This is a genomic window from Herbaspirillum sp. CAH-3 (genome assembly GCF_009668275.1).
Taxonomy (GTDB): domain Bacteria; phylum Pseudomonadota; class Gammaproteobacteria; order Burkholderiales; family Burkholderiaceae_D; genus Herbaspirillum; species Herbaspirillum aquaticum.
The window spans coordinates 1-56807 of the sequence record NZ_VSWE01000016.1; the positions used below are offsets into that span (position 1 = coordinate 1).

Sequence of the window (56807 nt, forward strand, 5' to 3'; positions counted from 1 at the left end):
GGGGGCGTGCATCGTCTTGTCCTTGTAGTCTTCATGCCGACAGGCGGCAGGGCGCGTGGCCGTGCCGCCTGTCCGAATGCAATGGGGTTCGGGCCGCTGGTGCGTTACAGGGTATGAGGCGAGCCGGCGCGCCAGGTTCCGGCGGATGAGCTGGTCATCCGCATCGGCGCGCATGGTACCAGCATCAGCCCAACTGTTGAAGCAGGGCCGTGCGGACCTCTGCGATCACGTCATTCCAGTCGCCGGTATTGGCCTGGCGGAAGATGCGGAAGTTGCGATACCAGGGCGTGTCGCTGCGCTCCAGTTGCCAGCGCCAGCAGGTGTTGGCCCGGTTGAGCAGCCAGACAGGCGTGCCCAAGGCACCGGCCAGGTGGCATACCGAGGTATCGACGCTGATGAGCAGGTCGAGCTGTGCGACCAGGCCGGAGGTCTCGGCAAAGTCGCCCAGTTGCAAGGAGTGATCGCGAACGCGCGCGCCCAGGGGATGCGCCTGCAGTTGCGCCACGGCCGCCTGGCCGACCTGGACGGAATGGAATTCCAGTTGCGGATGCTCTTCAGCCAGGGCCACCAGCGGTGCCAGCGCCTCGAAGGGCAGCGAACGTTCACCGTCGATGCGCACCGCATCCCGATGGGTCTGCGCCGAGCTGCCGGCCCACACCAGGCCGACGCGCAAGGCGCGGTTCTGCGGCAGGCGCTGCAGCCAGCCGGCCCAAGCGTCGGCGTCGGGCAGCAGGTAGGGCGCGCGCGGGATGTCGGTTTCGCTGAAAGACTTGCAGGCCAGGGGCAAGCTCATCAGCGGGCAATGGTAGTCGAAGCTGGGGCGGATGAACTGCTCGCTGCTGATGACTTCAGCCGCACCCGGCGCCTTGGACAGCAGGCGCAAGAGCGCTGGTGGCACTTCCAGGAGCACGCGGGCGCCCAAGGCGGCCACACGGGGCAGGTACCGCACGAATTGCAGGGTGTCGCCAAAGCCCTGTTCGGCGTGGATCAGGATGGTCTTGCCGTGCAGCGAGGATTCGCCCAGCCACAGGGGCTGCAGGAACTGGCGCCGCTGGGAGCGCATCTGTTCAGTTTCCCAGCGGGCTTCGAAGGCCGGCCAGCCTTGGGCGAAATCGCCCTGGCGCAGCTTGAGCAGGGCAGCGTTCCAGGCGGCCGAGCTGGCGTCGGGCTTGAGCTCGCGGGCGCGGCGATAGCACTCGCTGGCCTCGTCGAAGCGAAACAGCTGCTCCAGCGTCGAGCCGCGGTTGAACCACAGGTCGGGCGAGCTGTCGTCCAATTCCATGGCGCGGTCATAGGCTTGCAGCGCTTCCATCGGGCGATGCATCTTGAAGAGCACGAAGCCGCGGTTGGACTGGGCTTCGAAGAAGTCCGGCTGCACCTCCAGTGCACGGTCGTAGGCGAGCAGGGCCTGGTCGAACTGGAAGTTGTCCTTGCAGGTATTGCCCAGGTTGAACCAGGCTTCGATGAAATCGGGGCGCAGCGCTACCGCGCGCTCATAGCACTCGCGCGCATCGCGGTAGGCGTAGCGCTCGTGCTGCAGGTTGCCCAACTGGAACCAGGCTTCGGCATTGTCCGGCACCAGCCTCACCGCCTGCTGCAGATCTTCCAGCGCTTCGCGGCTCATTTTGAGCCTGCGCAAGGCGCTACCGCGCGCCAGCAGGGCATCGGCAAAGGCCGGGTTCTGGGCCAGGATCTGGTTGTAGCGTTGCACCGCTTCGCTATCACGGCCCAGGTGGACCAGGGCGCCGGCATGATCGAAATAGGTATCCGGATGGTCCGGATTGAGTTCGATGGCCTTGGCCAGTTGTGCTTCGGCCGCTTCCCAATCTTCCTGGTGGAGCTTGAGCATGCCGTAGAGATAGTTGGCCTCGAAATGACGCGGCAGCTTGACCAGCACTTTCTTGTAAAGCTCTTCGGCCGGCCCGAGCTTGCCTTTCTGGTGAAGTGCCAAAGCTTTTTGCAACAGGATCTGGGAAGCGTTTGCTTGCGGATGCATGGATAGTGTCGAGAGGTAGGAAGAGCGCCGAGAGCGCCGGAGTCTGGCAAGTGTCTCAAATTCGTTCGCTTTCTGCGAGCGGATTACCGGGGCAATCGCCCTCCAATTGCGGGCTATGGCCGGATGCCAGGGGCGCGAGCGGGGCCGGCTCTTTTCTTTTACACTACCCGGACATCAGACAACTGATGCGTTAGCCGGCATCGACCGGTTCTTCATCCACCGCATGCCGCGTCATGCATGTCGCCACCACGGAGTCTTCCCGATGAGTTTCGCCATTCCCGCCCCCGCCCAGGCCACCGTCCCGGTGGTCGGCGGCGCGCCTTTCCCAGTTCGCCGCATCTATTGCGTGGGCCGCAACTATGCCGCCCACGCCCGCGAAATGGGCCATGATCCCGACCGCGAGCCGCCGTTTTTCTTCATGAAGCCGGCCGATGCGGTCGTGCCGACCGATTCCGTGGTGCCGTATCCGGCCGCGACCGCTGACTACCATCACGAGATCGAACTGGTGGTCGCGCTCTGCGGCGGTGGCCGCGATATCCCGGTGGAGAAGGCCCTGGAGCTGGTGTATGGCTACGCCGTCGGCCTGGACATGACCCGCCGCGACCTGCAGGCGCAAGCCAAGAAGCTGGGCCGTCCCTGGGACATGGCCAAGGGCTTCGACCAGTCTGCGCCGTGCGCTCCCATCGTGCCGGTGGCCCAGTCCGGGCATCCGGAGAAGGGTGCCGTTTGGCTCAAGGTCAATGGCGAAGTACGCCAGCAGGGCGACCTGTCGGACCTGATCTGGAACGTGGCCGAAACCATTTCCTATCTCTCCGGCCTGGTCGAGCTGTTCCCCGGCGACCTGATCTACACCGGTACTCCCGAAGGCGTGGGCGCGGTGGTCAAGGGCGACCAGTTGCAAGGGCATGTGGACGGCTTGCCTGACATCAACATCACCATCGGCTAAGACGCTGGCAGCCGGGCCCCGTCGCGGATGCGGCGCTGCCCGGGACTGCTTGCCCGATCGCCTCCTGCAGGGCTTGCAAGCCTGCTGCAGGTGGCAGAAACCAAACTGTCATGAAGCCGGCGGCGATGCGGCGTATAATACGGGGTTCCGTAGGGAATGCCGGGCATGTCAAGTCGTTTGCCCGGCCAGCATCGTCTTTAGCGTTTGCATCATCCGAAGCGCCCGGCCGAGCAGGTTTGGCCGGTTCGCCCGTAACACATCAACACAGAAAGCAATCAGAACCCGTGCGCATGCACCCCATGCACCGGAGCCGCCTGGCGGCTGCCGCGGCGCTGTCGCACCGTTCGCAATAAACCATGTCCGACACCACGTCCGCGTCCGCAGCACCGGCTGCCCCTGCCGTCCGTTTTGAAGATTTCGGCCTCTCGCCGGATATCTTGCGAGCCTTGTCCGAACAAGGCTACGTCCATCCGACCCCGATCCAGGCCCAGGCCATTCCTGTGGTGCTGCAAGGCCGTGACGTGATGGGCGCGGCCCAGACCGGCACCGGCAAGACCGCCGGCTTCTCGCTGCCGATCATCCAGCGCCTGCTGGCCCATGCCAGCCACAGCGCCTCGCCCGCCCGTCACCCGGTGCGCGCCCTGATCCTGACCCCGACCCGCGAACTGGCCGACCAGGTGGCCGACAATGTGAAGGCTTATTCACGCTTCACCCCGCTGCGCTCTACCGTCGTCTTCGGCGGCGTGGACATGGCACCGCAAACGGCCACCCTGCGTGCCGGCGTCGAAATCGTCATCGCTACCCCGGGCCGCCTGCTGGACCACGTGCAGCAAAAGACGGTGAACCTGTCGCAGACCCAGATCCTGGTCATGGACGAAGCCGACCGCATGCTCGACATGGGCTTCCTGCCGGACCTGCAGCGCATCATCAACCTGCTGCCCAAGCAGCGCCAGAACCTGCTGTTCTCGGCCACCTTCTCGCCCGAGATCAAGAAGCTGGCCGCCAGCTTCCAGAACAACCCGGTCACCATCGAAGTCGCGCGCAGCAATGCCACGGCAGAAAACGTCACCCAGACCATCTACAAGGTGGAGGAAGCGGCCAAGGCGGATGCAGTCAGCTTCATCATTCGCCAGCGCGAACTGAAGCAGGTGATCGTCTTCTCCAACACCAAGATCGGCGCTTCGCGCCTGGCGCGTACCTTGCTGGCCGAAGGTGTGAAGGCTTCTGCCATCCACGGCGACAAGACCCAGTCCGAACGCATGGCCGCGCTGGAGTCCTTCAAGCAGGGCCAGATCGAAGTCCTGGTGGCTACCGACGTGGCTGCACGTGGCCTGGATATCGCCGAGCTGCCCTGCGTCATCAACTACGACCTGCCTTACAACGCCGAAGACTACGTGCACCGTATCGGCCGTACCGGCCGTGCCGGCGCCTCGGGCGATGCCATCTCGCTGTTCTGCGACAAGGATGAACGCCTGCTGGTCGACATCGAAAAGCTGATCAAGAAGAAATTCGAACGTGCCGAGCTGGCCGGTTTTGCACCGCGCATGCGCGCTGAGCGCAGTGAGCGTGGTGAACGTTCGGAGCGCGGTGAACGCAGCGACCGGGGCGAACGCGCCGAGCGTGGCGAACGCAGTGACCGTGGCGAGCGCAGCCGCAGCAGCCGCGACGGTGCAGCCCCGTCGGGACGCCGCGAGAAGGTCGATCCCTGGTTCCTCAAGCCCTATGAGCCCAGCGCCACCGAGACCGTCTCCACCAAGCCGGAACTGCCCAAGAACAACCGTCCCAAGCCCAAGGTCGCAGCTTTGCTGGGCGGCATGCCCAAGCGCTGATCCGCCAGGCGCTGATCCGCCAGGCGCTGAGCCAATTTCTCAGCGCGGACCGAAACGCGCTCGCCATCCGGTGAGGGCCTGGGTCCAGAATCCTTCCCTGTCACGGGCTGCGCCCGTGTCCAGTCCAAGAAAGGCCGCCGCGTGCTGCAAGGCTTGCAGCGGCTGGCCCAGGTCCAGCGCCTGGGCGCCGTTCTGCTTGGAAAACTTTTCCCCCGACGCATTCATCAACAGCGGCACGTGCAGGTAGCGCGGCGTCGCATAGCCCAGCAGTCCCTGCAGGTAGATCTGCCGCGCCGTCGAGTCCAGCAGGTCGGCGCCGCGCACGATGTCGGTGACGCCCTGTTCGGCATCATCGACCACTACCGCCAGTTGGTAGGCCCAGAAGCCATCGGCCCGCTGCAGCACGAAATCCCCGACTTCCGAAGCCAGGTGCTGGACCTGTGGTCCCAGCCAGCGGTCCGTGAATTGCACCCGTTCGCCCGACTGGCCTGCATCGGGCACGCGCAGTCTCAGCGTGCGTGGCGTCTTGCCCGGACCAAGTCCGTGGCGGCAGGTGCCGGGATAGAGCGCGGCACCGTCACTGGCCATGCCCACCCTGGAATCGGCGATTTCCTTGCGGCTGCAGCCGCAGGGGTAGGCCAGCGATCCCAGGCGCTCGCGTGCAAGCTGGTAGCGTGCCTTGCGCAGGCTCTGCACCAGGATCGGGCCGTCCGAGCGCATATCCAAGGCCGCCAGGGTGGCGACGATGTCGTCGGCCGCGCCGGGCACGGTGCGGGTCTCATCGATGTCCTCGATGCGCAGCAGCCAGCGGCCACCGTGCACCCGTGCATCCAGGTAGCTGGCCAGCGCCGCCACCAGCGAGCCCGCATGCAGCGGACCGGAAGGCGAGGGCGCGAAACGGCCGACATAGGCGTGGCCGCTCACGCCTGCTCCCGCAGCGGGATGGGGCCGATCAATGATTGTCGTACATGCGGCTGCGCCAGGTGCTGGATGAACCATTTGAGTGACTTGCCCTGCTCGGCCTTGGGCCAGGCCACCATGAAGTTGTCGTTGGGTTTGGCGGCCAGGGTCTGCTTTTCCACCAAGGCACCGGTGGCCAGGTAGGGCTCGGCCCAGATGCGCGGCAGATGGCCGCAACCGAGGCCTGCCAGTTGAGCTTGCAGCTTGTCGGCCACGGTGGCTACGGTCAACGTTTCCTGGCCCGACAGCAGGCCCATGGTCAGCGTGGGCAGGGACTGGCTGTTGTCGCCCACGGCAATGGCCCGGTGGCTACGCACCAGCTCTGCCGACAGCGGTTCCGTGGCCGAAGCCAGCGGGTGCGTCGGTGCCACTGCAAACACCCAGTCCACCGCGCCCAGCTCCTGCATCTGGAAACGTCCGCTGGTGCGCACCACTTCCGGCCCGTCCAGGGTCACCCCGATGACCAGGTTGGCGCGCCCCTCGATGAGCTTTTCCCAGGCACCGGTCAGTACGCCGGGCGTGAAGCGCAGCCGGGTGCCGGATTCTTCACGGTCGAAGGCGTCGATGACCGGCAGCATCTTGTCGAAGGGAATGAGACTGTTGAGCACGATATGCAGCTCGGTTTCGCGCCCGGTGGCGGTGCGCTTGACGCGCTGTTCCAGGTCGCTGGCGGCCAGCAGCAGATGACGGCCCTCCTGCAACAATTGCAGGCCCGCCGGTGTCAACTGGGCCCGGTGGCCGCGACGGTCGAACAGCAGCACATCGAGGTCATCCTCCAGCTTGCGCACGCTGTAGGTCAGGGCCGAGGGCACCCGGTCCAGGGCCACGGCGGCCGCGGCAAAGCTGCCCTTGCGGTCGATCATGTCGAGGATCAGCAGGGATTCCAGGGTCAGGTTCACGTCTTGCTCCACTTGTTTAAATTTTTTGAACGAACACTACGGATTTTAGACCTTATCTGCATAAAAGATAGCCACTATAGTGACGCCATCGACAAACATTTTGACCAAATCAATTCCGGTTTGGTCCCACTCAAGAAAGAGGTGTTGACATGATGGAACTTCGCAAAGCGAACGATCGTGGCCACGCCAACCACGGTTGGCTGGATTCGTATCACAGCTTTTCCTTCGCGGACTACTATGATCCCAAGCACATGGGCTTCGGTCCGCTGCGGGTGATCAACGAGGACCGCGTGGCCGCAGGCCAGGGCTTTGGTACCCATGGCCACCGTGACATGGAGATCATTTCCTATGTGCTCGAAGGTGAACTTGCGCACAAGGACAGCATGGGCAATGGCAGCGTGATCCGTCCCGGTGACGTGCAGCGCATGAGTGCCGGCACGGGCGTGCGTCATTCGGAGTACAACCACTCCCAGGACGGCACCACGCACTTCCTGCAGATCTGGATCATGCCGGACCGTGCTGGCGCCGAGCCGGGTTACCAGGAAGCGCACTTCTCGGCCGCCGACAAGGATGGCAAGCTGCGCCTGGTAGCTTCGCGTGATGGCCGGGAAGGTTCGGTCAGCATGAACCAGGATGCCCAGCTTTACGCCGGTTTGTTCGACGGTGCACAAAGCGCCGAGTACACCCTGCCGCAAGGTCGCCTGGGCTATGTGCATGTAGCCCGTGGCAAGATCAGCGTCAATGGCCAGGCCCTGCAGGCGGGCGATGCCGTCAAGCTCAGTGCGGTGGATCGCATCGAGATCAGCGGCGGCGAGAAGGCCGAAGTCCTGTTGTTTGACCTGCCGCGCTGAGCTTTGCTGCGCCGGCATGCAGGAATGCAGCAAGCAGTTTGCAGTAGCAACCCGCCGGTACCGATCACACCGGCGGTTTTTTCCGCGTCACTTCACTCTCTAGAGAAGGAAATTTCGTCATGACCAAAGTTGCCATCGTTTACCACTCCGGCTACGGCCACACCAAGAAGCAGGCCGAAGCCGTGCAGGCTGGCGCGGCCGGCGTTGCCGGCGCCGCTGTCGAGCTGATCGCCATCAGTGCCGAAGGCACCATCACCGATGAACAATGGGCCAGCCTGGACGCGGCCGATGCCATCATCTTCGGTTCGCCGACCTACATGGGTACCGTGTCCTGGCAGTTCAAGAAGTTCGCCGACGCCTCCTCCAAGCCCTGGTTCAGCCAGAAGTGGAAGGACAAGGTCGGTGCCGCCTTCACCAACTCGGCCACCATGAACGGCGACAAGCTCTCGACCCTGCACTACCTGTTCACGCTGGGCATGCAGCACAGCATGATCTGGGTCGGCACCGGCCTGATGCCTGCCAACAGCAAGGCTGCCCAGCGCAATGACATCAACTTCGTCGGTTCCTTCTCGGGCCTGATGGCGCAAAGCCCGTCGGACTCTTCGCCCGAAGAAGGCCCGCTGCCGGGCGACCTGGAAACCGCCAAGCTGTTCGGTGCGCGCGTGGTGGAAACGGCGGCCAAGTTCAAGAAGTAATCTGCATCTCAGCGACGCAAGTCGTGAACATGTAAAAAAGCCGACCTCGCAAGGGGTCGGCTTTTTCGTTGCCGGGATGCGCAGCAATCAGGCTGCTGCAGAGCTGGATTCATGCGCAGCTCGCTGCTTGGGCGCGCAATGCGGACAGGACTTGCCCGGCACGTAGTCCGGCGAGAGCTGTTCACGCGGGGTGACCACGGCGCGGCAGGCAAAGCATTGAGCGGTCTGGGTTTCCTTCAGCTCCGGGCTCAGGGCGGTGCGATAGTCGAAGACGAAGCAGTCGCCGTTGTAATGGGCACCGCCCACGTCCTCGAAATACTTCAGGATGCCACCTTCGAGCTGGTAGACATGGTCATAGCCGATGTTCTGCATATGAATCGCGGCCTTTTCGCAGCGAATGCCGCCAGTGCAGAAGGTGACGACCGTCTTGCCTTCGAAATCGGCCTTGTGCTCCTCGATCACCTGCGGGAATTCGGTGAACTTGCTGATGCGGTAATCCACCGTGTTGTCAAACGTACCGACATCGACCTCAAAGCCGTTGCGCGTATCCACCATCACCACCGGACGGCCTTCGTCGTCATGGCCCTGGTCCAGCCAGCGCTTGAGTTCCTTGGGCTCCACGAAAGGCGCACGGCCCAGCTCCGGCTTGATCAGTGGATGCTTCATGGTGATGATCTCGGCCTTCAGTTTCACCAGCATGCGAGTGAAGGGTTGCTTCTCGGAATAGCTTTCCTTGACGATCAGGTCGGCAAAGCGCGCATCGGCGCGCAGCCAGGCCAGGAAGGCGTCGATTTCATGGCGCAGGCCGGCCAGGAAGAGGTTGATGCCTTCCGGGCTCAGGATCACGGTGCCACGAAGGTTATTCTTCTGACAAATTTCCAGGAATGCCGGACGCTTTTCAGCAGTGTCATCGAAGCTGATGAATTTGTAGGCGGCAATGTTGACGTAGGGGGTCTGCGGGGACTGCATGGTGGCGTACTCAACTGTAAGTCTTTGAATCGTCAGCATTATAACCGTGCACCCCGGATGGCCGCAGTTATTTGGCCGGTGCCTGCGGCTTCTCTGATGCAGATCAAGGCAAGCCCGGACGATCGGGCACAAGGGGCAGGTGTAAAGTCTTCATATTTCTCACAAATCGAGAGCAATCGGAACCGGTCAGGATCGCAAGCTCCGGTAAAATGTCGACCCTATGACTACACCGCAATTTGTACACCTCCGTATGCACTCGGAGTACTCCATCGTGGATGGCCTGGTGCGTATTGACGACATCGTCAAGGCCGCCGCCAAGGATGGACAGGCCGCCCTGGCGGTGACCGACCTCGCCAACCTGTTCTGCATGGTGCGTTTCTACAAGGAAGCGCGCGGCAAGGGCGTCAAGCCCATCGCCGGCTGCGACCTGTGGATCACCAACGACGCCGACCGCGAAAAACCTTTCCGCCTGCTGGTGCTGATCAAAAGCCGTCATGGCTACCTGCAGTTATGTGAAGTCTTGTCCCAGGCCTGGCTCACCAACCAATACAAGGGCCGTGCTGAAGTCCGTATCGAATGGCTCGATGCGCTGCGCCACCAGGATGGCGGCAATGGCCTCATCGCCCTGTCGGGTGCCGGCATGGGCGACATTGGCCAGGCCATCGACAACGGCAACCTGGCCCAGGCTGAAGCCTGCGCGCGCCGCTGGGCGGAGATTTTCCCCGGTGCGTTCTATCTGGAACTGCAGCGTGCCGGCCAGGCCAACATGGAACTGCAGGTACGCCAGAGCGTGGCCCTGGGCGCAAAGCTGGGCCTGCCGTGCGTGGCTACGCATCCGATCCAGTTCCAGAGCCCTGAAGAATTCATCGCTCACGAAGCCCGCACCTGCATCGCCGAGGGCGAGATCATGGCCAATGCGCGCCGGGTGCGCCGCTTCAACGAGCAGCAATACTTCAAGTCGCAGGCCGAGATGGCCGAGCTCTTCGCCGACCTGCCTGGCGCGATTGCCAATACCGTGGAGATCGCCAAGCGCTGCAACCTGGTGCTGCAGCTGGGCAAACCGCAACTGCCGGATTTCCCCACGCCCGACGGCATGACCATCGACGACTTCCTGGTGGCCCAGACCAAGGCCGGCCTGGAAGTGCGCTTGAAGGAACTGTTCCCCAACGAAGCAGAACGGGAGAAGCAGCGCCCGCGCTATGAAGCGCGCCTGGAGTTCGAGAACAACACCATCATCAAGATGAAGTTCCCGGGCTACTTCCTGATCGTGGCGGACTTCATCCAGTGGGCCAAGAACAATGGCGTGCCGGTCGGCCCTGGCCGGGGTTCCGGTGCCGGCTCGCTGGTGGCTTACTGCCTGTTGATTACCGACCTCGACCCGCTGCGCTACAACCTGCTGTTCGAACGTTTCCTGAACCCCGAACGCGTCTCGATGCCCGACTTCGACATCGACTTCTGCCAGGAAGGCCGCGATCGCGTCATCCAGTATGTGAAGGATCGTTACGGCAAGGAGGCGGTCTCGCAGATTGCCACCTTCGGTACCATGGCCGCCAAGGGTGCGGTGCGCGACGTGGGCCGCGTGCTGGACCTGGGCTACAACTTCTGTGACGGCATCTCCAAGCTGATTCCCTTCAAGCCGGGCAAGCTGGTCACGCTGGCCGACGCCATCGAGGAGGAGCCTCTCCTGAAGGAGAGGCTGGAGAACGAGGAAGAGGTCAAGCAGCTGATGGGTCTGGCCCAGCAGGTCGAAGGCATCGCCCGCAACATCGGCATGCACGCCGGTGGCGTGCTGATCGCGCCCGGCAAGCTGACCGATTTCTGCCCGCTCTACACCCAGGGCGGCGATTCCGGCGTGGTCTCGCAGTACGACAAGGACGACGTGGAAGCCGTCGGCCTGGTGAAGTTCGACTTTTTGGGCCTGACCACGCTGACCATCCTCGACCGTGCAGTGCGCTACATTCGCATGCTCGATCCGGCCATGGCCGATTTCGACCTGGCCAAGCTGCCGCTGGACGACCGGCCCTCCTACGAACTGCTGACCAAGGCCAAGACGGTCGCCGTGTTCCAGCTGGAAAGCCGCGGCATGCAAGGCATGTTGAAGGATGCGCGGCCCGACCGCTTCGAGGACATCATCGCCCTGGTGGCGCTGTATCGTCCCGGCCCGATGGACCTGATTCCCGACTTCTGCAAGCGCAAGCACGGCGAAGCCTTCGACTATCCTGACCCGCGTACCGAGGGCATCCTCTCCGAGACCTACGGCATCATGGTCTATCAGGAGCAGGTGATGCAGATGGCGCAGGTGATCGGTGGCTACTCGCTGGGTGGCGCCGACTTGCTGCGCCGGGCCATGGGCAAGAAGAAGGCCGAGGAAATGGCCAAGCACCGTGAACTGTTCCGCGAAGGCGCGGCCAAGAACGGGCTGGACCAGGCCAAGGCCGACGAAATCTTCGACTTGATGGAAAAGTTCGCCGGCTACGGCTTCAACAAGTCGCACGCGGCCGCCTATGCGCTGCTGTCCTATTACACCGCCTACCTGAAGGCCCATCACCCCGCCGCGTTCATGGCCGCCAACTTGTCGCTGGCCATGGAAGATACGGACAAGGTCAAGATCCTGATCGAGGACTCGATCGATATCTGCAAGCTGGCCATCCTGCCGCCGGACATCAACAAGTCCGACTACCGCTTCATGCCGGTGGGCGAGCCGGGCAAGAAGGCCACCCAGATCCGCTATGGCCTGGGCGCCGTCAAGGGGGCCGGGCAGAACGCCATCGAAGCCATCCTGGAAGCCCGCAAGAGCGGCCCCTTCAAGGACCTGTTCGACTTCGCCAAGCGGGTGGACAAGAAACAGATCAACCGTCGCACCATCGATTCGCTGATCCGCGCGGGTGCATTCGACTGCTTCAAGGTCGACCGCGCCATCCTGCAGGCATCGGTCAACCTGGCCTGGGAAAGCGCCGAGCAGGCCGAGAAATCGGCCAACCAGGTCAGCCTCTTCGGTGGCGACGACAGCGACCTGGAAGCGCCGCTGGAATACGTGCAGGTGCCCGCCTGGAGCGACAAGCAACGCCTGACCGAAGAGAAGGGCGCCTTGGGCTTCTATCTTTCCGGCCACCTGTTCTCGGCTTACGAAAAGGAAGTGCGCCGCTTCGTGCGCACCAAGATCGCCAGCCTCGAACCCTCGTGGGAACCGCGCAGCCTGGCCGGCATCATCACCGGCGTGCGGGTGCAGATGACCCAGCGCGGCAAGCTGGTGATCTGCACGCTGGACGATGGCACGGGTGTGATCGAGGCCACGATCTACAACGAATTGTTCGAGCCCTTCAAGCATCTCATCAAGGAAGATGAATTGCTGGTGGTCTCGGGCAAGGTGTCGGAAGACCGTTTCAACGGCGGCCTGCGGGTGGCCGCCGACAAGGTCATGGACCTGGGCGCGGCGCGCATCCAGTACGGTGTGCGCATGGTGGTGTCGATCAACAAGGCGATCGACCCGAATCACCTGCGCGACACGCTGGCTGCGCATCGCCAGGAGCAGGGCTTGCCATTCGTGATGAAGTATCGTCAGGCTGATGCAGCCTGCGAAGTCGTGCTGGGCGATGCATGGCGGATCAATCCGAGCGACAGCTTGCAGAGTTCGCTGGTGGCGTCGTTTGGCAAGGAAGCAGTCACAGTTGAGTATTAGGAAATGATAAATGGTTGTCAGTAACGTTTTGTCCCGGAGCTTACAGTGGTTTGTCACTGCACTGCTGTTACTTTATCCGGTAGCTGCACTGGCAATACACAATGCCGGCAATGCGATTTTCTACTTGATGTTGCTGGCTTCGCTGGCTTCGCTTGCGTTGCGTATCCGTCCGGCTGGTATGCCCGGCTTCGCTTCGCTGTTGCGCCGCTACTGGCCATTGTGCGTGGCGCTGGCTGCTACGGTGCTGGCGGTGTTCCTGCAACAGGCATCGGCTGGCCAGTTTGCCTTCAAGCACTATGATCGGGCGCTGCGGCTGGCGCTGTTCCCTTTGGTTTTATGGATTCTGCTGTTGGTTGATCTCAAGCATTTGAAGCTACTGACATGGAGTTTCATGGCGGCGGCGCTGGTGCTGGCGGTCAAGGCCTACCTCTTTACCGACGGTGGCGTGGTCCGTGACGGAAACATTGGTTTCATTTCCGTGATCGCTTATTCGAACATTGCCTTGTTGTTCGGCGTACTGAGCCTGTGCGCTTTCCGTGGCGATGGCCGCGTGCAGAAGCCGCTGTGCCTGTTGGCCTTTCTCGCCGGCGCCTATACCGGTGTGCTTACGCAGACGCGCGGTGGCTGGGTCGCGGTAGGGCTGTTCGTCGTGTTCTTTTTTTCCGTGTCCCGCATGAACATCGGCCGCAAGCTGCTTTGTGTGCTGGCTCTGGCGTTGGCGCTTGGGGCGATGTTCTCGTTCAATCAGGCGGCACGCGAGCGATTGTTCAATACAAGCTCGGAAATCAGCAGCTACGCCCAGGGGGAACAGAAGAGCACTGCGGTGGGCATACGATTACAACTATGGGGCGCCGCGCTCAAGCTATTCGCGCGCAATCCGGTATTTGGCATCGGCCGCGATAACTATGAGCCGAACATAAAGGCGATGGCGGACCGCGGCGAAGTGACCCGGGAGCTCACTACGCTGGCGCATTCGCATAATGAGCTGCTATTTAGCATGGCCATATCCGGTATTTTCGGCGCCGCAGCTTTACTGGCGGTTTATCTCGTTCCCGCTTGGTACTTTGCCAGCCATCTACGAGATACATCCCCGGACTGCCGGGCGGCGGCGCAGTCCGGCTGCCTGATCGTCATCGGATTCTTTGCGTTTGGCCTGACCGACCTGATGTTTTTCTGGCCAGTGCTGGACGGGCTATATGTCATCCTGTTGGCGGCATTCCTGGTGCAAGTCAAGAAAAGCGCTACCCCAGTCCCGATCGTGGCCTAGGGGCCCGGTTTGGATTCAATCTGGGGGCAACCCTCCGTGAGCGGTCGCCAAGTGTCGCCTGCCCTTGTTGCAGCTGCTTGCCGTGGCACCACCACGGCGCGTCGCCGCGCCTGTGCAGTCAACGCTTGGCGATTTTTCGCACGCGCAGATTGAACGTGAACAGGCCCTAGCGCTCCAGCTCTTTTTCTCCAATCCAGCTGGAGACGATTTTCAGCACCGTCTCCGGTGTGATCTTTCGCATGCAATCGCAGGTGGGTTCGGTAATGCGGCGGCAGTCGGCGCTGCATGGGATGTCGGTGGCCAGATTGTGTGCGCGCTTGCCCAATGCGGCCCAGCGACCCATGTGCATCGGTCTGGTCGGCGGGAACAATCCAAGTGTGCGCTGGCCGATCGCAGCTGACAGGTGCAGCGGGCCGGTGCCGCTGGCGATCAGGCCGTCAGCCTGATGAATGAATGCGGTCAGGCGCGACAGGCTGAAGCGGCCACAGGTATTGCTTACATTTGGCTGCGCCAGCAGCAAGGATGCATGCTCTTCCAGCCACTTTCCCTCTCCAGCGCTACCGGTCAGCCAGATATGTAGCCCCTCGTTGTGGGCCAGTTTCCGGGCCAGTTCAATGTAGTGTTCCACCGGCCACTCGCGGCCGTGACCATTGGACTTGGTGTGCAGGATCAGGTTGAACTGGTAGGGCGCAAAGCCCGCCGCAATCTCCTCGTCGCGCGGCACGGTGAAGTGATACAGATCAGGAATCTCTTCGCGCGTGGGAATGTGGTCATCGCCATACGGGCGCAGGAATTCGAAATTGATCTGCGACTCATGGTTCTCCGACAGCCCCTTGCTGAAACGCACGCGGTCATTGCAGTAGATCAGCTGGTACACCTTCTGCCGCGCATTGCCGATGCGGTGCTTCACGCGGGCGAAAAAGGCCGCCTTGGCCAGTTCACGGTTGGGCTGGGCCAGGATCACGGTATCGATGTCGCTGCCGCGCAGGAAGCCAACCAGGTCATCGGCCACATTCTCTTCTTCCACGACCTCATCGATGTCGTCGCAATAACGCACCACATCGGCCGCGTAGCGGCGACACAGGAGACTGATCTTCACGCCCGGATTGAGTTGCTTCAGCCGCGCTGCCATGGGCAGGGTCAGGACGATGTCGCCGATGTTGTCGGTGCGACTGATGAGGATATGCTTGCTGGTGATCGGCATGACAAAGAGGTGTGTTTCTGTTCTTGCGGTTGTACGGGCTCAGGCGGAAAGCGGCGCGCTGTTCATCGCGCGCGGCGTTTGCGCAGGTAGCGCACGTACCACTTCAGGCTCTCCAGCGGTCGTCCCTGGCGGTACATGAAGCGCGAGTGCATGCGCAGTTCCTTGGTATTGCGCGGCTCCTGGTCCAGCGCCATGTCGGCCCAGGGCGAGATGTCGAGATAGCGGCGGAACAGCGTGCAGGCCTCATGCCTGCTCCACGCCGCCCACGGCTTCACGGCACCGGCGAAGTGCACGAAGATGGCCTTGCCGACCGGCTTGAGCGCGAACTTGTTCACGTTCAAATCGTGGATCAGGTCATACAGGTAATTCCACTTCGGCGACAGGTAGCGCGCGCGGCCGTTGAGAACGATGTTGAGCGCATCCTGGTCGTTGAAGCGCATGTCGGTGGTGCTGTTGAGCAGGGCATCCAGGGTCTTGGGCGTAATATCCTCTGCCAGCCACTTTGGGATGTTGATGAAGATCACGCCGCCGTTGAAATATTCATTGTGCGCCAGTCCCAGCGCCGCCACCCGGCGCTGCAGGGTGACCGGGGCATCCGGTACCACGACCGCGATGTCCTGCGAGATATCCATGTCCACCAGTTCATCGACGCGGTTGAAACAGAGGATATCGGCATCCAGGTAGAGCACGCGGTCGGTCACCCCGGCCAGCACCGTGGGAATGACCAGGCGCGTGAAGATCGACAGCGAATAATGCGAATGGCCGAGGAAGTGCGAGAACTGCGTGAAGTCCGCCAGGTTCAGCAGGTGCAGCTCGGTCTTGACGCGATACATCGATTCCAGCTGCTTGAGGCGCCGCTGATGCTCTTCCGACACCTCGAAGGCCAGCACGTGGAAGGTGAAATGCTGTCCCGGGTTGTTGGCCACGATGGAGGCGATGGTGCCGCCCATGGCGCGGAAATAATTGTTGTCCACGCAGAAGGCGATGTGGAAGGAAGGCTTGCCGTTTTCCGGCACGGCCATGATCTCTTGCTGGCTGGGGACGTTCATCAGATCGCTTTCATGACTTGTTCTACGCTCACCGCCTTGACCCAGTCGCGGCGGCCGGGCGCGGTGATGACGGTGCTATGGTCGCGGTCGACCGGCACCCATTCCGGATTCTTCTGGCGCATCAGGGCAATGACCGGTACCTGTACCGCATTGGCCAGGTGCATCACCGCCGTTTCCACCGAGATGATGAGGTCGCAGCAGGCCAGCATGGCCGGCAGCTGGAAGAAGTTTTCCTCAGCGCTGAAGAGCTGCGTGCGCTGCAGGCCATAGCGGCCGATCACTTCGCGTGCATGGGCCAGCTCCTGGGGAACGGCGTTGACGATGAAGCAGGCCTCTTCCCAGCCCGGCCGCGCTTGCATGGCCTGGATCAGTGCAGCCACGTGCTCCAGCGGCCAGCAGCGTTTTTTGGTCTTGGCATAGGGATTGATGAAGACCAGCTTGCCATGGCGTGGCGCGAACTGCCAGGCCACCAGCTGGTCCCGCGCGTACTGGTGCCACTGCGGCGGGATGTCGACGAAGGGGAAGCGTGCCGCGCCGGTAACTTCGACGCCGCTCAACTGCCGGAACCAGTGCGCATAGACATCACTGATGTGATGCTCGGGTGTCGGGCTGCGGTAGGGCGGCATGGCTGCATCGAGCTTGCGATAGGCCAGCAGGTGATGCGGCTGGAACAGTTTCACCGTCTTCTTCATGCCCACCACCCAGCCCTCGGGGCTGATCTCGCGCGCCAGTGCGGCATACAGGTGCGGGCGCAAGGTGGCCAGCGAGACCACAATGGGATAGTGCTCGCGGCGCGCCTCGGCGATGGACTCGCGATACAGCTCGGGACTGTAGGTGCGGGTGTAGACCTTGGCGAAGAAGGGGCAGGCGGCGGTCCAGTCGTACAGGGCGTATTTCTTCAGGTGCGGCCACTGGCCGGCATCTGCGGTGCGCCGTACTTCGTCGACCCACAGGTGAATCTTCATATGGGGGTTCTGCTCGGCAAAGCCCCTGAAGAAATTCTGCAGGTAGGTGAAATCGCCCAGGGCCAGGTGGGCGATGAAGAGGATTTTGTCCGACTTCTGCAGCAGGTCGGCGGGGATCAGGGTGTCGTCTTGGCGCATGCTCAGGCGGAGGCTTCCTGTTGCTGGGAGAACTGCAGGCGGTACAGGTTGGCGTAGACGCCTTCCTTCTGCAGCAGCTCCTGGTGGTTGCCGATCTCGGCGATCTGTCCGTGCGAGAGCACCACGATGCGGTCGGCGCGTTCGATGGTGGACAGGCGGTGGGCGATGACGAAGGTGGTACGGCCCTGCATCAGGCGATCCAGCGCGGCCTGCACGGCGCGTTCGGATTCGGTATCCAGCGCCGAGGTGGCTTCGTCCAGGATCAGGATCGGGGCATCCTTGTAGATGGCGCGGGCAATGGCCACGCGCTGGCGCTGGCCGCCGGACAGGCGCGAGCCATTGTCGCCGATGCGGGTTTGCAGGCCCTCGGAGAGGCCGGCTACCACGTCGGTCAAGTGCGCCGCTTCCACTGCGGCATCCACCCGCGCCGGATCCGGCTTCGGGTCGCCATAGGCGATGTTGGCGGCCAGGGTGTCGTCGAAGAGCACCGTGTTCTGGTTCACCATGGCGATCTGCTGGCGCAGGCTCACCAGGGAAATGGTTTCGATGGGACGGCCGTCGAGCAGTATCTCGCCCGAGGTGGCCGAATAGAAGCCCGGCACCAGGCTCACCAGCGTCGATTTGCCGCCGCCGGACATGCCCACGAAGGCGATGGTTTCACCGGCCTCGACATGCAGGTTGATGTTCTTGAGCGCCAGCTGCTCATGGCCGGGATAGGCGAAGCTGACATCAACGAAATCGAGCGTGCCGGTCGCGCGTTGGGTCAGCGCTTCGCCGGTGGTGCGTTCGGTGGTCTTGTCGATCAGGTTGTAGACCTCTTCGGCAGCGGCCATGCCGCGTTGCAGGGGGCCGTTGATTTCGGCCAGCTGCTTCAGCGGGGCCAGCAGCATCAGCATGGCGGTGATGAAGGAGACGAAACCGCCCACGGTGATCTGGCCGTTGCCGGACTGGATCAGCGCCATCACGATCACGACCGCTACTGCGGTAGCCGTCATCAGCTGCGTGATCGGGACCGTGGAAGAGAACGCTGCCGTCATGCGCATGGTGTAGCTGCGCAGGTTTTCGGCGCGGCGGTGGAAGCGTTCCTTTTCGTAGTCATGGCCGCCGAAGATCTTGATGACCTGCTGGGCGCGCGTGGTTTCCTCGATGACCTGGGTCATCTCGGCATTGACGTTCAGGGAGTCGCGATTGAGTTTCTTGAGGCGCTTGCCGGTGGTGCGCACCACAATGGTCACCAGCGGCAGCAGCACCAGGGTCACGATGGTGAGCACCCAGTTCAGGTACAGCAGCCAGGCCAACAGGCCCAGCACCGTCAGGGCCGAGCGCAGGATGGAGGTGAACACCTTGGTGACCATGTCGATGATCTGCTGCACCTCGAACATCATCGAGTTGATGACCTTGCCCACCGTATTGGTGGCATAGAACTGCACCGGCAGGTCCAGCATGCGGGCAAACATCTGGCGCCGCAGTTCATTGAGGATGCGGGTGGAGACCCAGGTCATCATGTAAGAACTGGTAAAGGTGGCGATACCGCGGATGAAGAAGATGCCGATCACCGCCACCGGCACCAGCCACAGCGAAAACATCGGCTTGCCCACGAAGCCCTTGTCCAGCAGCACCTGGAAGATGTAAGGCACGACCGGTTCGGTCGCTGCAGTGACGATCATGGCAATGAAGGCGATGGCCAGCCGTTTCTTGTAGGGCCAGTGCAGGGCGGCCAAGCGTTTCATGTTGTGGGACAGCATCGGGATCCTTGCTTGCAGGTCATGCAGATAACGAAAAAGAGAGATTATGCCGTGTTCGCCGGGCTCACAGGCTGTTCCTGCGCCAGCGACCACAAGATCACCATCAGGAAGGCCAGCATCATGACGCCATTGTTGTGCGTCAGGAACGCCTGGGTCAGGCCGAAGGCCAGATAGCTGAGCATGAGCATCATGCCGCCCGCTGCTGCCAGCCGGGCTTCGCGGCTGCCTGCCTGGCACAGCCGGCGGGCGAACAGCTGCAGGGGCAGCAGATACAAGGCCAGCACGGCCAAGAGGCCAGGCAGGCCATGCTTGACCACGGCATCGAGGTATTCATTGTGCAGGTGGGTGTGTTCCTCGACCGAGGGCGAGGCCAGGCCCTCGCGCACCATCTGCTGCTTGGCCTGCATCATGCCTTCCTTGCCCCATCCCAGCAGCAGGTGCTGCGGGGCCAGGTGCAGGCCGACCCGCAGCATTTCCAGGCGGGCGCCCACGGACGAGTCGGCATTGGCGCTGCGGGTGTAGTGATCCGCTTCGGTCATGGCCTGGCGGGCACGGGCCGTCAGCGGGGAGTTGGGCAACAGGGCCAGTGCGGCAATGGCCACCAAGCCAGCCGCACCCAGCTTGAGCAGGAGCCGTCCCTGGCCGGCCCGCAGCAGCAACCAGGCGGCCAGCAGGGCACAGCAGGGCAGGGCCAGCCAGCTGCCGCGGCTGCCGCTCAACAGGCAGGCGGCCAGGCCCAGCAGCACGCCGGCGGCGGGAAGGAGTTTCCAGGGGAGAGACTGGCGCAACTGTATGGCGCGCGCCAGGCCGCAGGCGGACAGCACGGCCAGCAAGGCGCTGATGTTGCCGTACTGGATGGGGTTGGTACTGCCGCCCGGACGGTCCAGCGCCAGCGCCAGCCATTGCCACAGGCTCAGCAGTCCGGCTCCGATCGCTCCCACGGCCGCGCCATGCCACAAGGCGGCAGGATGCGGCGGCCAGGCACGCAAGAGCAGCAGGGCCGGGATGGCCAGCAGGAAACGGGCGGGCGCATCATATTGGCGGCCAGGCGCGTGATGGATCAGGTTCAGCAGGACATGCAGCCCGAAATAGCCGGCCAGTACCGCCACCAGCAGCCAGTCTTCCCGCTGCAGGCGCACACGGGGCGCTGATGGAAGCAGCAGCGCCAGCGCACCCAGCACCAGCATGGCCGCGCCCAGCGAAAAACCGCTAGGGATGACCAGTGAAATTGCACAGAGAAGGAAGACAGCGAAGGAGGGTTGGATGGGCATGGATAGCACGAAAGCGCAGGCGGCCGGCCGCGAAGTGCGCATTGTAATGCATGCGCTGCGGCCGTCCCCCGGGCTGGCCATTACATCAGGACGATGTCGTATTGTTCCTGCTGGTAATCACTCTGCACCTGCAGCGACACCGGCTTGCCGATGAAATCCCCGAGCATGGCCAGGTGCTGCGATTCCTCTTCCAGGAACATGTCCACCACCACCTGCGAGGCCAGGATGCGGAATTCGCGGGGATTGAACTGCTTGGCCTCGCGCATGACCTCGCGCAGGATCTCATAGCACACCGTGCGCGGGGTCTTGACCTGGCCACGGCCCTTGCATGCCGGGCAGGTCTCGCAGAGGATGTGGGCCAGCGATTCGCGGGTACGCTTGCGGGTCATTTCCACCAGCCCCAGCGTGGAGAAGCCCGAGACCGAGATCTTGGTGCGGTCGCGCTGCAGCGCCTTGCCCAGCTCGGCCAGCACGGCGTGGCGGTGCTCCGTGCTCTCCATGTCGATGAAGTCCAGGATGATGATGCCGCCCAGGTTGCGCAGCCGCAGTTGGCGTGCAATGGCGTGCGCCGCTTCCAGGTTGGTCTTGAAGATGGTGTCGTCGAAGTTGCGGCCGTTGACGAAGCTGCCGGTGTTGACGTCGATCGTGGTCATCGCTTCGGTCTGGTCGACGATCAGGTAGCCGCCCGATTTCAGGTCCACGCGGCGCCCCAGGGCGCGTTCGATTTCCTCTTCCACGCCGTACAGGTCGAACAGGGGACGCTCGCCCCGGTAGTGCATCAGCTTGGGCAGCACCGAGGGCGTATAGATGGCGCCGAACTCCTGCAGCATGTGGAAGTTCTCGCGCGAATCGACCTGGATGGTGGCCGTCTGGTCGGAGACGAAGTCGCGCAGCACGCGCTGCGCCAGCGACAGGTCCTGGTGCAGCAGGGTGGGGGCCGGCTTGGTCTTGGCCTGCTTGATGATGGTGGCCCAGGTGGTGCGCAGGTATTCCACGTCCATCTGCAGATCGGAGTCGGAAGCATCCTCGGCCATGGTGCGGATGATGAAGCCGCCTTTTTCTTCCGCCGGCAGCAGCGCCTGCACCTTGCTGCGCAGGAGTTCGCGTTCGGCTTCGTTCTCGATGCGCTGGGAGATGCCGATGTGCTTGTCCTGCGGCAAGTAGACCAGCATGCGCCCGGCAATGGAGATCTGCGTGGACAGCCGCGCACCCTTGGTGCCGATGGGGTCCTTGATGACCTGCACCGTGATGGTCTGGCCATCGTGCAGCAGTTTCTCGATGGGAATGGCCGGCGCGTTCTGGCCGTCGTGCGGACGGGCTTCCCAGATGTCGGCCACGTGCAGGAAGGCGGCACGCTCAAGGCCGATGTCGATGAAGGCCGATTGCATGCCCGGCAGCACCCGCACCACCTTGCCCAGGTAGATGTTGCCGGCCAGGCCGCGCGAGAGGGTGCGCTCGATGTGCAGTTCCTGCACGGCGCCTTGCAGGATCAGCGCCACGCGCGTCTCCTGCGGCGTGATGTTGATGAGGATGTCTTCGCTCATAGGATGCGAACGCCCGCTTGTTGTAATAGTTGAGCCGTCTCGAAGAGCGGCAGCCCCATGATACCGGAATGGCTGCCCACGATATGGCTGATGAAGACCGAGGCCAGGCCCTGGATGCCGTAGGCACCGGCCTTGTCGTAGGGCTCGACGGTATTGCAATAGGCGGCAATGGCCTCTGCGGTCAAAGGGGCAAAGCTGACGTCGGACTGCTGCACGATCTGCCAGACCTCGGTTTCCACACCGTGCGTCACGCCCACAGCCACGCTGGTCAAGACCTGGTGGGTCCGTCCGGAGAGCAGGGTGATCATGCGCACGGCTTCATCGTGATCGGCCGGTTTGCCCAGGATCAGGTCGTCCACCACCACGGTGGTATCGGCCGCAAGCAGCGGGCGATGCGGCAGCTGGCGCAGGATCATGGTCTGCTGGGCGCTGTCGAGCTTGGCGCGGGTGACGCGGGCGACGTAGTCCAGCGGGGCTTCGCCGGGCAGCACGCTCTCGTCGACTTCCTTGTCGGAGAGCATGAGTTCGAAATCAATGCCGATCTGGCGCAGCAGTTCGCGGCGGCGCGGGCTTTTCGAGGCGAGATAGATTTTGTGGTCCGCTTGTTTCATTGAGCCAGGGATGTCAAGAGCCGGTACCGGGAGGCCGGAAGCCGGCGGTGGACGCCGTCAGGCGCGGTGATACGGATGGTTCTGCGTGATTGACCAGGCGCGATAGAGCTGCTCGGCCAGCATCACCCGCACCATGCCGTGCGGCAAGGTCATGCTGGAGATGCGGATGAGCGTATCGGCACCGGCCTTGAAGCCGGGATCGAGCCCGTCAGCCCCGCCGATGACGAAGGCCACGTCGCGCCCGTCCTGCTGCCACTGCACCAGCTGCTGGGACAACTGCACCGAGGTCCAGTCGCGCCCGCGTTCGTCCAGCGCAATCACGCGCGCGCCCTTGGGCAGCGCCGCTTCGATCTTCTCGCGCTCCTGCGCCATCACGGTTTCTGCCGTGCGGCTGCCGGAACGTTCGACGGGTTTGATTTCCTTGAGGATGATCCGGCATTCCGGTGGCATGCGCTTGGCATACTCCTGGAAGCCGGTTTCTATCCATGCCGGCATCTTGTGGCCGACGGCCGCGATGACCAGCTGCATCAAGCCTTGCTGGTGCGTTTGGCGGCCGGCTTCTTGGCGGTCTCGCTCTTGGCGGGCGCCACGCGCACGGTCTTGCCGGTCGGGGTCTTGGGCGCAGCGGCCTTGCGGGTGGTGCCGGCCTTGGTGGTCGTGGTCTTGCTGCCGGCTGCGGTACCACGGGTGGTGGTGGTCTTGGCCGCCGTGGTCTTGGTGCCGGTAGTACGGGTGGTGCGGGTCGTGCCGGCAGCAGCGCGGGTACCGGTGGTGCTGGTGGTGGTGGCGCGCGGCTTGCGGGCCGGCTTTTTCGGTGCGTCCTCGTCGTCGTCCAGGGCCTGGCTGGCTTCGACGGCTTCAGCCTGGGCGCGGGTGCGGCGGGTCTTGGGGGCCGGGGCTTCGTCGGCCGCGGCACGCTTGGCGGCAGCCGAGGTGCCGGTGCGCTTGGCCGCGCCCAGCTTGACTTCCTTGTCGCCCCAGATTTCTTCCAGGCGGTAGTAGGTGCGGATGGCCGGCTGCATGATGTGCACGATCATGTCACCCAGGTCGACCAGCACCCATTCACCGGTGTCCTCGCCTTCAACGCTGACGACGTTGCCGCCCTTGGCCTTGACCTTGTCGCGCACGGACGCAGCCAGCGCCTTGGTCTGGCGGTTCGAGGTACCGGAGGCGATGGCCACGCGGTCGAACAGGCTGGTCAGGTGCGAGGTGTCATAGATGCGGATTTCTTGGGCCTTGACGTCTTCCAGGGCGTCCACGACCAGGGTTTGCAGTTTTTTGATGTCCATTATTGAGTTCGGTACAGATGTTGTTGTTCGATATAGTCTAGCACCCTGCCCGGGATCAGCGAATCGGGTCGGATGCCGCGTTGCAGCTGGGCACGGATTTCAGTCGACGAGATATCGACCGCCAGCCCGAGGGCCAGGTAGCCGTATCCGTGCGTGGTGCTGCGGATCTCTTGCGGCGCAGCGCTGCGCCGCTTGAATTCTTCCCTCACGGCCGGCGGCACGTGAGCGTCGGCCAGCTCGAAGCCGGGCCGCGAGGCGGCGCACAGGTGCGCCAGGTCAAACAGTTCCTGCCAGTGTTGCCAGGTGTCCAGGTGTTGCAGTTGGTCCGCGCCCATCAGGAACACGATGGACACCTCCGGTCCCAGCTCGGCGCGCAATGCGCGCAGGGTATCGATGGTATAGGTCGCGCTGGCGCGGCGAATTTCCTGTTCATCGATGACCACCGGCACCTGCTGGCGGTCGAAGGCGCGTCTTGCCATTTCCACGCGATCGGCCGGGGTGGCCTGCAAGCCGTGCTTCTGCCACGGATTGCCGGCAGGGATCACGCGCAGCTCATCGGGCTGCAGCAACTGCACGAAATGCTCGGCCAACAGGACATGGCCATTGTGCACCGGATCGAAGCTGCCGCCGAGCACGGCAATGCAGCGCTGCGCCGCGGGCGGCACCATTACAGCCATTCCTTGTGGACCAGGAAGTCCGAATACAGCGCCGCTTCCGGGCTGCCCGCCTCGGGATGCCAGTCATAGCGCCACTTCACCAGCGGCGGCATGGACATGAGGATGGACTCGGTCCGTCCGCCGGACTGCAGCCCGAACAGCGTGCCCCGGTCGAAGACCAGGTTGAATTCCACGTAGCGCCCCCGGCGATAGGCCTGGAAGTCGCGTTCACGCTCGCCGTAGGGCGTCTCCCGGCGCGCCGCCACGATGGGCAGGTAAGCGTCGAGGAAGGCATCGCCCACGCTGCGTTGCAGGGCGAACGCCTGCTCGAAGGGCAGGGCATTGAAGTCATCGAAGAAGATGCCGCCCACGCCGCGCGGCTCCTTGCGATGCTTCAGGTAAAAATAGTCATCGCACCACTTCTTGAAGCGCGGATACAAGTCATCACCATAAGGCTGCAGCGCATCGCGGCAGGTGCGGTGGAAGTGGACTGCATCTTCCTTCACGCCGTAGTAGGGCGTGAGGTCCATGCCGCCGCCAAACCACCAGACGGCTTCTTCGCCTTCGGCATGGGTGGTGAAGAAGCGCACGTTCATGTGCACCGTCGGCACGTAGGGATTGCGCGGATGCAGCACCAGCGACACGCCCATGGCTTCCCAGGCGCGGCCCGCCAGGTGCGGGCGGTTGGCCGCCGCCGAAGGCGGCAGGTTCTTGCCCATCACGTGGGAGAAGCCGACGCCGCCGCGTTCCAGCAGGTTTCCTTCTTCCAGCAGGCGCGACGTGCCGCCTCCGCCTTCGGGGCGTTCCCAGGAATCCGACAGGAAAGTCTTGCCATCAGCGGCTTCCAGCGCTGCGACGATGCGCTGTTGCAGGTCTTGCAGGTAAGCCTTGACGGCAGCGGTGTTGGTGGAGGCGTTGGAATGGGTGGTCACGGCGGGTCGCTCTGGTACACGGTTACTGGACGGAAATGCGTTCCAACCCGCCATTGTACCTTGACAGCCCCGGGCTGGGGCGTCAAAAGCCGGTCCGCAGGTAATGCCGGACCGGCGTTGTGGGGCAAAGGCCTCAGTTTTGCGGCGGCTGGGCCAGGGGCACGGCCACCTGGTAAGTCGCCGGCGCCGGCCAGCCTTCCTTCAGGCAGACCTCGGCGATGGCATTCTGCACGTCGTTGTAGACCTGGCCGAAATTGGGCGTGGGCGCGTGCACACGCAGGGCGATCAGGGTGCCGGTGGCATTGAATTCCTGGATCACGATGCCCGGCGCGGGCGTCTGCAAGACGTTGGGAATGGCCTTGATGCGCTCAGAGAGCTTGGCGATGGCCTGCTGCGGATCGACGCTGTAGGCAATCTGGCAACGCAGGTCGGTGCGGCGGGTGGCGTTGACGTTGTAGTTGATGATGTTTTCCGAGAACAGCTTGTTGTTGCCGATGATGACGCGCAGGTTGTTGTCGGTAGTGATGATGGTGGTCACGAGACCAATGTCGGAGACGGTGCCGGTCTGGCCGGCGGCGGTGATGTAGTCGCCCACCTTGAAGGGGCGCAGCACCACCAGGAAGATGCCGGCCGCAAAATTGGACAGCAGGCCCGACCAGGCCACGCCCAGCGCCACGCCGACCGCGCCGATCATGGCTGCAAAGGACGTGGTCGGAATGCCGCACACCTCCAGGATGCCCATCACCAGCAGGATGCGCAGGATGACGTGCATGGCCGAGCTGGCGTAGTTGATGAGCGTGGTCTCGAACTGGCGTGCGGTCAGCACGCGACGCACGATCCTGGAGAGGGTGTTGATGAACATGCCGCCGACGATCCAGATGACGATGGCGGCAATCACCTTGAGCCCGAAAGGCACCAGGTAGAGGTTGATCAAGGTTTCGAAATTGAGCAGGTGGTCTGGCATCGATATGTCCTTTTCTTCTGGGAATGCGGTTCGTGGCGCCGGCATGCTGGCCGGAAACGCCCGTCGTGCTTAGGCTACGGCAGTGTCATTTTGTTGCAGTGGCACGGGAAGAGCCGCGCATGCCTGCAAAATGAAATCCCCCGCAACACGCACGGCGTTGCGGGGGATCTGCACGGCATGCGGCCCGGCTTAGCGCTTCAGGGCGCGCCAGCCGATGTCGCGGCGCATCTGCGAGCCGGCGAAGTGGATCAGGTCGGCAGCGTCATAGGCGTGCTTCTGCGCGACCTTCACGCTGTCGCCCAGGCCCACCACGCACAGCACGCGGCCACCGTTGGTGGTCAGCTTCTCGCCGTTGAGGACGGTGCCGGCATGGAAAGTGACGCAATCGGCGGTCTCGGCCGGGATGTCGGTGATGAGGTCACCCTTGCGCGGTTCTTCCGGATAGCCGTGGGCGGCCATGACCACGCCCAGCGCGGTACGGCGGTCCCATTCCAGCTCGATCTTGTCCAGCGTGCCGGTGACGGCATGTTCGAACACGGTCAGCAGGTCCGTCTTCAGGCGGGCCATGATGGGCTGGGTTTCGGGGTCGCCCATGCGGCAGTTGAATTCCAGCGTCTTGGGATTGCCTTCGGCATCGATCATCAGGCCCGCGTACAGGAAGCCGGAGAAGGGGATGCCATCCTTGGCCATGCCCTGCACGGTCGGCACGATGATCTCGCGCATCACGCGCGCATGCAGCGCCGGGGTGACGATGGGGGCGGGCGAGTAGGCACCCATGCCGCCGGTGTTGGGCCCCTGGTCGTGATCCTGCAGGCGCTTGTGGTCCTGGCTGGTGGCCAGGGGCAGGATGTTCTTGCCGTCGACCATGACGATGAAGGAAGCTTCTTCACCCGCCAGGAATTCCTCGATCACCACGCGCGCACCAGCATCGCCCAGCTTGTTGTCGGAGAGCATCATGTCCACGGCCGTATGCGCTTCTTCCAGCGTCATGGCGACCACCACGCCCTTGCCGGCAGCCAGGCCGTCGGCCTTGATGACGATGGGCGCGCCCTTCTTGGCGATGTAGTCGTGCGCGGCTGCCACGTCCGAGAAGGTCTGGTACTCGGCGGTCGGGATGGCGTGACGCTGCATGAAGGCCTTGGCGAAGTCCTTGGAGCTTTCCAGCTGCGCCGCTTCCTTGGTGGGGCCGAAGATCTTCAGGCCACGGGCGCGGAAGACGTTGACGATGCCGGCTGCCAGCGGGCCTTCCGGGCCGACCACGGTCAGCGCCACATGCTCCTGCTCGACGAAGTCGGCCAGGGCCACGGGATCGGTGATGGCGATGTTCTGCAGGCGCTCGTCGAGCGCGGTGCCGCCATTGCCGGGAGCAACATAGACCGTCTGGATGCGCGGCGACTTGGCAATGGCCCAGGCCAGCGCATGTTCACGGCCACCGGAGCCAACAACTAGGATTTTCATGGGATAGGAAGATAAAAGTGGCGAATGGGGCGAAAAAGGGTCGTCTTGTCCGTATCTGTATAAACCGGCCGGGTGATCGGGTGAATTATTCTTCGATCACGGCGTTGGTATAGAGCTCCTGGGTATCGTCCAGGTTCTCCAGCGCATCCAGCAGCTTCTGCATCCTGACGCCGTCCTCGCCCGCAAACACGGTCTCGGTGGAGGGCTTCATGGTGATCTCGGCGACTTCGGCCTTGAAGCCGGCGGCTTCCATGGCGGACTTCACGGCCGAGAAATCATTGGGGGCGGTCAGCACTTCGATGCCGCCTTCGTCGTCGGTGAGGACGTCTTCGGCACCGGCTTCGAGCGCCGCTTCCATGACGGCATTCTCATCGGTACCGGGCGCGTACATCAGCTGGCCACAGTGCTTGAAGAGGAAGGCCACCGAACCTTCGGTCCCCATGTTGCCACCGAACTTGGAGAAGGCGTGGCGCACTTCGGCCACGGTGCGCACGCGGTTGTCGGTCATGCAATCGACGATGATGGCCGCGCCGTTGATGCCATAGCCTTCATAGCGCACTTCTTCATAGTTCACGCCATCCAGGGCGCCGGTGCCGCGCTGGATGGCGCGGGTGACGTTGTCCTTGGGCATGTTGGCGTCGGAGGCACGGTCCACGGCCAGGCGCAGGCGCGGGTTGGTGTCCGGATCGCCCCCGCCCATGCGGGCGGCGACGGTGATTTCCTTGATGAGGCGGGTCCAGACGCGACCACGCTTTTCATCCTGACGGCCTTTACGGTGCTGAATATTGGCCCATTTGCTGTGTCCAGCCATGTTCAATCTTTCCTGCGAGAGGGTGGGGCCAGAACCGTCCGGCCTGCGCAAGCCGCGCCTGGAGGCGCCTCGGCAAGACCGGCGGGCGCGGGCAAGGCATGGCTGCAGCAGGGGACCCGGCGCCCAGGGCTCGATAATGCATTTCCTGGCGCCATGTTCTGACTATAATCGGGCGGGCATTTTACCATACCGCCACCCCGTCATTTTTGCCTTGAAGGCTCAGTCGAGATGATTAATCCGCTTCCCATCGCCACCCATGCCGGCGGGCAACTGTGCCTGCTGCCCCAACTGGCCAACCGCCACGGCTGCATCACGGGCGCCACCGGCACCGGCAAGACGGTCACCCTGCAGGTGCTGGCCCAGGCCCTCTCCGAGATCGGCGTGCCGGTCTTCATGGCTGACGTCAAGGGCGACCTCTCCGGCCTGGGCAAGGCCGGCAGCGCCTCGCCCAAGACCACCGCGCGCCTGGCCCAGCTGGGCCTGCCCGAGCCGGCCTGGGCCGCTGCCCCGGTGGCGTTCTGGGACGTCTACGGCGAACTCGGCCATCCGGTGCGCGCCACCGTCTCCGACATGGGCCCGCTGATGCTGGCCCGCATGCTCAACCTGAACGATACCCAGCAGGGCGTGCTGCAACTGGTCTTCAAGATTGCCGACGATCACGGCCTCCTGCTGCTCGATACCAAGGACCTGCGCGCCATGCTGCAGCATGTGGGCGAGAATGCGGCCCAGTTCAAGACCGAATACGGCAACATCTCGGCGGCCAGCGTGGGCGCCATCCAGCGCGGGCTGATCGCCATCGACGAGCAGGGCGGCGACCGCTTCTTCGGCGAACCGATGTTGAACATCGAGGACTGGATGCAGACCGATGCCCAGGGGCGCGGCATCATCAACATCCTCGCCGCCGACAAGCTCATGAATGCGCCGCGACTGTATTCCACCTTCCTGCTGTGGATGCTCTCGGAGCTGTTCGAGCACCTGCCCGAGGTGGGCGACCTGGACAAGCCGAAGATGGCCTTCTTCTTCGATGAAGCCCACCTGCTCTTCGATGAGGCGCCCAAGCCGCTCTTGCAGAAGATCGAGCAGGTGGTGCGCCTGATCCGGTCCAAGGGCGTGGGCATCTACTTCGTCACGCAGAATCCGCTGGACATCCCCGACACCGTGCTGGGCCAGCTCGGCAACCGCGTGCAGCACGCCCTGCGCGCCTATACCCCGCGCGACCAGAAGGCGGTGCAGGCGGCCGCTGAAACCTTCCGTCCCAACCCCATGGTCAATACCGCCCAGGCCATCACCGAGCTGGGCGTGGGCGAGGCGCTGGTGTCCTTCCTCGATGAGAAGGGCCGGCCCACTATGGTCGAGCGCGGCTATGTGCTGACCCCGGCTTCGCAGATCGGCCCGATCAGTGCGGAGGAACGACGCGCCCTGATTGCCTCTTCGCTGGTGGCCGGCGTCTACGAACAGGCCGTCGACCGCGAGTCGGCCTATGAACGCCTGAAGGGCCGCGCCGTCCAGCAGCCACAGGCGGCCCCTGCACCGGCCCCGGTTCCGCAGCCAGCCCCCGCTCCGGCCGATGACAATGCCTGGGGCGCATCGGCAGGCCGCAGCGCACCGGCGCCTGCCGGCACGTCGCGTCCGAGCGGCGGTGCGCGCATGCCGCAGTCCCGGCCTCAACCCCAGCCTGCGCCGCAGAACCAGCAAGAGGAGAGCGGCGGCCTGGGCGACCTGCTCAAGGATGCCGCCGGTGGCATCTTCGGCAGCGGCGGCGGCAATCGCCGCAGCGATTCTCCCCTGCAGGCCATGGTCAAGTCGGCCGCGCGCAGCATCGGTTCGCAGGTCGGGCGCGAGCTCATTCGCGGCGTGCTCGGCTCGTTGATGAAGAAGCGCTGACGCTGCGCTGCGCCCGCCCGCGCGGCGCGGGCGCAGCCCAGGGTTTACAATCGCGGCCATGACTGCCGCCCCCACCCCCGTTCATTCCACCCCGCGCCAGGCCTTCCTGGGCGGGCTGCTGCTCGCCATCATCGGCGCCATCTTCTTTTCCGCCAAGGCCATCGTGGCCAAGCTGATGTATCGCTACCAGGTCGATGCCGTCATGGTGATCACGCTGCGCATGCTGTTTTCCTTCCCCATGTTCGCCGCCGTGGCGCTCTGGAAGGCGCGCACCCAGCCGCCGCTGGCGCGCGCCGACGTGCTGCGTATCGTGGTGCTGGGGTTGATGGGTTATTACCTGTCGAGCTTCCTCGATTTCCTCGGGCTGCAATACATCTCGGCCGGGCTGGAACGATTGATCCTGTTCCTCACGCCTTCCTTCGTGATGCTGATCGCCTTTTTCTTCTTCAAGCGCAAGGTCGGCTGGATCGAATGGGCGGCGCTGCTGGTGTCCTATTTCGGCACCGTGCTGGTGCTCCAGCATGACCTCCATACCGGCGGCAGCAACGTCATCCTCGGCAGCGCCCTGGTGCTGGGATCGGCCCTGAGCTATTCGATCTACCTGATCTCTTCCGGCGAGCTGGTGCGCCGGGTCGGCGCGGTGCGGCTGGTGGCCTATGCCATGTGCGTCTCCAGCGTGGCCTGCCTGATCCAGTTCTTCATATTGCGCGCGCCCGCCGACCTGGTCACGCAGGTGGCCCCGGTGTACCAGCTTTCACTGTTCAATGCGGTGTTCTGCACGGTGCTGCCGGTGTTCCTGACCATGGTGGCAGTAGCTCGCATCGGCGCTCCCACGGCCGCCCAGGCTGGGCTGGTGGGGCCGGTCTCGACGCTCTTCATGGGGGCCGTGCTGCTGGATGAACCGATTACCGGCATCCAGCTGGCCGGCACCGCCCTGGTGCTGGCGGGCATGTGGCTGCTGTCGCGCAAGAAGCGCTGAGGCGTTCTATACTGCCCCTCGACATATGAATATCCAGGCTTGAAATCCACCCGATACAAGGAGACCCAGATGGCAAAAGCAATCCGCATGAGCAAGACCGGCGGCCCCGAAGTCATGGAATACGTGGACGTGGAAGTGGGCGAGCCGGGTCCCGGTGAAGTCCGCATCCGCCATGCAGCCGTCGGCCTGAACTTCATCGATTGCTATTTCCGCTCCGGTCTCTATCCGCAGCCGCTGCCGGCCGGCCTGGGCCAGGAGGCCGCCGGCACCATCGAAGCCGTTGGTGCGGGCGTGGCCGGTTTCCAGGTCGGCGACCGCGTGGCCTATGCCGGCCGTCCCAATGGCGCTTATGCCGAAGCGCGCGTGATGCCGGCCGACATCCTGGTCAAGCTGCCGGACGCCATCAGTTTCGACACCGCCGCGGCCATGATGCTGCAGGGCATGACCGTGCAATACCTGCTGCGCCAGACCTATGCCGTGCAGCCCGGCGAGACCATCCTGTTCCATGCGGCGGCCGGCGGTATCGGTTTGATCGCCTGCCAGTGGGCGCGCGCCCTGGGCGTGAACCTGATCGGCACCGTCAGCAGCGACGAAAAGGCGGCCCTGGCCAAGGAGCATGGCGCGGCCTACGTCATCAACTACACCACCGAAAACTTCGTCGAACGTGTCAAGGAAATCACCGGCGGCAAAGGGGTGCCGGTGGTCTATGACGCCATCGGCAAGGACACCTTCACCGGCTCCCTGGACTGCCTGCGCCCGCGCGGCATGATGGTCAGTTTCGGCAATGCCTCCGGTCCGGTGGCGCCGTTCGGCGTGTCCGAACTGGCCTCGCGCGGCTCGCTCTTCCTGACCCGCCCCTCGCTGGGCAACTACATCGCCACCCGTCCCGAACTCGATGCCACCGCCGGCGACCTGTTCGACATGGTCCAGAGCGGCAAGATCAGCATCGAGATCAACCAGCGCTACGCCTTGAAGGATGTCGGCCAGGCCCACGCCGACCTGGAAGGCCGCAAGACCACCGGTTCGACCATCCTGATCCCGTGATGGCCGCGTGATCGCCTCATGACCCTGCCACAGGAGGAATTCTCATGGACCAGCCCCCGCGCGACCCCGGCCTCGACAATCCCATGGGCCATCCCCCCGAGCAGGCGGCCGGCGCCGACGGCTCGCCCAAGTTCGGGCGGCTGTTGGCGGTGCTGATCTGCGCGGTGCTCATGATCGTGGTCATTACCTTCGCCAGCGAAGCCTACTTCTCCTAGTTTTTGGCCGGATATCGAAATACTTCGGTATGAATCTCGCAAGTTATCGGGATTTACCCAAGACTATGCGTGGATCGCGCAATTTTCTTCGCCTTGATCGTCAAATGCTGCCTTCGGGCCTTGGTGTGATTTCCTTCACACCCGGGCTTCCAGGGAGAACTTTTTTGGCGGGAGAGGAAGATGGGAAGGAGCTGGCACGGGGTCGCCGTCTGGTGCGGCCGCCTGGCATGGGGGCTGGCGTGTTGCCTGCAGGTGGCGCTGGCAGCCGAGAATGGGGTCACCGCCAAGGAGATCGTACTGGGCCAGTCCGCGCCCTTGACCGGCCCGGCCGCCGAGGTCGGGCGTGATTTCCAGGAAGGTGCGCGCACCTATTTTGCCCAGGTCAATGCCCGTGGCGGCGTGCACGGCCGCCGCGTGCGGCTGCTGAGCCTGGACGACCGCTACGAACCCGAACGCACCCTCGCCAATGCCCAGCAACTGATCTGGCGCGACAAGGTCTTTGCGCTGTTCGGCTTTTCCGGCACGCCTACGGTGCTGGCGGCGCTGCCGGCCATCCGCGAAGCCGGTATTCCACTGATTGCCCCGCACACAGGGGCTTCCGCCCTGCGGGAACCCTTCAACCGCCTGATCTTCCACGTGCGCGCCAGCTATGAGCAGGAAACCGATTTCCTGCTGCGCCAGCTGCAAGGCACGGGACGGCTGCGGGTGGCGGTGTTCTACCAGGACGACGAACTGGGCCGGGCGCTGCTGGAGAACCTGCGCCAGCGCGCGGCCGTCTACGGCCTGACCGTGGTGGGGAGCCTGCCCATCGCGCGCAATACCGATGCCGTGGACGCCGCTGCCGAACAGTTCATGCAGCTGCGCCCGGATGTGGTGATCCAGGCAGTGTCCTATCAACCGGCGGCCGCGCTCATCCTGCGCATGCGGGCGGCGGGCTACCTGGGCGGTTTTTCGCACTATTCTTTCGTGGGCAGCCACTCCCTGGCGGCGCGCCTGAAGCAGGGCGGGGTCGGCACCGAGATTACCCAGGTGGTGCCCTTTCCCAACAAGGCCAGGCTGCCCATCGTCTACGAATACCAGAAGGCGGTCGAACGCCACGGCGGCAGCGGCTGGAACTTCGTCGGGCTGGAGGGCTACATCGCCGCGCGCGTGCTGGTCGAGGGCTTGCGCCGTGCCGGCCCGCAGCTTACCCGCGCCGGCCTGATCCGGGCGCTGGAGAGCATCACCCCGGCCAACTACGACGGCGGCGGCTTCAGCCTGCACTTCAGCCGCAACGATCATAGTGGTTCGGATTTCGTCGACCTGACCGCCATCGGCAGCGGCGGACGCTTCATCAATTGAGCCGACGGTGCCGCGCCAGCAGAGCGGCAGGGGGATGGGCTACACTGTGGCGCTGCGCCCGGCACCGGCCGGGACACCACACCCACCCCCACCCCATTGCAAGGAGATGCCGTGTCCGGCTCCAGAACGCCTTCGCTGGCTGCGCCCCATTATTCGGGCGTGGCCCTGATTGCCGCCTGCAGCGCCGGCTTCCTGTGGGGGACCGGCGCCCTGGTGGTCAATATCCTGATTGCGCAATACGGCTTCGCCCCGGGTGACATTTCCTTCTGGCGCTTTGCGGTCGGTGCCGTGTTCCTGTGCCTGGTGTTCGGCACGCGCATCCACTTGCCGACCCTGCGTGCGCTGCTGCTGCCCGTGGTGCTGGCGGGGACCACGATGGCGGGCTACGTGCTGTTCTGGTTCCTCGGGATCGAGCGCATCGGTGCGGCCATTCCCACGCTGATCGCCCTGTGCCTGCCGCCGGTGTTTTCCACCGTGATCGCGCTGCTGCGCGGACAGGAGAAGCTGGACTGGACCCTGGCGGCGGTGCTCACCGCCGCGCTGGGCGGCACCGTGCTGATCGTGGCGCGGCACGAGACGAACGGCGGTGCAGCATCGGGCCAGCTGGACCTGCTCATCGGACTGGCCTGCTCGGTCGCTTCGGCCTTGCTCTATACCGGATTCACCATGATCAGCGGGCGACTCTCGACGGCCCTGGGGGCCGGCCCATCAGCCACCTGCCTGACCGTGGTGGCCGCCCTGATGATGGGCCTGGCCAGCCTGGCGCGGCCGCTGCACTGGCCCAGCGGCTTGCCGCCGCAGGCCTGGTACCTGTACCTGGGCGTGGTCACGGCGGCACTGGCGCTGCTGGTGTTCAGCTGGGGTGCCGCGCGCCTGACGCCCACGGCCCTGACGGTCGCCACCCTGATCGAGCCGCTCACCGCCGTCCTGCTGGCAGCCCTGCTGCTGGGCCAGACCCTGGGCGCCACCCAATGGCTGGGCGGGGCACTGCTGCTGCTGAGCATCTGGGGCCTGGGCAAGCGCCTGGGACGGGCGCCGCACGGCTGAGGACGATCAGTTCTCCGGCTGGCCGTTCTTGTCGACCTTGATGCGGATGTGGCGCGTCACCCCGCTGGGGCCGGGGAACTCCTCGAAGGCCGCGCGTACCATGGCCGGCATGGCGGCCGTCAATCCGGCACGCTGGCCTTCGCTGTCCACCACCACGTCGAAGAGCTTCTTGCCGTCGCCGGCCTGGCTGATGCCGATCTGCAGGCGGCGCAGGAAGACCGGATAGCTCGTGGTCTGCATCGGCCCGCCATCCCAGAAGGGGTCATAGAACGGACCGTAGGGTCCATAGAAGCCGAACGGACGTGGCCCGAAGGGACCGAAGCGTCCCCAGCCCGGGCCGTAGAAGTAGGGATCGTAGGCCGGCCGGCTGACCACGACCTGCTCGGTATTCATCCCGTAGCTGAAACTGACCTGCAATTGCGCCGCCTTCAGGTCACGCGCCTCCGTGAAACCCAGGAATTGCAGCTCCTGCCGGATCAGCCCGGCATAGTTCTGGTATTGCAGGTCGTTTTCCTGTTCCTTGGCGGGGGCGAAGGCATAGGCGCGCTGGTTGTAATCGGGCGACCAGGCGTGGAAGGACGTGACGTTGCTCTCGATCACCGAGGCGCAGCCGGACAGCAGCAGGCTGGCCGCTGCAAGAAGAGGATAAAGCCAGCGTTTCATGAACGAACTCCATCAGAAAAAAGGCCGGGCACCGGGCAAAAGGCTGGGATGCCATGGGAAGGGCGCCTGCGCGGCGATATGAAGCAAAAGGCAGGAAGCCGGGCCTCGTGAGACCCTGCGCGCGGCCATTTTGATCCCGCGTGGAAAGCGATCGGCGGGAAACCTTGCTGCGCCTGCCTGCTTCGCCCCAATCCGGGGCAAGTGCCGGTTCCGCCATTGTACTGGCCAGGAGCCGATATGAAACATGCTTCCCGCCAACAGGGCAGGACGGAGAAGAGCGCGGCAAATCCGGCCGATTCCATTCGCGCAGTGCGGGATGATTGGTAAAATCGGGTTTTTGCTGCACCTGAATTGGCTTCCTGCTGTCTTAGCCTTCACCTTAGCCTTCACTTTCTGACCTCCATTTCCCTTCCCGGACAGGCCTCCATGCGCACCGATACGCCCCAGACGATCTACCGTAAAGACTACGCCGCTCCCAATTACCTGGCTGACACCGTCGAGATGGGTTTCGACCTCGATCCCGCTGATACCCGTGTGGCCACCCGCATCACCCTGACCCGCAACCCCGCCGCCCGCGGCCGCGACCTGGTGCTCTTCGGCGAAGAGCTGGAACTGGTGGCCCTGCGCCTGAACGGCAAGACGCTCTCGCAGGCCAAGGGCGATTTCCGCATCGGCGGCGGCGTGCTGACCATCCCCGCCGCCCCGGCCAAGGTAACCCTTGAGATCGAGACCCTGGTCCATCCGGACCGCAATACCTCGCTCATGGGCCTGTACGTGTCCAACGGCAATTTCTTCACCCAGTGCGAAGCCGAAGGCTTCCGCAAGATCACCTACTTCCCGGACCGCCCGGACGTGATGGCCAAATTCACCGTCATGCTGCGCGCTGACAAGGCCCGCTATCCGGTGCTGCTGTCCAACGGCAACCTGATCGAGGAGGGCGACCTGCCCGATGGCCGCCACTACGCCAAGTGGGAGGATCCGTTCAAGAAGCCCTCTTACCTGTTCGCCCTGGTGGCCGGCCAGCTGGTCTGCCAGGAAGAAACCGTGCGCCTGCACTCGGGCCGCGATGCGCTGCTGCAGGTGTGGGTGGAAGAGGGCAACCTCGACAAGACCCAGCACGCCATGGAGTCGCTCAAGAACAGCATCACCTGGGACGTGGAGCGCTTCGGCCTGGATCTCGACCTGGACCGCTTCATGATCGTGGCGGTGGGCGACTTCAACATGGGCGCCATGGAAAACAAGGGCCTGAACATCTTCAACACCAAGTACGTGCTGGCCAATCCGCGCATCGCCACCGATGTCGACTTCGCCAACATCGAAGCGGTGGTCGGCCACGAGTATTTCCACAACTGGACCGGCAACCGCGTCACCTGCCGCGACTGGTTCCAGCTGTCGCTGAAGGAAGGCCTGACCGTTTTCCGCGACCAGGAATTCTCGGCCGACATGATCGGCAGCGACAGCGGCCGTGCCGTCAAGCGCATCGATGACGTGCGCGTGCTGCGCCAGGCGCAGTTCCCGGAAGATGCCGGTCCGATGGCGCATCCGGTGCGTCCGGACTCCTTCGTGGAAATCAACAATTTCTACACCGTCACCGTCTACGAAAAGGGCGCTGAGGTCGTGCGCATGTACCAGACCCTGCTGGGCCGCGATGGCTTCCGCAAGGGCATGGACCTGTACTTCAAGCGCCACGATGGCCAGGCCGTGACCTGCGACGATTTCCGTGCCGCCATGGCCGACGCCAATGGCCGCGACCTGTCGCAGTTCGAACGCTGGTACAGCCAGGCCGGCACCCCGCTGGTACAAGCCGCAGTCGACTACGATGCCAAGCGCAAGACCCTGACCCTGACGCTGGAACAAAGCTGCCCGGCCACGCCCGGCCAGAAGAAGAAACAGCCCTTCCACATCCCCGTGGCCGTGGGCCTCCTGGATGCGCAGGGCCGCGACCTGGCGCTGACCCTGCAAGGCGAGAAGAAAGCCGGTGCCACCACTCGCGTGCTGGAACTGACCAAGGCCAAACAGAGCTTCACCTTCACCAACGTCGATGCAAAACCGGTGCCCTCGCTGCTGCGTGGTTTCTCCGCCCCGGTGGTCCTGCAGTACGACTACAGCGATGCCGAACTGGCCTTCCTGATGGCCCACGACAGCGATGCCTTCAACCGCTGGGAAGCCGGCCAGCGCCTGGCCACGCGCCGCCTGCTGAACCTGACGGTGGCCGTGCAGGCCGCGCGCCAGTCCGGCCACGTGGTGGCGGTCGACACCGTGCTCAACAACATCGAGCACGATGGCGCCCTGGCTGAAGCCCTGCGTGCCACCCTCAAGGACGAGTCGCTGGACCCGGCCTTCCGCGAACTGGTGCTGACCCTGCCGTCGGAGACCATGATCGCCGAACAGATGGAAGTCATCGACCCGCACGCCATCCACGTGGCGCGCCAGTTCCTGCGCCGCTCGCTGGCGCGCGAACTGCGCGATGATCTGCTGGCCGTGTATCGCGCCCACCAGACCCCGGGCGCCTACAGCCCCGACGCTGCATCGGCCGGCCACCGTGCCTTGAAGAACGTGGCCCTGTCCTACCTGGCCGAGCTCGATGATGAAGAAGCCATGGCCCTGGCCCAGCAGCAGGACCAGGACGCCAACAACATGACCGACCGCCTGGCCGCGCTGTCGGCGGTGTTGAACAGCGCCGCCCCCGGCAAGAGCGAAGCGCTGCAGCGCTTCTATGCCGAGTTCGAACAGGAAGCCCTGGTCATCGACAAGTGGTTCACCCTGCAGGCCACGGCCCGCAATGCCGATGTGAACACCGTGCGTACCCTGACCGAGCATCCGGCCTTCACGTTGAAGAACCCCAATCGCGCCCGGAGCCTGATCTTCAGCTTCTGCAACGGCAACCCCTCGGCCTTCCATGCACTGGACGGCAATGGCTATGCCTTCTGGGCCGAGCAGGTGATCGCCTTGAACGCCAGCAACCCGCAAGTGGCAGCACGCCTGGCGCGCAGCCTGGACCGCTGGCGCAAGTACACCCCGGCGCTGCAGGAAAAGATGCGCCTGGCCCTGCAACAGGTTGCGGCCACCCCCAAACTCTCGCGCGATGTGGCCGAAGTCATCACCAAGGCCCTGGCCGATTGATCTGTCAGACAGATAATTGCCCCCTCACTCATTCATCCGATTCATTAAATAAAAACCACTGCAAGGAAGACCACCATGAAACGTATCAGCCTCACGCAACACCTGATCGAGCAGCAGCGTCTGCACAACAAGATCCCGTCCGAACTGCGCCTGCTGATCGAAGTCGTCGGCCGTGCCTGCAAGTCGATCTCGCATGCGGTCGGCAAGGGCGCGCTGGGCGAAGTGCTGGGCAGCGCCGGCAGCGAGAACGTGCAGGGCGAAGTGCAGAAGAAGCTGGACGTGATCTCCAACGAGATCCTGCTGGAAGCCAATGAATGGGGCGGCCACCTGGCGGCCATGGCCTCCGAGGAAATGGAGACCATCCACCGCATCCCCAACCGCTATCCCAAGGGCGAATACCTGCTGATGTTTGATCCCCTGGACGGCTCCTCCAACATCGACGTCAACGTCTCCATCGGCACCATCTTCTCGGTGCTCAAGGCCCCGGAAGGCATGACCGAACCCAGCGAGCAGGACTTCATGCAGCCGGGCACCAGGCAGGTCGCCGCCGGCTATGCCGTCTATGGCCCGCAGACCGTGCTGGTGCTCACCACCGGTGACGGCGTGCACTGCTTCACCCTGGACCGCGAAATGGGTGCCTGGGTGCTGACCCAGAAGGACATCAAGATTCCCGAAGACACCAAGGAATTCGCCATCAACGCCTCCAACCAGCGTCACTGGTTCCCGCCGGTCACCCGCTACGTGGATGAAATGCTGGCCGGTTCCACCGGTCCGCGCGGCAAGGATTTCAACATGCGCTGGATCGCCTCCATGGTGGCCGACGTCCATCGCATCCTGAACCGCGGCGGCATCTTCATGTACCCGGCCGATGCGCGTGAGCCGGGCAAGCCGGGCAAGCTGCGCCTGATGTACGAAGCCAACCCGATGGCCTTCATCGTCGAGCAGGCCGGTGGCGCCGCTACCGATGGCCAGCAGCGCATCCTCGACATCCAGCCGGAAAAGCTGCACCAGCGCGTGGCCGTGTTCCTGGGTTCGAAGAATGAAGTGGAGCGCGTGACGTCCTATCACCAGCAATAAGCCCGGCGCGTCCTTCGTCCGTTGCAACAGAAATGCCGCCGGGTTGGCGCCCGGCGGCATTTTTCATGTGCGCTTTCCTGTCCGCTTTCCTGTGCCGCTTCGTGCACCCCTTCGTGCACCGCTTCGTGCGCCGATTCCTGTACGGATTTTTCAGGGATGGACCGGCGGCAGCTCCCTCTGCGCCAGTCGTACCTGATTGCGGCCACCATGCTTGGCCTCGTAGAGCGCGGCATCGGCGCGGCCCACCAGGTCTTGCGCCGCGCGTTCGCCGGGCGGCAGCAATTCCATGGCACACACGCCGGCGCTGGCCGTGACCACGCCACGCGGATTGCCCCGATGTGGCAGGTCCAGCGCCTGGATGCCGGCGCGGATTTTTTCGGCCACCTGCATGGCCCCGGCGGCATCGGTCTCGGGCAACAGCATCAGCATCTCCTCGCCGCCATAGCGCGCGGCGAGGTCGCCGGGACGGCGCTGGCGTTCCTTCAATACGGCGGCGATGCGGCGCAGGCATTCGTCACCGGCCTGGTGGCCATAGAGATCGTTGTACTGCTTGAAGAAATCGACGTCGATCATGATCAGCGACAGCGCCGACCCGCTGCGCAGGGCGCGCCGGAATTCAGCCTCCAGTACGGTATCAAGATGGCGCCGGTTGGCCAGGCCGGTCAGGCCATCCTGATGCGCCAGCTGCTCCAGCCGCTGGTTGGCCTGGTGCAGCTCGCCCATCACCTGCAGCGCGCGGTCCTCGGCGAGCAGGCGCAACTCGATCTGGGCGATCAGCCGCCAGCCGAACAGGCCGATGATGATCAGCAACAGCAGCACGGCTGCGCCATACACGATGGTCTGCTGCCGCCATGGTGCCAGCGCTTCCTCGCTCGCGGTGGTCACGGTGACGATCAGCGGGAAGTCCAGTACCGGCTGGAACGACACGTAGCGGTCAATATTGTCCAGGGGCGAATTCAGCAGCACATGGCCGCTGCCCTGGCTGGCCAGCACTTCGCCGATGACCGGGTCCAGGCTCAGGTCACGATTGATGAAGGCCGGTTCGAAAGGTTGCCGCGTCAGTACCTTGCCAGGTCGCAGCAGCAGCAGGATGGAGCTGTCGCGACCGATCTCCACGGTCTGGTAGAGGGCGTTGAAATGATCCAGCCGCAAGGTCGCCAGCAGCAGCCCGGCAAAGCGGCCATCGGGATGATTCAGGCGGCGCGACATCGGGATGACCCACTGGTCGGTACTGCGGCTGAGCAGGGTAGGATGAATGCGCGGCTCGGGATCCTCGTGGTCGCGGTGATAGATGAAATACTCGCGGTCGCTGTTATTGGCATCGCTGGCGCGCGGCTGCGAGGAGGTGGCCACGCGATTGCCCTGTTCGTCGAAGATGTAGAGTCCGTCGAGCTGCGGCATTTCGCCGGCCAGGCGGCGCAGGATCGGGCTCATGGCGTGCAGCTTTGCATGGGTGGTGCCGCTCTCGTCGATGCGGTCGCTGATGTTGATCAGCGCGCCATGGGTCGCCTGGAACACGTCATAGGCATGGCGCGCCAAGGCGCGCGCGATGTTGCCGGCGTAGACGCGGGTGTTGTCCAGCTGTACCTGGCGCGCGGCCAGGCTCTGCCAGACGTGGCCGGCGGCGATGGCCACGCAGATCAGCACGACGAACAGCCGTGCCCGCCGCGCCACCGAATGGCGCGCCACGCTCCCTGCCTTTGCCAGCATTGGCCGCATGTTATTTGTCTCCCCCTATGGCCGGCCGCATCCCTCCCCAGGGTTGACCGTTTGATCCAGTATAAGGAGATACCTCAGCCGTGCTGGCCGCGATCAGTCCGCGAAAATGCCCTCAATTCATGGGCTGGACGGCGGGGCGGCGCATCAGCTTGACGCTGTGCAGGGCGGTCAGCAGCACCGACAGCCAGATCGGCACATAGGTGCCCAGTTGCGCGGCCTGCAGCGTCTCGCCCAGCACCGCCATGGCCACCAGTACCAGCAGGACCGGTTCCACATAGCCGAGGATGCCGAACAGGCCCATGGGTAGCAGCTTGCCGGCGCGCAGGTAGCTGGTCAGCGCGATCATGCTCAATATCCCCAGGCCCGGCAGCAGCAGCCACATGGCCGGCGTGTGCAGGGTAGGCAGGGTGGCGGGGCTGAGCATCAAGGCCGCCAGCGAGGGCAGCGCCAGCACCATCAGTTCCACCGCGAAGATGAGCATGGAGTCGAGGCGGATGCGCCGGCGCAGGATGAAGTAGGGCGGATAGCCCAGCGCCACCGCCAGTGTCGGCCACGAGAATGCGCGCGTCATCCACAGCTCGTGGGCCACGCCGATGCAGGCGCACAGTACCGCCAGGCGCTGCAGCAGGTCCATCTTTTCGCCATAGTGGAAGCGTCCCACCAGCACCATCGACAAGGGCAGCATGAAGTAGCCCAGCGAGACTTCCAGTGCCCTGCCGTTGACCGAGCCCCACAGGAACAGCCATTGCTGCAAAGCCAGCAGGGCTGCCATCAGCACCAGCAGCGCGACGCTTGCCGGACTGGCCAGCAGCTCGCCCATGGCCGCGCGCAGACGCGGCAGTTCGCCGCGCCAGGCCAGCAGCCCGATGACGCACAGCAGGGTGATGAGGATGCGCCAGGCGAAGATGTCCGTGCCATCCAGTGGCGCCAGCAGGCGGGTGTAGCCGGAAAGAAACGCAAACAGGGAAGAGGCCAGTACGGACAAGCCGATGCCGCGGCCGACAAGTTGAGGATTCATCGCAGGACCAGGTGCGTCCGGCGCAAGGAAGAGGCACCGGCAAAAGCGCGATTCTACGGCATGGCGCGCGAGCAGGTTGCGCGCATGCAAAAAGCCCCGGCCTGGGCCGGGGCTTTGAGGTCGACGCGAGACAAGGAAATTATGCGCCCGGGGAGGTGCCCAGCGGGCCGTCCTTCAGTTCACGCGCATAGTTGTTGGGACGACCATTGGGCACTTCGTAGCTCTTGCGGTCGACGTAGCGGCCGTTCTCGCCGCTTTCCTGCATGGCGGCCGGCGAGCTGGTCTGGTCGCCCTGGTAGTTGTAGTACTGCGAGCTCGAGGACGACGAGTCGTATTGCTGCTGCGGGCTGCCCTGCATGGTGCTGCCGCCCTGGTCATAGGACTGGGCATAGGCGCCGGTGGCGAAAGTGGCAGCGGCCAGTACGGCGGCGGTGAGGAAGGTCTTGGTCATGGCTGTTCTCCTTTATCCTTGGTTACGCATTCGTCGAGGCTGAATGCAATCGGGACTTCAGTGGCGAATGCGCTCTTGCATGCATCCACAGGGTTGGCCTTCGTTTTCATGGAAGCAGGCACGGCACACATGGAACATGGGGCGGGTAGCTGCATTGCCTGAAAACTTGGCTTCATCATAGGAAGGCCCACGCGCTGCGGCAGTCGGAAAGCCCAGCATCTTCTTGTCGGACTTTTCGCGCGCGTCTGACAGTCGGGCCGGGTCGTGATGGAGGCTGCAGGGGGATTTTTCGATTGATGTAAACTTGAGTTCAATTGAGCTCATCAATGCAAAAGCCGCATCAATGCGCAGTTTGCAGGGAGTCAATGCGCGAGCCATTGGCATGCAAGTCAATCCGGGGCGCGTCAGTCTGCAAGCTGACGACCAGCACGGGTTTCGTTACAAAACGTATCACTGCGTCATTGCTGCGTCGCCATCGCCAGGCAGGTCAAGCGCGTATCGGGGGGGCTCGCGCGAGCTTGTGTGAGGTTGTGCCTTGCTGCTCGCAGATGGTGCGATGGGCTGATGCTGCATCGGCCTTTCGCACCGCCGGGAGTCGTTGATCTGGAACAGGTCAGCTGCAGAAGGCTGTGGTAAAAACGCGTTTTTCTCCCATGCTGCGCGAAATGCGTTTTGGCAGGCGGCACAACCGGGTTATTCTGGATCGCAGAGCCATTGCGCACACCGCTCTTCCAGGGTCGCGTGATGAAGCAAGAAAGGGGGGAACCATGTACACGACAAAGCGCGCCGCAATGCTGGCCGTGCTGGTAGCGCTGGCCGCACCCACGGCAGTCCGGGCGGCCGATTGCAGCAAGGTCGTCATCTCGGCGGACTCCGACTACGCGCCCTTGCACTGGTATGACGGCAAGCGCCTCACCGGCGCCAGCATCGAGATCGCCACGCGCGCCTTGAGCGCACTCAACATTGCCTACGAGGTCCGTTACGTCGGACCTTTCCAGCGTGTGCTCAAGGCAGCCGAGAGCGGCGAAGTGGCCATGGTGGCGTCGCTGAAGAACACGCCGGAGCGCCAGCAATACCTGGCCTTCGCCTCGGTGCCGCTGTTTGCCAATCCGATTGCCGTGTTCGTGCCGCGCGACAAACGTTTTGCCTATGCCGGCTGGAAGGACCTGATCGGCAAGCGCGGCGCCATCACGCTGGGCAATCAGTTCGGCGGTGGCTTCGATGAATTCATGCGCGACAACCTCATCATCGAGACCGCGCAGAAGGCCTACATGAATTTCACCAAGCTCGATTCGGGCCGTATCGACTACCTCATCACCGGCTACTACACCGGCGTCATCTACCTGAACCAGAGCGGCCAGTCCGACCGCTTCATGCCGCTGCGTCCCTTCGTCAGCGAGAGCGACAACTACATCGCCATGAGCCGTGCCAACCCCTGCGTGAAGCTGCTGCCGCGTATCAACGCCCAGCTCGAAGCCATGCAGAAGCGCGGCGAGTTGCGCGCCGTGCTGCAGAGTTTCGAGACTGACCTGCGCATCGATCCGACCACACCGGAAGAGGGCGGTCGCACCAAGTGATGCGGTGGCGGGCAGCGCGGGCGATGCACAGCCATGCCAACATCAGGATAGAGCCGTAAAAACCTCCCTGTTCCTCACCAGGCTGCCTTCACGCGCGGGATAGAGTGTCAAGCTGGGGAAGCTGCGCCTGCCGCGCGCAGCGTCGCATTCATCACATCGCACTACGCCATCAGCATCCGGAGCACCGGCCGACTCCGCTCGCCACAAGAAGGCGGACGGGATGATGGCGCATCATAAAAAACGGAGAGGACAATTTGAAGCTGCGAACCAAGATCATCTGGCTGTGCGCCACCACGCTGGTGGGCATCCTGATCATTGCCATGGTGTCGTTGAACACGCTCAGGCGCACCATGATGGAAGAGCGCGAAGCCCAGCTCTCGCTGCTGGTCACGCTGGCCAAGGCCGCCGCCGAGAAGGCGCAGGCTCTGGAGCAGTCCGGCAAGCTCACGCGCGAACAGGCGCAGGCCCAGGCCAAGATGGTCATCGGCAGTTTTGCCAAGGAGCAGAATTATTATTTCGTGCGCGGCTACACCGATGATTTCAACTACGTTCACCCCAACCCCAAGCGCGTCGGCATCCAGGACAAGACCGCCAAGGAAGATGGCGACCGCTATCGTGCCGCCCTGCAGGGCAAGGAGATCGGTCTCCTGATCGCTGAAGGTACGCGTCCCAATACCACCGAAAAGGTGCAGAAACTCTATGCCGTGACCCGCTTCGCGCCGTGGGACTGGACCATCGGTTTCGGTGCCTACATCGATGACATCAACCAGGCCTTCTATCGCAATGCGCTGGTGCTGCTGTTGCTGGGTGGCCTGCTCATGGGGGCGATTGCCACCATGGCCGCCTTCATCCTGCGCTCCATCCTGCGCCAGCTGGGCGGCGAGCCGGCGCGCGCGGTGCAGATCGTGGAGCAGATTGCGCAGGGTGACCTCTCCACCGCCGTGGCGCTCAAGGCCAATGACCGGCACAGCCTGCTGCATTCCATCGAGACCATGCGCAGCAGCCTGTCCGGCATCGTGCATGGCGTGCGCCAGGGCACCGACACCATCACGACAGCCTCCGGCGAAATTGCCGCAGGCAACCTTGATCTCTCCTCACGTACCGAAGAGCAGGCCGGGGCCCTCGAAGAAACCGCTTCCTCGATGGAAGAACTGACTTCCATCGTGCGCCAGAATGCCGACAACGCCAGCCAGGCCAACCAGCTGGCCATCACCGCCTCGGGCGTGGCCACCGAGGGCGGCAAGGTAATCGAGCAGGTGGTCGGCACCATGGCCGACATCAACAGCGCCTCCACCAAGATCGCCGACATCATCGGGGTCATCGACGGCATCGCGTTCCAGACCAACATCCTGGCGCTCAACGCCGCCGTGGAAGCGGCGCGTGCCGGCGAGCAGGGACGCGGCTTTGCGGTGGTGGCCTCGGAGGTGCGTTCGCTGGCCCAGCGCAGTGCCCAGGCCGCCAAGGAGATCAAGGGTTTGATCGAGGATTCGGTCAGCAAGGTGGACAACGGTTCGCACCTGGTGGAGCAAGCCGGGCGCACCATGCAGGAGATCGTCACCAGCGTGCGCCATGTGGCCGACGTGGTGGCCGAGATCAGCGCCGCCAGCCGCGAACAGAGTGCCGGCATCGAAGAGGTCAATCGCGCCATCACGCAGATGGACCAGGTGACGCAACAGAACGCGGCGCTGGTGGAAGAGGCGGCTGCCGCTGCCGCTTCCATGCAGGACCAGGCCGCGCAATTGGCGCAGCTGGTGTCGGTGTTCCGCTTGCAGGACGGGGCGCAGGGCTTGCGCTGACGTCCAGGGTTGAACTGCGGCGTTCTCGCCGTTCATCCTTCCATTCCCCCATCCGCCGTCCCCGGCACTGCGCAACGCAGTGTGCAGGGGCGGCGGATTTTCTTTGGTCCGACGCGGGGGCGGGCCACGTGATTTTTGGTGAGAAGCGGTGAGTTCCGGTGATACATGCGGCCTTGCCTGCCGATTTTTCTTTCCGTGCGGAACTCTCCTGGCAACGGTCCAGTCTAGTCATCACTCGTATTTGCATCAGGAACAGCGATGTGAGACGAGACGGTCGGAATAGCACAACAAAACTGGATGCCGCTGTTGAAATCCCCAGGGAAAAGAAAACGGCCTCCGTAGAATTGCCCGACTGCAAAAAGCCGCAACGAAGCGGCTTGATGGCGCAACGGAGCGTCTCGCGCAACAGCGCAAGCGGCCAACGATGGCCCCTTCCTCCACTCCAATACCAATAACGCCATGCGCTCCTGGATCAATCATCTCAATTACTCACGCAAGTTCGTCCTTATCGGCGCACTCGCTTTCATGCTGTTCATCGTTCCCACCACCCTCCTGGTGCGCACCAACCTCGACGACCTGGCCACGGCCCAGCGCGAGTCGCTGGCCCTTGCTCCCGGCCGTGAACTGCTGCTGCTGCTCAAGCAGATGCAGCAGCATCGCGGCCTGTCGGCCCTTTACCTGGCCGATGGCGAGGGTGCCGCCGCCAGTCGCGCGGAGCGCCAGAAGGAGGCTGATGCCACCTTCGACCGGGTGCGCAGCAGCCTGCAGCCGCTGGAGGACAAGGCCCTCACCGCTGCACTGGACGGCCTCCATGCCGACTGGCGCGCGCTCACGCAGAGCATCGCCAGCAAGTCCGTCACGGGCGCGCAGAGCAATGTGCAACATGCGCAACTGATCAAGCGCGAACTGGATCTGCTGGACGACGTGGCCAACAGTTCGGGCCTGGCGCTGGAAGCCGAAGCGGCGCTGTTCTACGTGCAGCGCGCGGTCTTGTCCGAACTGCCGCAGCTGACCGAAGCATTGGGCCAGGCCCGTGCGCGCGGTGCCGTGATGCTGGGGCGGGGCCAGGCCGATGCGGAAGAACGTGCCCGCCTGGAAAACCTGTCGGACCGCGCCCGCCGCAGCTATGAAAGCGCACGCCGTTCCCTCACCCTTGCTGCGGGTCGCCACCCGCTGCCAGCCAACGTCGAGAGCGCGCGTGCCGCGGCCGTTACCGCTGCCGATGAAGCCTTCAAACTGGCCGACAGCGCCATCGTGCGCGCCGACCAGCTGACCATGCCGGCCCCGCAATGGGTGGCCACCATGACGCGCATCATCGATACCCAATTCGTGCTGGTGACGAGTTCCTTCGACATGATGCGTGATGAACTGCAAGCCAAGATCCCGCGCCTGCGCAATGAACTGGTCTTGCTGTGCGCGGCGCTGGCGGTGCTGGCCCTGGCCGCACTGTGGCTGATGGTGGCCATCACCCGCGCCACCACCACTTCACTGTCGGAAGCGGTGCGGTTGACCGAGGCGGTATCGGCCGGTGACCTGACCCAGCACATCGAGGTCAAGGGCAGTGATGAGGTCGCGCGCCTGCTCATGGCGATGCAGGCCATGACGGCGCAACTGAGCAAGGTGGTGGGCAGCGTGCGCAGCAATTCGGAGAGCGTAGCCACGGCCAGCGCCCAGATTGCCCAAGGCAATGCCGACCTGAGCAAGCGTACCGAGGAGCAGGCCAGCGCGCTGCAGCAGACCGCCGCTTCCATGGAAGAACTGGGTTCGACCGTGCAGCAGAATGCCGACGGTGCCCGCCAGGCCGGCCAGCTGGCGCGCGATGCCGCCGAGGTGGCCAGCCAGGGCGGTGCGGTAGTGCAGCAGGTGGTGCAGACCATGCAGGGTATCCATGCCAGCTCGGATCGCATCAGCGACATCATCGGCGTGATCGATGGCATTGCCTTCCAGACCAATATCCTGGCGCTCAATGCTGCGGTGGAAGCCGCCCGTGCCGGCGAGCAGGGACGCGGCTTTGCGGTGGTGGCCACGGAAGTGCGCAGCCTGGCCCAGCGTTCGGCCACGGCCGCGCGCGAGATCAAGGAGCTGATCACGGCCAGCGTCGACCAGGTCGGGCAGGGCAGGCAGCTGGCCGACCAGGCCGGCAAGACCATGCAAGAGATCGTGAACTCGATTCGCCGCGTGAGCGACATCATGGTCGGCATCAACGCCGCGACGGCCGAACAGAACACCGGCATCGCCCAGGTCGGCCAGGCCGTCACCCAGATGGACAGCACCACGCAGCAGAATGCCGCGCTGGTGGAAGAAAGCGCGGCGGCGGCCATCAGCCTGTCGGGCCAGGCCCGTGAACTGGTACAGGCAGTGGCCGTGTTCCGGGTAGGGCAAGTCGCATTGGCGCGCTGATTGCCGTTTGCACTACGGCACTTTCGTGGCAAGATGCAGGCCGTTCTTGTTCGTCCTTCTTCTTGCCGGAAAGCGCCCCCTTGCCACTCCGTCCCGCCATTGCCGTTGATCCGCGCTATCGCGCCCTCGATGCCGAGCAGGAAAAGATGGTGCTCGACTACATCGAAGCCCATCTGCAGGACAACATCATGGTGGCCACGCTGGCCATGATGTGCCAGTTATCATCGAGCTGCTTCAGCCGCGTCTTCAAGGCCAGCACCGGCTATACGCTGTGCCAGTGGATGCTGCGCCAGCGCCTGGCGCGTGCCCGCACCTTGCTGGCCGATCCCCGCCTGAGCGTGGTGGACGTGGCGGTGGCGGTGGGGTTTCATGACCAGAGCCATTTCCTGCGGCAGTTCAAGCGGGTGGCGGGCATGACCGTGCAGGAGTGGCGCCAGCGCGCTGCGGCCTGAGGGTAAATCGGCCGGATGGGGCGCGTGTGGTCGATGCGCCGGATCGATGAATCGCACCTGATTGATCGATTGCACGGATGAATCTCATGCGTGCCAAGCGCGCTATAAGACGCGCTCGCGGCCCGTTCCAAAGCAAAAAGCCCGCAACAGCTTGCGGGCTTTCTTTTTATTGCCGGAAGGAAATGGTGGAAGGGCGGCGTTCAGCGATAGAACGGCTCGACCCGTCCCTTCAGCTTGGTCAGCATGGGATTGCCCTTGCGGTCCAGTGCGCGGCCTGCGGGAATCTTGATCCAGCCTTCGCTGATGCAATATTCGCTGACGTTGTTGAATTCCTTGTCGTTGAGCTTGATGCCGATGTCGTGCTCGAAGATAGCCGCATCGTAATGCGGGCTGCGGGGATCGATGCTGAGGCGATCGGGGAGGGCGGGGCGTTGTGCGGTATCGTTCATGGCCGCGATTATCGGACATAAGAACCGCCAAGACAATGGCCCGGCGGCCGGCCGTGCCGCATCCTCCTACCGCCCCCGGGGCATTCTCCGACACCAAGGCAGGCCGGGCGCTGATAGCGCCGCCGCACCACAGCGCGCATGCTGCAGGCAATTGACTTTGCGCGAGGACGTATGCGATCTACCGTCGAGGAAATGCAGGCCGCCCGCTCGGCCGCCCAAGCCTATCGCCACCAGGACGGCCCCTTGCAGGCTGAGCAGGTCTATGCCCAGCTGTTCGTGCCGACGCCCGATGAGGCCGCGCTGGCCATGGGGCGGGACTACCTGGCCCGGCAAATGGAGCAAGCCGCCGGCCTGCCCTGCGACCTGCCCGATGATCCCGCCGCCCTGGCCGCGTGGATGGAGTCGCGCGCCATCGAGGTCGGCAGCGCCTACGAAGCCTATCTGAAGGAGCGTCAGCAGGGCGCTCCCCGGCGCTACTTCAGCGGACGGGCGCATGCGCTCAATTTCCTGCGCCGCGTGGCGCCGACCAAGCTGGTCGATGGCGCCTGGCTCTACAGTGCCGTCAAGCGCTGGCGCGATCCGCTGTTCCGTCCGCTCATCCTCACCTACCTGGAAGAGCTGGGCGATGGTGATGCCGCCATGAACCATGTGACCCTCTATCGCAGCCTGCTGGCGGCCAATGGCTGCGAGCATGGACCGGCGCTGTCCGAAGACCATTACGTGCAAGGCGCCATCCAGCTGGGGCTGGCGCATCATGGCGAGCAGTTCGAGGCCGAGGTGTTCGGATTCAACCTGGGCTATGAACAGCTGCCGCTGCACCTGCTCATCACCGCCTACGAGCTCAATGAGCTGGGCATCGATCCCTATTACTTCACCCTGCACGTGACCATCGACAACGCCGCCAGCGGCCATGCCCGCAAGGCTGCCGAGGCGGTCGTGCAAGCGGCCGCCCAGGCCCCGGATCCGCAGGCCTTCATGGCCGGCGTGCGGCGTGGCTACCTGCTCAATGAGCTGGGCGCCAGCACGCTGGGCGTGATCGGCTCCTTCTCCCTGGAGCAGGAAGTGGTGCGCGTGCTCGCCGAGAAGGCGGCCTTCGGGCGCATGATGCATTCGGACTATTGCCGCATCGGCGGCAAGACGGTGAACCAGTGGCTGGAAGAGCCCGAGGGCATGGCCAGCTTCCTGGAAGAGATGGAAAAGGCCAAGTGGATCACGCGTGGCAAGGAGGCCAGCGAGAGCCGCTTCTGGCGCCTGATCGATGCTGCCGGGGGCCAGATGTTCGGGGTCTTCGATGGCTACGAGAAGCAGGTCATCCGCGAATGGATCGAGCAAGGCTGGAGCGATGGCCGACGCCAGCCGGGTTTCCGGGCAATGGCGCGTGGCCGCGACAGCGCCGCCGCCGAAGCCCCGGCCGTGCCGGCCCTGGCCGCCCGCGAGGTCGACCTGGATGCGCTGGTGGCCGAGCTGGCCCCCGGGCGGCATCATTTCGTGCCGGGCCTGGAGGCGACCCGCCTCTACAGCGAGCGTTACCGCCGCGCTTGTGTGGCGTGAGGCCGCGTATGGCGCAATGGCAGGCGCGGTTCGGCAGTCGGCTATAATGTCGGGCCTTGGCCGCTGGCCGCCCCGCTGGATGCACGCTCGCAGTCGATGTGAAGATGCAGGCGCGGGGGCGGTGGCCCGACCCGTCAACCCGCCGGCCCTGCGCCGGCTGCTGGAGAAACCATGAACATCCGCGCAAGAAAACGCCTCATCTATCGCCGTCACCGCATCGGCATGCTCATCGCTGCCATCGAATCCCTGATCGCCCTGGAAGAATCCATCCTGGAAGGCAAGCAGGCTGCCTGAGCGACCTGCTCCTGAGCAGTCAAGCTTCCTCGAAACCGGCCCCCGTGGCCGGTTTTTTCTTGGCGTGCAGCCGTGCCACGGCGCCAGCCACGCTGTGGCACAATCGCGGTCCCCGTGATCGCGATTGTGCTGCCATGTGCGTCAACTACAAGCCCACCCCCAAGTCCATGATCACCGCACTGACCGGTGCCGATACCTCCGCCACGCCCGACTGGCCCGAGGAGACCTGGCAGGACTACGCCGCCCCGGCAGTCCGCGCCGGCCTGGACGGCGAGCCCGAACTCATCGTGGCGACCTACGGCATGATGCCGCGGCGCAAGTTGCAGGCAGGACTGCAGATCTCCACCATGAATGCGCGCGCCGAGACCATCGCCGAGAAACGCAGCTACGCCGGTCCGTGGCACCAGGCCCAGACTTGCCTGCTGCCCATGCAGTGGTTCTATGAACCAAATTACGAAAGCGGCCGTGCCCAGCGCTGGGCCATCGGCATGGCCGACGACCAGCCTTTCTGCGTGGCCGGCCTGTGGCGTGCCTGGGAAGAGGCCGAAGGCGGGTATGCATTTTCGTTTACCCAGATCACCATCAATGCTGATGAGCATCCGTTGATGAATCGTTTTCACAAGCCCGGCGAAGAAAAGCGCAACCTCGTCATCATCCCGCGCGCCCACTATGCCGACTGGATCAACGCCGGCCATCCGGAGCGGGCGCGCGAGCTGCTGCTGAACTATCCCGCCAGCGCCATGAAGGCCTGGCCGGCGCCCAAGAACGAGCCCGGTAGCCGCGCTCAGCAGGGCACATTCCTGTTTTGATCTTCTCTCGCGGCGGCGGGCGCGCCCTGCCTTTGTAAAGAGTTGTTGACCTTGATGATGATTTTCTGTGAAATTGCGCGGTGGCATCTTGCCGTCCGTGCTGGTCGGCCATGCCATGGGTCACGTCATCATCACAACATCAAGGGAACGGGGCATGGGGATCATCAGGGCAGGCAATGCAGGGCGGGTATCCGGATGGGGAAGCGTATTGCTGGCCAGCGCCTGGCTGCTGGGGCAGGGCAGTGCGACAGCACAGGAGGCCACGGCCAGCCAGGCCGGCATCGTCAAGGTCTTGCAAGGCGACGTGCGCGCCGAGCGCAGTGGCAAGAGCCGTCCCTTGTCTACCGGGGAGCGGCTCTATGCCGGTGACCGCGTGGTCACCGCTGCCGCCAGTTCGGTCGGTTTCACCCTGCGCGACGATACGCTCATTTCCCTCGGTTCCAACAGCCAGTTCCTGCTCGAACAGTTTGCCTACAACGACAAGACCGACGAAGGCAGCATCGCCGTGCGCCTCTCCAAGGGCACGCTGCGCTACGTCTCCGGACTGATCGGCAAGCGCAGCCCGGAGAGCCAGTTGCTCTCGACCCCGACGGCCACCATCGGCATCCGTGGTACCGACTTCATCGTGGAGGTGGCCGGTGAATAAAGCATGGATGAGCTGCGCCATGATGGCGCTGGTGGCCCTGCTGGCAGGATGTGCAGGCCCCAAGGAGCGTTTCGTGCTGCTGCCGCAGGCCGATGGATCTGCCAGCAGCATCGTGGTCAAGACAGCCAGCGGCGAGACCGCGCTGACCTCGCCCTATGCGGCCGTGGAAACACGCGGCGGCAAGCCCGAGCCGACCCAGACCCTGTCGGCCGCCGAAGTGGAGCGTCGCTATGCCGAGGTCATGCGCAGCCTGCCGGCGCGACCGCGCAGCTATGACCTGCTCTTCGAACTGGGGACCGACCGACTCACCCCGGCCTCCCAGGAATTGCTCAAGAAGGCCATTGCCGAGATCAAGGAATTTCCCGCCGGTGAATTCATCCTCACCGGCCATGCCGACGCCATCGGCAGCGATGCCAGCAATGATGCCTTGTCCCTGCGCCGCGCCCGCCTGATCGAGCGCGAACTGCAGCGCGCAGAGGTGAAGGCCTTGAGCATCGAAGTCATCGGCAAGGGCGCGCGCGATCCGCGCGTGCCGCAAAAACGCGGCGTGGCCGAGCCGCGCAATCGCTTCGTCGAGATCAAGATCCGTTGAGTCCGGCGGCGCGCTGCTGCGCATGCCCGCTCCGTCCCTGTCAGACCTGAAGGAGAAGCTCCTTGAGCAATCGCGTCTATCTCTATTGCACGAATTTTGAAGGCCTGCCCACCGAAGAGCAGTCCGAAGAATTCTTTTCCATGATTGGCACCGAGTACGAAGCCGCGGCGCGCATTCCCTTGTTCTGGATGTGCCTGTTCTCGGAAGACGATATCCAACTCAGCGCCGGCGCTGACGCCGGGACAGGTGACGCTGCCCATCCGCAGCGCATGGATGACGGCAACGACGGTAGCGAGGGCGACGAGGATGACGACTTCTACGATGAAGAGGACGGGGATGATGAGGACCGCCCCCACGCCTATCTTTCGTGCGAGCGTGCAACAGGGATCGCGCGGCTGCGCCAGCGTTCTGCGATGCTGCGGCCGGCGCTGGGCGCAGAGCGCCATGCGCTTTATGAAGAATGGATTGCGAGGATCGAGGCTGAGCCCTGGCGCCATATCCTGGTCAAGACGGCCGAGCTGGACATGATGTCGGAGGCGGGTGAACTGGAACAGGAATTGCGCCGCTGTTACCAGGACCTGGCAGGGCTGGATGCGCGCCAGTCGTGGCAGATGACACCTGCCATGCTCAACCTTGCCGGCCTTGACCCGGAGAGTGCGCTCGACGAACTACCCGGGTGGGCCCTTGCCGGTTCGGCCAACAGCGCCATGCGCTGGCCTCCCGAGCTGGAGCAGCCGCCCGGGAAGATACCCGCAGCGTCAACAGCGCCGCTGCGGCCTGAACGGCCGTGGTGGATGTTCTGGAAGTGACATGGTCTGCCATGGGCCGGTCGCCGTACTGCGTTGACTGCAGCGTCCGGCTTGATAGCGCCACGCTATCCCCACAATAGATTGCGTGCTATCCAGTAGCTCAGCAGTGGAGTGTGTGCGATACAACTAGGAAATTTCCTGATATTGCATCAATGATATAAAACATAAGATCACGCCATCGACCCGAATCTCCCGCGCAAGGACGCATGGCCATGATCCACACTCTTCTTCACTACGGCAGTTATGCCGCCGCGTTCTATGCCGCCTATGTCGTGGTCGGGATGGCGGTCTCGGGCGTGTTCCTGTGGCGGGTACTGCGGCAGCCTGCGGCCCGTACGGCGCCCGCCTTGTTGCCGGCCCCCGCCATGCAGGAAGAATTGCCCCCGGGACTGCAGTAAAAACGAACAAGCCCGGCGGCAGTTCTGCAGCCCGGCATGGAAAGGCCCGCTCCGCGCAGCAAGCGCGCAAAAGCGCGCCGTTCCTTTCCGGGAAGCGGCGCGCAGGCCTGTTGATCAGGCTGCCTGATGAGGCGGATCAGCGCTGTCAGCTGTTCTTGTGGCTCTGCTGCCCGGCCTTGACGTGCTGCTCGTGCGAGCCGCCACGGGTGGAATCACCCTGCTGCTGCCCGCTGCCGCTGCTGCTCTGGTTTTGCTGGTCATTCTTGTGGCTCTGCTGTCCGGCCTGGACATGTTGCTCATGCGAGCCGCCACGGCTGTTGCCACCCTGCTGCTGGCCGGAAGCGCTGCTGCTCTGGTTCTGCTGGTCATTCTTGTGGCTTTGCTGCCCGGCCTGAACGTGCTGCTCGTGGGAACCACCGCGGGACCCGCCTTGATTCTGATTCGACATGATTTCACTCCTTGATGAATGCCCTGCGCTCATGCGCAGTTCTTGCATCATCGCGCCGGTGTCCAGCGCCGGGGATCGGTGAAGCTCCCTTGATGGTGTCAGTGCCGGCTGTCGGACGGGTAGCGTATTCGTTACCTGTTGCGGCAGAGCTGGCGCGAGTGTCTTACTGCACGCCGTCCACCGTGGAGAGCAGGCGATCAAAGGAACAGGGTTTGGTGAGCAGGGCGGAAAAGACATCCAGCGCCTGCCAGGAGTTGGTCATCGGCGTGGCGCTGAGCAGCACCACCGGAATGCCCGAGAAGCGCGTATCGCCTTTGATGCGGGTGGCCAGTTCGAGGCCATCCATGACCGGCATGCGCAGATCGGTGAGTACCACATTGACGGGATCGAGGGCGGTGGCCATGACATGCAGGGCATCTTCGCCATTGGCGGCTTCCAGCACGCGATAGCCCACGCCCTGAAAGACTTCCGCAAAAATGCTTCTGACATCCTTGTTGTCTTCCACAATCAGCAGGGTGCGAGCGCGATTGCTCGGATTCATGAAGCGATCTCCGGGTGGATTGGCTACGTCCTGACACCAGAACGAACGGCTTTGCGATTATGTGACCGAAATTGAAAAACTTGCATCAGTCATTTCCTGAATCGTGGGAAAACCGCGCTGACAGCAGCGTAAGAATAAATGCGTCACCTGCGTGTCAGTGCGCGCACGGCTAGAATGTACGTTTCGTCGATGTGCGCGGGCGGCCGGGCATGCCGACGGATTTGCTGACAACCTCCCACACCCTGAACGAGGATCCGCGATGCCCCTGGAAAGCCTGCTGCTGTTCATCCCTTCCTGCTTTGCGCTGAACATGGCCTTCGGGCCCAACAACCTGCTCTCCATCACCATCGGTGCGCACCATGGCTTGCGCCATGCGCTGCTCGCGGCAGCAGGTCGCCTGGTGGCGTTCGCCTTGATGATCGGGGTGGCGGCAGTGGGCATGGGTGCCTTGCTGATGGCCTCGCAGATGGCCTTCACGGTGGTCAAGGTGCTGGGTGCGGCTTACCTGGTCTGGCTGGGGTGCAAGCTCTTCCTTGCCAAGGCGGAAGTGGGTGGCCAGCGCCTCGAAGCGCAGCAGGGTATTGCCGGCTATGTGCGCAAGGAGTTCCTGGTCGCCATCGGCAACCCCAAGGCCATCCTGGTATTCACGGCCTTCTTCCCGCAGTTCGTGATACCTGAAAACTATTTATCCAGTTTCCTCACCCTGGGGGCGATCTTCCTGGCGCTCGAACTGGTGGCCATTGCGGCCTATGCCTA

Annotated in this window: 52 protein-coding genes (1 of these 52 running past the window's edge); 26 read left to right on the forward strand and 26 right to left on the reverse strand. The window is 63.9% G+C overall.

All coding sequences use genetic code 11. The annotated features are described in order from the left end of the window. Positions 1-184 precede the first annotated feature (184 nt). Complete coding sequence (locus FYB76_RS20170; protein WP_154134822.1) at positions 185-1996, reverse strand: tetratricopeptide repeat protein; 1812 nt, start codon at positions 1994-1996, stop codon at positions 185-187. Positions 1997-2258: 262 nt separating this feature from the next. Between FYB76_RS20170 and FYB76_RS20175 the strand changes: the two genes are divergently transcribed. Both FYB76_RS20175 and FYB76_RS20180 read left to right on the forward strand, forming a co-directional pair. Further along, positions 2259-2942 carry a fumarylacetoacetate hydrolase family protein gene (locus tag FYB76_RS20175; protein ID WP_088757274.1) on the forward strand — a complete coding sequence of 228 codons (684 nt, stop codon included), beginning with the start codon at positions 2259-2261 and terminating at the stop codon, positions 2940-2942. 356 nt (positions 2943-3298) lie between these two features. Next, a complete protein-coding gene (locus FYB76_RS20180; RefSeq protein WP_154134823.1) occupies positions 3299-4771 on the forward strand; it encodes a DEAD/DEAH box helicase in 1473 nt (490 codons plus the stop codon). Between the two features lie 39 nt (positions 4772-4810). Here the strand turns inward: FYB76_RS20180 and gluQRS are convergent, their stop codons facing one another. Then, the gene (gene gluQRS, locus FYB76_RS20185; RefSeq protein ID WP_370516384.1) at positions 4811-5695 is read right to left on the reverse strand and encodes a tRNA glutamyl-Q(34) synthetase GluQRS; all 885 of its coding nucleotides are present in this window, start codon (positions 5693-5695) and stop codon (positions 4811-4813) included. Then, complete coding sequence (locus tag FYB76_RS20190; RefSeq protein WP_220407380.1) at positions 5692-6630, reverse strand: LysR family transcriptional regulator; 939 nt, start codon at positions 6628-6630, stop codon at positions 5692-5694. Before FYB76_RS20190 ends, gluQRS begins: the two co-directional genes overlap by 4 nt. A 149-nt stretch (positions 6631-6779) precedes the next feature. Here FYB76_RS20190 and FYB76_RS20195 point away from each other — a divergent pair, with 149 nt between their 5' ends. Then, entirely contained in the window at positions 6780-7481 is a 702-nt protein-coding gene (locus FYB76_RS20195) for a pirin family protein (protein ID WP_088757270.1), read from the forward strand. A gap of 119 nt (positions 7482-7600) precedes the next feature. After that, positions 7601-8176: a flavodoxin family protein gene (locus tag FYB76_RS20200; protein ID WP_017452193.1), complete on the forward strand. Its 576-nt coding sequence runs from the start codon at positions 7601-7603 to the stop codon at positions 8174-8176. Between the two features lie 87 nt (positions 8177-8263). Here FYB76_RS20200 and FYB76_RS20205 read toward each other — a convergent pair whose 3' ends face one another. Further along, positions 8264-9145: a sulfurtransferase gene (locus tag FYB76_RS20205; RefSeq protein WP_088757268.1), complete on the reverse strand. Its 882-nt coding sequence runs from the start codon at positions 9143-9145 to the stop codon at positions 8264-8266. Between the two features lie 220 nt (positions 9146-9365). On the opposite strand from FYB76_RS20205, the gene dnaE reads away from it, so the two are divergent. Beyond that, positions 9366-12824, forward strand: a complete 3459-nt coding sequence (dnaE, locus tag FYB76_RS20210) for a DNA polymerase III subunit alpha (protein ID WP_154134824.1) — start codon at positions 9366-9368, stop codon at positions 12822-12824. A gap of 10 nt (positions 12825-12834) precedes the next feature. Beyond that, positions 12835-14091, forward strand: coding sequence for an O-antigen ligase (locus FYB76_RS20215; protein ID WP_154134825.1), 1257 nt, complete (start codon positions 12835-12837; stop codon positions 14089-14091). Positions 14092-14257: 166 nt separating this feature from the next. Here the strand turns inward: FYB76_RS20215 and FYB76_RS20220 are convergent, their stop codons facing one another. The 14 genes from FYB76_RS20220 to FYB76_RS20285 all read right to left on the reverse strand — a co-directional run bounded on the left by FYB76_RS20220 (position 14258) and on the right by FYB76_RS20285 (position 28728). Continuing rightward, on the reverse strand, positions 14258-15295 hold the full coding sequence (locus tag FYB76_RS20220; RefSeq protein ID WP_154134826.1) for a glycosyltransferase family 9 protein: 1038 nt from the start codon (positions 15293-15295) through the stop codon (positions 14258-14260). Between the two features lie 62 nt (positions 15296-15357). Next, positions 15358-16344 (reverse strand): glycosyltransferase family 8 protein, encoded by a 987-nt coding sequence (locus FYB76_RS20225; protein WP_154134827.1) that lies wholly within the window; start codon positions 16342-16344, stop codon positions 15358-15360. After that, positions 16344-17447, reverse strand: a complete 1104-nt coding sequence (locus FYB76_RS20230; RefSeq protein WP_154134828.1) for a glycosyltransferase family 9 protein — start codon at positions 17445-17447, stop codon at positions 16344-16346. Before FYB76_RS20230 ends, FYB76_RS20225 begins: the two co-directional genes overlap by 1 nt. Before the next feature lie 2 nt (positions 17448-17449). Next, positions 17450-19192, reverse strand: a complete 1743-nt coding sequence (gene msbA, locus FYB76_RS20235; RefSeq protein ID WP_154134829.1) for a lipid A export permease/ATP-binding protein MsbA — start codon at positions 19190-19192, stop codon at positions 17450-17452. 44 nt (positions 19193-19236) lie between these two features. Next, the gene (locus FYB76_RS20240) at positions 19237-20463 is read right to left on the reverse strand and encodes an O-antigen ligase (RefSeq protein WP_154134830.1); all 1227 of its coding nucleotides are present in this window, start codon (positions 20461-20463) and stop codon (positions 19237-19239) included. Positions 20464-20543: 80 nt separating this feature from the next. Further along, positions 20544-22007: a ribonuclease G gene (rng, locus tag FYB76_RS20245; protein WP_154134831.1), complete on the reverse strand. Its 1464-nt coding sequence runs from the start codon at positions 22005-22007 to the stop codon at positions 20544-20546. After that, positions 22004-22618 carry a nucleoside triphosphate pyrophosphatase gene (locus FYB76_RS20250; RefSeq protein ID WP_088757259.1) on the reverse strand — a complete coding sequence of 205 codons (615 nt, stop codon included), beginning with the start codon at positions 22616-22618 and terminating at the stop codon, positions 22004-22006. Before FYB76_RS20250 ends, rng begins: the two co-directional genes overlap by 4 nt. Positions 22619-22675: 57 nt before the next feature. After that, complete coding sequence (rlmH, locus tag FYB76_RS20255) at positions 22676-23146, reverse strand: 23S rRNA (pseudouridine(1915)-N(3))-methyltransferase RlmH (RefSeq protein ID WP_006464668.1); 471 nt, start codon at positions 23144-23146, stop codon at positions 22676-22678. Further along, positions 23146-23907 (reverse strand): ribosome silencing factor, encoded by a 762-nt coding sequence (rsfS, locus tag FYB76_RS20260; protein ID WP_154134832.1) that lies wholly within the window; start codon positions 23905-23907, stop codon positions 23146-23148. Before rsfS ends, rlmH begins: the two co-directional genes overlap by 1 nt. After that, on the reverse strand, positions 23907-24575 hold the full coding sequence (locus FYB76_RS20265) for a nicotinate-nucleotide adenylyltransferase (protein WP_154134833.1): 669 nt from the start codon (positions 24573-24575) through the stop codon (positions 23907-23909). The genes rsfS and FYB76_RS20265 overlap by 1 nt, the downstream gene beginning before the upstream one ends. Beyond that, positions 24575-25495 (reverse strand): oxygen-dependent coproporphyrinogen oxidase, encoded by a 921-nt coding sequence (gene hemF, locus FYB76_RS20270; protein ID WP_088757256.1) that lies wholly within the window; start codon positions 25493-25495, stop codon positions 24575-24577. The genes FYB76_RS20265 and hemF overlap by 1 nt, the downstream gene beginning before the upstream one ends. Before the next feature lie 133 nt (positions 25496-25628). Continuing rightward, on the reverse strand, positions 25629-26459 hold the full coding sequence (locus FYB76_RS20275; protein ID WP_154134835.1) for a mechanosensitive ion channel family protein: 831 nt from the start codon (positions 26457-26459) through the stop codon (positions 25629-25631). A gap of 189 nt (positions 26460-26648) precedes the next feature. Then, positions 26649-27917, reverse strand: a complete 1269-nt coding sequence (gene purD, locus FYB76_RS20280) for a phosphoribosylamine--glycine ligase (RefSeq protein ID WP_088757254.1) — start codon at positions 27915-27917, stop codon at positions 26649-26651. A gap of 85 nt (positions 27918-28002) precedes the next feature. Further along, positions 28003-28728 carry a YebC/PmpR family DNA-binding transcriptional regulator gene (locus FYB76_RS20285; RefSeq protein ID WP_034336305.1) on the reverse strand — a complete coding sequence of 242 codons (726 nt, stop codon included), beginning with the start codon at positions 28726-28728 and terminating at the stop codon, positions 28003-28005. A 228-nt stretch (positions 28729-28956) separates the two neighbouring features. On the opposite strand from FYB76_RS20285, the gene FYB76_RS20290 reads away from it, so the two are divergent. From FYB76_RS20290 to FYB76_RS20310, 6 genes are all read left to right on the forward strand, one after another. Beyond that, positions 28957-30612, forward strand: a complete 1656-nt coding sequence (locus FYB76_RS20290) for a helicase HerA-like C-terminal domain-containing protein (protein WP_154134836.1) — start codon at positions 28957-28959, stop codon at positions 30610-30612. 58 nt (positions 30613-30670) lie between these two features. Then, positions 30671-31591, forward strand: a complete 921-nt coding sequence (locus FYB76_RS20295) for a DMT family transporter (protein ID WP_154134837.1) — start codon at positions 30671-30673, stop codon at positions 31589-31591. A 69-nt stretch (positions 31592-31660) separates the two neighbouring features. Beyond that, complete coding sequence (locus FYB76_RS20300) at positions 31661-32635, forward strand: quinone oxidoreductase (RefSeq protein ID WP_154134838.1); 975 nt, start codon at positions 31661-31663, stop codon at positions 32633-32635. Positions 32636-32679: 44 nt separating this feature from the next. Then, positions 32680-32850: a hypothetical protein gene (locus tag FYB76_RS26705; protein ID WP_166675083.1), complete on the forward strand. Its 171-nt coding sequence runs from the start codon at positions 32680-32682 to the stop codon at positions 32848-32850. A gap of 180 nt (positions 32851-33030) precedes the next feature. Continuing rightward, positions 33031-34191, forward strand: a complete 1161-nt coding sequence (locus FYB76_RS20305; RefSeq protein WP_154134839.1) for an ABC transporter substrate-binding protein — start codon at positions 33031-33033, stop codon at positions 34189-34191. A 111-nt stretch (positions 34192-34302) separates the two neighbouring features. Further along, a complete protein-coding gene (locus FYB76_RS20310) occupies positions 34303-35238 on the forward strand; it encodes a DMT family transporter (protein ID WP_370516385.1) in 936 nt (311 codons plus the stop codon). Between the two features lie 6 nt (positions 35239-35244). On the opposite strand, the gene FYB76_RS20315 is transcribed toward FYB76_RS20310, so the two are convergent. Further along, positions 35245-35901, reverse strand: coding sequence for a DUF4136 domain-containing protein (locus tag FYB76_RS20315; RefSeq protein WP_088757249.1), 657 nt, complete (start codon positions 35899-35901; stop codon positions 35245-35247). Positions 35902-36327: 426 nt separating this feature from the next. Here FYB76_RS20315 and pepN point away from each other — a divergent pair, with 426 nt between their 5' ends. Then, positions 36328-39024, forward strand: a complete 2697-nt coding sequence (pepN, locus tag FYB76_RS20320) for an aminopeptidase N (RefSeq protein WP_154134841.1) — start codon at positions 36328-36330, stop codon at positions 39022-39024. Between the two features lie 75 nt (positions 39025-39099). Then, positions 39100-40101, forward strand: a complete 1002-nt coding sequence (locus FYB76_RS20325) for a class 1 fructose-bisphosphatase (protein WP_088757247.1) — start codon at positions 39100-39102, stop codon at positions 40099-40101. 150 nt (positions 40102-40251) lie between these two features. Here FYB76_RS20325 and FYB76_RS20330 read toward each other — a convergent pair whose 3' ends face one another. The 4 genes from FYB76_RS20330 to FYB76_RS20345 all read right to left on the reverse strand — a co-directional run bounded on the left by FYB76_RS20330 (position 40252) and on the right by FYB76_RS20345 (position 43673). Beyond that, positions 40252-41790, reverse strand: a complete 1539-nt coding sequence (locus FYB76_RS20330) for a sensor domain-containing diguanylate cyclase (RefSeq protein ID WP_241517412.1) — start codon at positions 41788-41790, stop codon at positions 40252-40254. 142 nt (positions 41791-41932) lie between these two features. Beyond that, the gene (rarD, locus tag FYB76_RS20335; RefSeq protein WP_088757245.1) at positions 41933-42838 is read right to left on the reverse strand and encodes an EamA family transporter RarD; all 906 of its coding nucleotides are present in this window, start codon (positions 42836-42838) and stop codon (positions 41933-41935) included. Between the two features lie 139 nt (positions 42839-42977). Then, positions 42978-43289 (reverse strand): hypothetical protein, encoded by a 312-nt coding sequence (locus FYB76_RS20340; RefSeq protein ID WP_088757244.1) that lies wholly within the window; start codon positions 43287-43289, stop codon positions 42978-42980. Between the two features lie 57 nt (positions 43290-43346). Further along, positions 43347-43673 carry a hypothetical protein gene (locus FYB76_RS20345; RefSeq protein ID WP_154134842.1) on the reverse strand — a complete coding sequence of 109 codons (327 nt, stop codon included), beginning with the start codon at positions 43671-43673 and terminating at the stop codon, positions 43347-43349. Between the two features lie 383 nt (positions 43674-44056). Between FYB76_RS20345 and FYB76_RS20350 the strand changes: the two genes are divergently transcribed. The 4 genes from FYB76_RS20350 to FYB76_RS20365 all read left to right on the forward strand — a co-directional run bounded on the left by FYB76_RS20350 (position 44057) and on the right by FYB76_RS20365 (position 49514). Beyond that, positions 44057-44866: a substrate-binding periplasmic protein gene (locus FYB76_RS20350; protein ID WP_370516386.1), complete on the forward strand. Its 810-nt coding sequence runs from the start codon at positions 44057-44059 to the stop codon at positions 44864-44866. Between the two features lie 254 nt (positions 44867-45120). Further along, positions 45121-46662: a methyl-accepting chemotaxis protein gene (locus FYB76_RS20355; RefSeq protein WP_154134843.1), complete on the forward strand. Its 1542-nt coding sequence runs from the start codon at positions 45121-45123 to the stop codon at positions 46660-46662. Positions 46663-47121: 459 nt separating this feature from the next. Continuing rightward, positions 47122-49062 carry a methyl-accepting chemotaxis protein gene (locus tag FYB76_RS20360; protein ID WP_154134844.1) on the forward strand — a complete coding sequence of 647 codons (1941 nt, stop codon included), beginning with the start codon at positions 47122-47124 and terminating at the stop codon, positions 49060-49062. 80 nt (positions 49063-49142) lie between these two features. Beyond that, the gene (locus FYB76_RS20365) at positions 49143-49514 is read left to right on the forward strand and encodes a helix-turn-helix domain-containing protein (protein ID WP_088757240.1); all 372 of its coding nucleotides are present in this window, start codon (positions 49143-49145) and stop codon (positions 49512-49514) included. 200 nt (positions 49515-49714) lie between these two features. Here the strand turns inward: FYB76_RS20365 and FYB76_RS20370 are convergent, their stop codons facing one another. Beyond that, entirely contained in the window at positions 49715-49963 is a 249-nt protein-coding gene (locus tag FYB76_RS20370) for a DUF3297 family protein (protein WP_044530646.1), read from the reverse strand. A gap of 171 nt (positions 49964-50134) precedes the next feature. Here FYB76_RS20370 and FYB76_RS20375 point away from each other — a divergent pair, with 171 nt between their 5' ends. The 7 genes from FYB76_RS20375 (at position 50135) to FYB76_RS20400 (ending at position 55062) form a co-directional block, all read left to right on the forward strand. Further along, positions 50135-51514: an iron-containing redox enzyme family protein gene (locus FYB76_RS20375; protein WP_154134845.1), complete on the forward strand. Its 1380-nt coding sequence runs from the start codon at positions 50135-50137 to the stop codon at positions 51512-51514. Positions 51515-51685: 171 nt separating this feature from the next. Then, entirely contained in the window at positions 51686-51808 is a 123-nt protein-coding gene (locus tag FYB76_RS27005) for a hypothetical protein (protein ID WP_255475323.1), read from the forward strand. Positions 51809-51942: 134 nt separating this feature from the next. Further along, complete coding sequence (locus FYB76_RS20380) at positions 51943-52617, forward strand: SOS response-associated peptidase (RefSeq protein WP_154134846.1); 675 nt, start codon at positions 51943-51945, stop codon at positions 52615-52617. A gap of 154 nt (positions 52618-52771) precedes the next feature. After that, a complete protein-coding gene (locus tag FYB76_RS20385; RefSeq protein ID WP_088757238.1) occupies positions 52772-53263 on the forward strand; it encodes a FecR domain-containing protein in 492 nt (163 codons plus the stop codon). Then, the gene (locus FYB76_RS20390) at positions 53256-53855 is read left to right on the forward strand and encodes an OmpA family protein (protein WP_338152879.1); all 600 of its coding nucleotides are present in this window, start codon (positions 53256-53258) and stop codon (positions 53853-53855) included. The genes FYB76_RS20385 and FYB76_RS20390 overlap by 8 nt, the downstream gene beginning before the upstream one ends. Positions 53856-53917: 62 nt before the next feature. Next, entirely contained in the window at positions 53918-54664 is a 747-nt protein-coding gene (locus tag FYB76_RS20395; protein ID WP_088757237.1) for a hypothetical protein, read from the forward strand. A 212-nt stretch (positions 54665-54876) separates the two neighbouring features. Further along, positions 54877-55062 carry a hypothetical protein gene (locus tag FYB76_RS20400; protein WP_162292106.1) on the forward strand — a complete coding sequence of 62 codons (186 nt, stop codon included), beginning with the start codon at positions 54877-54879 and terminating at the stop codon, positions 55060-55062. Positions 55063-55207: 145 nt separating this feature from the next. Here FYB76_RS20400 and FYB76_RS20405 read toward each other — a convergent pair whose 3' ends face one another. After that, complete coding sequence (locus tag FYB76_RS20405; RefSeq protein ID WP_154134847.1) at positions 55208-55510, reverse strand: hypothetical protein; 303 nt, start codon at positions 55508-55510, stop codon at positions 55208-55210. Between the two features lie 163 nt (positions 55511-55673). After that, entirely contained in the window at positions 55674-56051 is a 378-nt protein-coding gene (locus FYB76_RS20410) for a response regulator (protein ID WP_088757234.1), read from the reverse strand. Positions 56052-56310: 259 nt separating this feature from the next. On the opposite strand from FYB76_RS20410, the gene FYB76_RS20415 reads away from it, so the two are divergent. Then, positions 56311-56807: the 5' portion of a LysE family translocator gene (locus FYB76_RS20415; RefSeq protein ID WP_154134848.1), read on the forward strand. It continues 127 nt past the right edge of the window; 497 of the gene's 624 nt are visible here — the first part of the coding sequence; the start codon lies at positions 56311-56313; its stop codon lies off the right edge, out of view.

Bases quoted from the DNA above. Each gene is read 5' to 3' on its own strand.
- FYB76_RS26705 (WP_166675083.1), top strand. From the start codon at position 32,680: ATGGACCAGCCCCCGCGCGACCCCGGCCTCGACAATCCCATGGGCCAT.
- FYB76_RS20400 (WP_162292106.1), top strand. From the start codon at position 54,877: ATGATCCACACTCTTCTTCACTACGGCAGTTATGCCGCCGCGTTCTAT.
- FYB76_RS20300 (WP_154134838.1), top strand. From the start codon at position 31,661: ATGGCAAAAGCAATCCGCATGAGCAAGACCGGCGGCCCCGAAGTCATG.
- FYB76_RS20370 (WP_044530646.1), bottom strand. From the start codon at position 49,963: ATGAACGATACCGCACAACGCCCCGCCCTCCCCGATCGCCTCAGCATC.
- msbA (WP_154134829.1), bottom strand. From the start codon at position 19,192: ATGCTGTCCCACAACATGAAACGCTTGGCCGCCCTGCACTGGCCCTAC.
- dnaE (WP_154134824.1), top strand. From the start codon at position 9,366: ATGACTACACCGCAATTTGTACACCTCCGTATGCACTCGGAGTACTCC.
- rng (WP_154134831.1), bottom strand. From the start codon at position 22,007: ATGAGCGAAGACATCCTCATCAACATCACGCCGCAGGAGACGCGCGTG.
- FYB76_RS20215 (WP_154134825.1), top strand. From the start codon at position 12,835: ATGGTTGTCAGTAACGTTTTGTCCCGGAGCTTACAGTGGTTTGTCACT.
- rarD (WP_088757245.1), bottom strand. From the start codon at position 42,838: ATGAATCCTCAACTTGTCGGCCGCGGCATCGGCTTGTCCGTACTGGCC.
- FYB76_RS20250 (WP_088757259.1), bottom strand. From the start codon at position 22,618: ATGAAACAAGCGGACCACAAAATCTATCTCGCCTCGAAAAGCCCGCGC.
- FYB76_RS20315 (WP_088757249.1), bottom strand. From the start codon at position 35,901: ATGAAACGCTGGCTTTATCCTCTTCTTGCAGCGGCCAGCCTGCTGCTG.
- FYB76_RS20375 (WP_154134845.1), top strand. From the start codon at position 50,135: ATGCGATCTACCGTCGAGGAAATGCAGGCCGCCCGCTCGGCCGCCCAA.
- FYB76_RS20195 (WP_088757270.1), top strand. From the start codon at position 6,780: ATGATGGAACTTCGCAAAGCGAACGATCGTGGCCACGCCAACCACGGT.
- FYB76_RS20180 (WP_154134823.1), top strand. From the start codon at position 3,299: ATGTCCGACACCACGTCCGCGTCCGCAGCACCGGCTGCCCCTGCCGTC.
- FYB76_RS20265 (WP_154134833.1), bottom strand. From the start codon at position 24,575: ATGGTGCCGCCCGCGGCGCAGCGCTGCATTGCCGTGCTCGGCGGCAGC.
- FYB76_RS20385 (WP_088757238.1), top strand. From the start codon at position 52,772: ATGGGGATCATCAGGGCAGGCAATGCAGGGCGGGTATCCGGATGGGGA.
- FYB76_RS20380 (WP_154134846.1), top strand. From the start codon at position 51,943: ATGTGCGTCAACTACAAGCCCACCCCCAAGTCCATGATCACCGCACTG.
- purD (WP_088757254.1), bottom strand. From the start codon at position 27,917: ATGAAAATCCTAGTTGTTGGCTCCGGTGGCCGTGAACATGCGCTGGCC.
- FYB76_RS20205 (WP_088757268.1), bottom strand. From the start codon at position 9,145: ATGCAGTCCCCGCAGACCCCCTACGTCAACATTGCCGCCTACAAATTC.
- FYB76_RS20275 (WP_154134835.1), bottom strand. From the start codon at position 26,459: ATGCCAGACCACCTGCTCAATTTCGAAACCTTGATCAACCTCTACCTG.
- FYB76_RS20410 (WP_088757234.1), bottom strand. From the start codon at position 56,051: ATGAATCCGAGCAATCGCGCTCGCACCCTGCTGATTGTGGAAGACAAC.
- FYB76_RS20325 (WP_088757247.1), top strand. From the start codon at position 39,100: ATGAAACGTATCAGCCTCACGCAACACCTGATCGAGCAGCAGCGTCTG.
- FYB76_RS20170 (WP_154134822.1), bottom strand. From the start codon at position 1,996: ATGCATCCGCAAGCAAACGCTTCCCAGATCCTGTTGCAAAAAGCTTTG.
- FYB76_RS27005 (WP_255475323.1), top strand. From the start codon at position 51,686: ATGAACATCCGCGCAAGAAAACGCCTCATCTATCGCCGTCACCGCATC.
- FYB76_RS20220 (WP_154134826.1), bottom strand. From the start codon at position 15,295: ATGCCGATCACCAGCAAGCATATCCTCATCAGTCGCACCGACAACATC.
- FYB76_RS20175 (WP_088757274.1), top strand. From the start codon at position 2,259: ATGAGTTTCGCCATTCCCGCCCCCGCCCAGGCCACCGTCCCGGTGGTC.
- FYB76_RS20225 (WP_154134827.1), bottom strand. From the start codon at position 16,344: ATGAACGTCCCCAGCCAGCAAGAGATCATGGCCGTGCCGGAAAACGGC.
- FYB76_RS20360 (WP_154134844.1), top strand. From the start codon at position 47,122: ATGCGCTCCTGGATCAATCATCTCAATTACTCACGCAAGTTCGTCCTT.
- pepN (WP_154134841.1), top strand. From the start codon at position 36,328: ATGCGCACCGATACGCCCCAGACGATCTACCGTAAAGACTACGCCGCT.
- FYB76_RS20340 (WP_088757244.1), bottom strand. From the start codon at position 43,289: ATGACCAAGACCTTCCTCACCGCCGCCGTACTGGCCGCTGCCACTTTC.
- FYB76_RS20345 (WP_154134842.1), bottom strand. From the start codon at position 43,673: ATGCCAATGGCTCGCGCATTGACTCCCTGCAAACTGCGCATTGATGCG.
- rlmH (WP_006464668.1), bottom strand. From the start codon at position 23,146: ATGCAGCTGGTCATCGCGGCCGTCGGCCACAAGATGCCGGCATGGATA.
- FYB76_RS20295 (WP_154134837.1), top strand. From the start codon at position 30,671: ATGACTGCCGCCCCCACCCCCGTTCATTCCACCCCGCGCCAGGCCTTC.
- FYB76_RS20200 (WP_017452193.1), top strand. From the start codon at position 7,601: ATGACCAAAGTTGCCATCGTTTACCACTCCGGCTACGGCCACACCAAG.
- FYB76_RS20230 (WP_154134828.1), bottom strand. From the start codon at position 17,447: ATGCGCCAAGACGACACCCTGATCCCCGCCGACCTGCTGCAGAAGTCG.
- FYB76_RS20285 (WP_034336305.1), bottom strand. From the start codon at position 28,728: ATGGCTGGACACAGCAAATGGGCCAATATTCAGCACCGTAAAGGCCGT.
- rsfS (WP_154134832.1), bottom strand. From the start codon at position 23,907: ATGGACATCAAAAAACTGCAAACCCTGGTCGTGGACGCCCTGGAAGAC.
- FYB76_RS20240 (WP_154134830.1), bottom strand. From the start codon at position 20,463: ATGCCCATCCAACCCTCCTTCGCTGTCTTCCTTCTCTGTGCAATTTCA.
- FYB76_RS20405 (WP_154134847.1), bottom strand. From the start codon at position 55,510: ATGTCGAATCAGAATCAAGGCGGGTCCCGCGGTGGTTCCCACGAGCAG.
- FYB76_RS20305 (WP_154134839.1), top strand. From the start codon at position 33,031: ATGGGAAGGAGCTGGCACGGGGTCGCCGTCTGGTGCGGCCGCCTGGCA.
- FYB76_RS20290 (WP_154134836.1), top strand. From the start codon at position 28,957: ATGATTAATCCGCTTCCCATCGCCACCCATGCCGGCGGGCAACTGTGC.
- FYB76_RS20350 (WP_370516386.1), top strand. From the start codon at position 44,057: ATGTACACGACAAAGCGCGCCGCAATGCTGGCCGTGCTGGTAGCGCTG.